Source organism: Arcobacter acticola (genome assembly GCF_013177675.1).
GTDB classification, from domain to species: Bacteria; Campylobacterota; Campylobacteria; order Campylobacterales; family Arcobacteraceae; genus Aliarcobacter; species Aliarcobacter acticola.
Window position 1 is genome coordinate 2,825,529 of record NZ_CP042652.1, and the last position, 57,671, is coordinate 2,883,199.

Below are 57,671 nucleotides of genomic sequence, written 5' to 3' on the forward strand. Positions count from 1 at the left end.
TTTCTTCAACATCAAAAAGAACTCTATAATCACCAATTCTAAGTCTATAAGCTGGTTCAAAATTTGTAAGTTTTTTTATATTTTGTAGATTGAGTAATTTCTAAGTTCTAAAATTGATTTTTTCTTCACTTCTTGTCTCTTTTAAAAGTTTCAAATCTTCCATATCTTCTTTTGATACTATTTCTAATCCATCATCTTTAAAATGCTCTAACATCCATAAAACTTTATCAACAATGGTGTCATCTTTTATATTTATTACTAATGATTTCATAAATTTCTCCACATTTTAAATATTTTTAAATTATATCTAAGAAGCTTGATTTTTTACCTTTAATAAAACAAATACCATTCATTCAATATAATTCCAAATAAAAGAAATAGAAAAAACAATGGTTCTAATAATTGTAGAACCTAATTTCAAGGAAAATAATGAATTGTGAATATTTTGGTAAATGTGCTTCATGTACACTATATGATAAAAACTATGAAGAGCAACTAGACTTCAAAATACAAAGGGAAAAAGAAAGATTTTCAAACTTTACATCTATGGATTTTGACATTATAAAAAGTGAAGATAAAGCTTTTAGAAATCGTGCAGAGTTTAGAATTTGGTGGGAAAATGATGAAAATGGAAATCATACTATTTCATATGCTATGAATGATTTTAATAAAAATATATTAGAAATAGACTCATGTCAAATAGTAAGTCCTCATATTCAAGAAGTTATGCCAAAACTTTTAGAACTTATAAGTAAAGAAAAAGAGCTTGAAGACAAACTTTTCGCAGTTGAATTTCTAGGAAGCACAACAAATGACCTACTTGTAACTTTGATTTACCATAGAAAACTAGGTGAGGCATGGAATATTCTTGCAAAAGAGCTTGAAAGCAAAGTAAATATCAAAATCATAGGAAGAAGTAGAAAACAAAAACAAATCATAAGTGAAGATTTGATTTCAGAAAAACTAAATATAAACAACAAAGATTATAATTTTGAATATCAAGAAGGTGGATTTACTCAACCAAATACAAATGTAAATATTCATATGATTGAATGGGTTTTAAATAATATCCAAGACTCTTCAAAAGATTTATGCGAACTTTACTGTGGTGGTGGAAACTTTACAATACCACTTTCTACAAAGTTCAATAAAGTCCTAGCAACTGAAATCTCAAAAACCTCTATAAAATCAGCAAGAAGAAACTGTGAGTTAAACAATATCTCAAATATAGATTTTATTAGAATGAGTGCAGAAGAATTTGTACAAGGACTTCAAGGAGTACGAACTTTTGAAAGACTAAAAGATATAAATCTAAAAGATTATAACTTCGATACCATATTTATGGACCCTCCTAGAGCTGGACTTGATGATATCACAAGAGCACTGGCAAAAGATTTTGAGCAAATAATATATATATCATGTAATCCAGAAACACTACATAGAGATTTACATGAACTAGTAAAAACCCATGAAATAGTGAACTTCGCACTATTTGATCAGTTTGCCTATACAAATCATATAGAAAGTGGAATAATTCTAAAAAAGACTAGATAATTTAATCTAATTTTAAGAAATGGTATGTAATACTTTCAGTATAAAGATTAGGGACCAATGGGTTCCGAAGAGAAGAAAAACTTTCCTCTCTATGCTTGGGCCTTTGAAAAAAGAAGCAAGAAGGTTTTCGGAAGTGATTTAAAATCACAATGTCGTCATATATAAAAAGGATTTATTATGATTATCAATACAAATATCTCATCTCTTACTGCTCAAGAAGCATCAAAAAACACAAATAACACTCTTTCAAGTTCATTAGAAAAACTTTCTACTGGTCTTAAAATAAACAAAGCGTCTGATGATGCATCTGGTTTAGCAATTGCTGATAAACTAAGAACTCAAGTAACTTCTATTAATCAAGGTGTTGCAAATGGTAACTCAGCAGTTTCTTTACTTCAAATTGCTGATAAATCAATGGCTGAACAATCAACTATTCTTGATACTATTAAAGCTAAATTAATTCAAGCATCAACTGATACTACTTCTGCAGAAGGTAGAGAAGCTATCAAAAATGATGTTCAAAAATTATTAACTCAACTTGATAATATTGCAGAACAAACTAATTATAATGGTATGGATTTATTAAATGGAAATTCGTTTTCATTCCAAGTAGGAGAAGGGGCAACAGATACAATTGTTGCAAAACCATCATCTGCTTCAAATACAAGTAGTTTAGGTAGTGCTGCAAATAATTTAACTGCAACATTAGTTCATACAACAGGAGCTAACACGTCGACTGCTCAAGTAGACACTATAACATTTGGTGATGGTGGAGGGACATGGGCTGCTGGAGATACTGCATCAGTTCAAATTAAATCAGCAACATCTGATGAAACTTACACTTATTCATATACTGTAACTGCAGCAGATATTGCTGCTGATGGTACAACTGCTGTAGAAAACGCTGTAGGAACAGCAATGATTGCATTGATTAATGTAGATACTGCAAGTCATGGTATTACTGCTGGTGGTACAAGTCCTGCTGTTACTCTTACTGCGGGAACTGCGGATGTAAGATATGAAAATACTTCTTCAGTAGGAAAATCTCTTTCTGGTTTAACTTCAGCGAATCTAGCAAATGATACTTTAACTTCTGCTGTTGCAAAAGATTATCAAACAGTAGTTGATGGAGCTATTGATGGATTAAATAGTTTAAGATCTGAATTCGGTTCTACTCAAAACCAAGTTGAATCAGCTGTTAGAAACTTAATGACTCAGTCTACTAATTTAAGTGCCGCTGAATCTATTATTAGAGATGTTGATTATGCGGAAGAATCTGCAAACTTCAACAAACAAAACATTATTTCTCAAGCTGGTTCATATGCAATCAGTCAAGCAAATACTGTTCAACAAAATGTTTTAAAATTATTACAATAATAATTTTTACTAAAACACTTTTAAACCTAAGTCTTTTTGGCTTAGGTTTTTTTTTGTTTAAAATAAATTAAAAGTTAAAGTCGTTTTTAGTTAAAATAGCATTATCTTTAAAATAAGGTTATATATGCAAAACAACACAATCCCCCAAGACATTATAAAAATACAAAAAAAATTAGCTTTATTTGAGAAAGATTCAAGAAATTATAAAAAATATACAAAAATTCTTGCGAAGCATATAAAAACATATACTATGAAAAAAAGAGTTAATGCTCATATTAAGACTATTGAGAGTATTGAAAAGATATCTCAAGAAGAAAGTAAATAAAAATATTGCAATTTGTAATATAAATCTACCCTTCATAAAAAAACTGCTAGAATTCCCTCATAAAAAATAAGAAATAAAATCAACATAGGAAATATTATGGATGAGAATCAAAAAAAATCATTAGACTTAGCAATTAAACAAATAGATAAAACATTTGGTAAAGGTACTTTAATCAGACTTGGAGACAAAGTTGTTGTTCCAACTGAAACTATTAGTACAGGTTCTTTAGGACTTGATTTAGCACTTGGTGTTGGTGGTCTTCCAAAAGGAAGAGTTATTGAGATTTATGGACCTGAGTCATCTGGTAAAACTACATTAACATTACATGCAATAGCAGAGTGTCAAAAAGCTGGTGGTGTTTGTGCATTTATTGATGCGGAACATGCTTTAGATGTTGTATATGCAAAAAATTTAGGTGTTGATACTGATAATTTACTTGTTTCACAACCTGATTTTGGTGAGCAAGCTTTAGAAATACTTGAAACAGTTATTAGATCAGGTGCTGTTGATTTAGTAGTTATTGACTCGGTTGCTGCTCTTACTCCAAAAGTAGAGATTGATGGAGATATGGATGACCAACAAGTTGGTGTTCAAGCAAGACTTATGTCTAAGGCTCTTAGAAAAATCACTGGTTTACTAAATAAAATGAACTGTACGGTTATTTTCATTAATCAAATCAGAATGAAAATTGGAATGACAGGTTATGGAAGTCCAGAAACAACGACAGGTGGAAATGCCCTTAAATTTTACTCATCTGTAAGACTTGATATTAGAAGAATTGCTACACTTAAACAAGGTGAAAATTCAATTGGGAATAGAGTTAAAGTAAAAGTTGTAAAAAACAAGGTTGCTGCTCCATTTAAATTAGCTGAATTTGATATTATGTTTGGAGAAGGTATCTCAAAAACTGGTGAATTGGTTGATTATGGTGTTAAACTTGATATCGTTGATAAAGCTGGAGCTTGGTTCTCTTACGGTGATTCGAAAATTGGTCAAGGAAGAGAAAACTCAAAAGTGTTCTTAAAAGACAATCCAGAAATAGCAACTGAGATTGAAAGAAAAATTTTAGAGTCAATGGGAATTAACGATGCTTTAATTAGTAGCACTTCAGATGACCTTGAAGATGAATCAGAAATTGAAGAATAGAAAACTAAAATAATAATTTATTAACAAAAGGGAATTTTTATTCCCTTTTCTCTTAAAATAATCTACAAAAAACACTCTACAAAACCTACAAAAGCAAATAACAAATTTTTTTTAGCTATAATCATTAAAATTATGAATATAGGAGACTTAAGTGGTATTTATCGATAATGTATACGCTGATGAAGTATTAGATTCAAGAGGAAATCCAACTGTAAGAGCAACAGTTATTTTAAGTGATGGGACAAAAGGTAGTGCTATTGTACCAAGTGGTGCAAGTACTGGAAAAAGAGAAGCATTAGAACTAAGAGATGGTGATAATAGATTTTTAGGTAAAGGTGTTCTTAAAGCTGTTGAAAATGTTAATACAACAATTGCAAATGAACTAATTGGTTTAAGTCCATTCAATCAAGCTGAAATTGATGCAACAATGAAAGATATTGATGGAACTCACAACTATGCAAATCTTGGTGCAAATGCAGTATTAGGTGTTTCAATGGCTACTGCAAGGGCTGCTGCTGCTTCATTACAAATTCCATTATATAGATATTTAGGTGGAGCAAATGCAATGACTATGCCTGTACCTATGTTTAATATTATTAATGGTGGTGAGCATGCAAATAACTCTGTAGATTTTCAAGAATATATGATTATGCCTGTTGGTTTTGAAAACTTCAATGAAGGTTTAAGAGCAACTGCTGAAATCTATCAACACTTAAAAAAAGTTATTGATGCAATGGGTGAAAGTACAGCTGTTGGTGATGAGGGTGGATTTGCTCCAAATTTAAAATCAAACGAAGAACCAATTCAAGTTATTATGACTGCAATTGAAAAAGCAGGATATAAAGCTGGTGAGCAAGTTGCAATTGCACTTGATGTTGCTGCATCTGAACTTATTAATGAAAAAGGTTTATATGTACTTAAATCAGAAAACAGAGAATTAACTTCTGCTGAACTTGTAGCATATTATGCTGATTTATGTTCAAAATATCCAATCGTATCTATTGAAGATGGATTAAGTGAAGACGACTGGGATGGATGGAAAATATTAACTGATGTTCTTGGAGATAAAGTTCAATTAGTTGGAGATGATTTATTTGTTACTAATGCTTCTATTTTAAGTGAAGGTATTAAAAAAGGTATCGCAAACTCAATTTTAATTAAACCTAATCAAATTGGATCAGTAAGTGAAACTATGCAAACAATAAGACTTGCACAAAGAAATAACTACAACTGTGTAATGTCACATAGATCAGGTGAAAGTGAAGATGCGTTTATTGCTGATTTTGCTGTTGCTTTAAACTGTGGACAAATTAAAACAGGAAGTACAGCTAGAAGTGATAGAATCGCTAAGTATAATAGACTTCTTGAAATTGGTGCAGAAGTTGGTTATGCTGAATATTTAGGGTCAGAGCCTTTTAAAAAATAATAAGAGTAGATAAAACAATTGACTGCATATAAAAAATTCATATTAATAGTATTTATATCATTAATTATTACAATATTTTTCTCTTATCATGCAGTTAATGTTCTCTTTGGAGATAACTCTTTACAAGTTTATAATTCATTGAAATATAAAAAAGAGTATCTTGAGGGAGAAATTCTACGATTACAAAGAGAAAATGCTTATTTGCAAAAAGAGTATTTTGAATTAAAAAATTTGGAGCCAGAACAACAATGAAAACTTTATTCTTATTTACATTAACAATCATTCTATCAATAAATTTAAATGCAAGAGAAAATCCCTTTGCAGTTACAGATGCATACGAAGAAGCATCAGCTAAGATTTTTGAAATAAATGAAACTCCCAAGACATTAGAAGCTGCTCAAGAAGCTCAATACATCAAAGAAATGCAAGAAAAAATGTCAAAGGTAACAAGCCTAAATCCAGATGCAAATAAAAATAAAGTTGAAGAAGCTGTAAATAGAATTGCCCCTATTATAAAAGATACTCCTCCTGCATTGAAAACTTATTCAAAAAAAGAAGTTGACTCAATGATTCAAAAAACTAAATCTCAAACTGAGCAAAAAACTAAAGAAATAGTTAAAAAAGAATTATCAAAAACTCAAGCAGTAGAGCCTACGCAAGTGGTTTATGTAAAACCTAGACCTGATGTTATTGATGAAGATGAATTAATTAGCAAACAATTATTGTCATTTCTAAAAATAGAATTTAATGATAATAAATTAATCATTCATACAGATCATGAAGTTTCTAAAAAGTTTTCTATCATAAAAGAAAATAAAATTATTATTGACTATAAAGCAAAAATCAATTTTTTAACTAAAAAAGATGACATTGATTCAAGAAATTACAAAAAAATCACTATTGGTAATCACAAAAATGAAGGTTATTTCAGAGTTGCTATTGAATTAATTGACAAACCATCTAAATATGATGTTAAATATGAGAGTAACTTAATTACTATTTCTAAAATAAACTAAGCTGGTAATTATTCTTATAATTACCATAACTAGTAATACCTCTAAGATAGAAGCTAAAATAAACGCATAATAATACTCTTGGGTTATAGAGTGGTTATTATATGCGATTGTAGATACCGCAATCAATAAAGTTAATGGCATTGCGTGTGATAGGCCTAACATAAAGAACTTATTCCATCCCATCTCTTTTACAAATAATAGCGAAGCTAATAATCTAATCACAATCATTGCAAGTGTTATTAATAAAGCTTTATTTACTAAATCCCAATTAAGAATTGCTTCAATCTCAAGTGATGCCCCAACTGATATAAAAAATATAGGAACTAACCAACCAAAACCAAAATGCTCTAATTTATGCGGTAATTGTTTATTATGATCTTCAAAAAATGTAGTAATAAATATACCTGCGATAAATGCTCCAAAGGCTATTTCTAAATGCAGATACATCATAACTGTGATCATTAAGAAGAATATAGCCATAGAGATTCTTATATCTTGTTCTTGATGATCTTCATGTGGCATTAAATAGTTTTTAATTTCTGGAAACCACCAAATAAGATTATGAAACAATTTGTAAATTAAAATCATCGAAACCAAGAACAAAATAAATAAAGCCATTGTTTTATAAAAATCTATTCCTACTCCAAACTCTAATCCAGCAGAAACTGTAGTTAAAGCAAAGATAGATAATATCTCACCAATTAGTCCTACAATAAAAGCTATTTTAATCCATTCAGTATCACCATACTCTTTTTTAAGAGCTGCTAGAACTCCAATGGAGATAAGAGGTAGAATTACTATAAATATATATCCTAGTTCGAAATATAAGGTTATAAGAATAGAACAGCCAAATAAAACCACATTATATAAAAGAGATTTTTTCAGCATTGAAGGAGAAATAGACAGAAGTTTTTTCAAATCTATTTCAAGTCCTGCAAGGAACATTAAATATAAAAATCCAAGTTCAGCAACAAGGTGGAAAATAGGATGCTCAACAATAAAAGCTAAATACGCAGCTATTGCTCCCATCATAATTTCAACAGGAATAGTTGGTAGTTTTAAAAGCTTAGATACTAATGGAGAAGTAAATATTATTAGTGATATTGATATAATTATTAATATTTCTTCACTCATTAAATTTCCTACTTCTCGTCTGGCATTACATGAAAGTTTTTAGCTATTTTATAACCAAATGATTCAAGTGCTTCAACATCATCTTTAGGAGTTTTTCCAGCAGTTGTTAAATAATCACCAATAACAAAGGCATTAGCCCCTCTTTTGAATATTTCATATTGCTCATCACCAAACATTAACTCTCTTCCACCTGCAACCATTATTTTATGTGCATTTGGAATCATTTTTCTTGCTAAGGTAATTAAATCAAAAGCTTCTTCTCTACTTATAGTATTTTCAACTATTGGTAAAGCTGCATTTGGATGGAAAAAGTTTAAAGGAACATTCATAGGGTCAAGTGAATTTATAGCTTCAATCATTGAAATTCTATCTTCTTGCGTTTCACCCATTCCAAAAATTCCACCACAAACAAGTTTTAATCCAGCTTCTTTTACATTTAAACATGTTTGATATCTCTCATCCCAAGAGTGAGTTGTACAAATTGTTGGATAAAAGTCTCTTGATGTTTCTAAATTATGATTATAATTATCAACACCTGCTGCTTTTAATTCTTTTAATTGCTCAACAGTTGCAGTTCCATTACATGCAATTAATCTAAGACCTAAATCTGCTTTTTTAATAGCTCTTGCAGCTTCAGCAATAAACTTTGTTTTCTTTTCAGTTAAACCAAGTCCAGCAGTAACTAAACAAAATCCAACAGCACCATTTGCTCTTGCACTTCTAGCTTCTGTTAAAATTTGCTCAATACTTTTTAATGTATATCTTTGAATATCTGCTTTGTATCTTACACTTTGTGTACAGAATTTACAGTCTTCATTACAAGTACCACTTTCAACATTACAAATAGCACATAAAAATATTTCTTCATTATCGTTCATATATATATTCTTCTTTCTTGAAATTTTTTTCATTGATTTTTTTAAAGTAACGTGAGATTATATACTCATTTTCTTTAATCTCTAGTTGAACGCACTCTATGAAAGGCTTTTCTCTAGCACAGACTTCTCCTGGGTTTACGAAAAGTGTCTTATTTTTATAATCTTGCTCAAACATATGAGTATGTCCAAAAATCACCACATCGCTATCAGGGGTAAGATAATATGGTAGATGCATAAGTTTAAATTTTGTATCTTTTATTTGAAAATAATAGGGCTCTTGTTTTATATTATACTTAGAAGATAATTGAAGTAAATTTCTATCATTATTTCCAAATACTGAAACATATTTAAGTTTTGACTCTTCTAAAAGTTGTAGATTTTTTTCAATACATAAATCTCCAGCATGAACTAGATACTCACTATTAATCTCTTTTAAGAAGTCAATTACTTCTTTGGTATAGTCACTTTTTAGGTGACTATCCGATAAAATTCCAATCTTCATAATTATTTGTCAGCACTCTTTTTACTTGTAGGTTTTTTAGCTGTAGTTTTTTTTGCAGTTGTTTTCTTAGCTGTTGTAGTTTTCTTTGCAGGCGCTTTTTTTACACTTACTGTTGATGTTCTACCTTTTGATTTAGAATCATTTGCAATAATATCAAGGCATTCTTCTAAAGTTAAATCTTTAGCTTCTTTACCTTTTGGTATTTTGAAATTTTTTCTTCCTTGTTTTATATAAGCCCCATATTGACCTATTAAAATTTGAATCTTTTCTTTTTCAAATACTTTTATTGTAGCTTTTTCTTTTGCTTCATCTAACTCTTTGATTATCTCTAATGCTCTTGGTAATTCAACAGTATAAGGATCATCAGTTTTTAATGAATAATATTTCGTTTTTATTTGTAAATATGGTCCAAATCTTCCAATATTTGCTTTTATCTCTTCTCCACTTGAATCAAGTCCTACAACTCTTGGAAGTGTAAATAAGAACATTGCTTCTTCAAATGTTATTGTATCCATATTCAAGTTATCAGGAATTGCTACAAATTTTGGTTTTTCTTCATCATCTTTTGTACCAATTTGAATAAATGGACCAAATCTTCCAACTCTTGCACTTACAGGTTTTCCAGATTTTGGATCAATTCCAATTTCTCTTACTTGTAAATAATCTTCTTTATTAACACTTTCTTCTTTTTCATCAATAGTTTTTTTGAAATTACCATAGAATTCTTTCATCACTTCTTCCCAAGCGATTTTCCCTTCTGCTATTTCATCAAACTCTTCTTCGATTTTTGCTGTAAAGCCTAAATCTATAATATTAGAAAAGTGATCAACTAAAAAGCTATTTACAATTTCACCTGTTGGTGTTGGAATTAGTTTTTTATCTTCTGTTTTACTTACATATTCCCTTGCTTGAATTGTTGAAATTGTTGGAGCATAAGTTGAAGGACGACCTATTCCTTCACTTTCAAGTTTTTTAACCAGTGATGCTTCTGTATAACGAGCAGGTGGTTTTGTAAAGTTTTGTTCAGATTCTAAGTTTTCTAACTCTAAAATTGTTCCTACTTTAATATTTGGTAAGATTTTTTCTGTACTATCAAGTGCAGCTTCTGGATTATCACTACCTTCTGTATAAGCTCTCATAAATCCTGGGAAAATAATTCTTTGACCTTTTACTTGAAATTCAAACTCTTTATTTTTCCCTGCATCAATCTTATAAGTTGTATTAGCTATTTTTGCAACTGCCATTTGTGTTGCAAGTGTTCTTTTCCAAATTAAGCTATAAAGTTTATATTGAATATTTTCAACATAAGGTTTTATTTCACTTGGTTTTAAAGCTAAATTTACAGGCCTAATAGCTTCGTGAGCTTCTTGTGCACCCTTTGCTTTAGATTTGTAAAATCTTGGTTTACTTAAAGAATATTCTTTTCCATACTCTTCTTCAATAACAGCTTTTGCAGCACTTGTAGCAACTGTTGAAAGATTTAAGGAATCTGTTCTCATATAAGTAATTAAACCACCCGTATGATTTGGGATATTCCCAACATTTCCTTCATATAGTTGTTGAGCTACAATCATTGTTTGCTTAACTGAAAGTCCAAGTTTTCTACTTGCTTCTTGTTGAAGTGTTGATGTTGTAAATGGAGCTGCTGGATTTCTTGTGCTTTCTTTTTCTTCAATATCTGATAATTGATAGATACCTTGATTTAAAGAGTCTTCAATTTTTAATGCTTGTTCTTCATTTGTTACTTTTGAAGTTTTTCCATTAATTTTTGCAAGTTCAGCTTTTAATTCTGGATTTATAAAATCTGCTTTAATTCTCCAGTATTCTTCTGGAATAAACTCTCTAATTTCATTTTCTCTATCTACTATAATTCTAACAGCAACCGATTGAACACGACCAGCGCTTAAACCATATCTTACTTTTTTCCATAAAAGTGGAGATAATTCATATCCAACAGCACGGTCAAGTATTCTTCTAGCTTGTTGAGCATCAACTAAGTGTTGATCAACATCTCTAGGATTTGCTAATGCTTTTAAGATTGCATCTTTAGTGATTTCATGAAATACAATTCTTTTAATAGGGTTTTTCTCAATTTTTAACGCAGGAATAAGATGCCAAGCAATAGCTTCTCCCTCCCTATCCTCATCGGCCGCTAGGTAAATGGTAGTATCTTTTGTAATATGTTTTTTTAAATCACTTATTACTTTTTTCTTATCTGTTGATATTAAATATTTTGGTTTAAAATTATCTTCTGGATCAAATCCTAATTGAGATTTTGGTAAATCTCTTACGTGACCCATTGAGGCCATTACTACATAATCACTACCTAAAAATTTTGAGATTGTCTTCGCTTTTGCGGGGGACTCCACTATTACTAAATTCTTCACTAAAAAACCTTACATTATTTTGAAGTTTGCATTCTAACATAAATTGATTAATTTTACTTATAAATTATTATCTCTTCTTCTATATCTATATTAAACTGCTCTTTAACTTTACTTTTCACTTTTTCTATTAAATATACCGCATCTTCAAAAGTTCCATCACCATAATTTACTAAAAAATTTGCGTGTTGTTCTGAAAAGCTCATATCACCTTTTTTTATACCTTTTAATCCAACTTCCTGAATTAATCGACCTGCAAAATCACCTTTTGGGTTTTTAAAGCAAGAACCAGCACTTGGTACATGCGGTTGATTATCTCTCATTTTATTAAACTCTTTTAATTGTTCTTTACAAAAACCATGTTCTATATTAAAAACTACTTCATAAACAATATCATCTATTTTTGTTTCTCTATAAGAATAATTTATATCTTCTTTTTTTACATAACCATCTTTTGTTTTAATACTATGAATGTAATTAAACATTTCCCATGATTTTAAACCTGCATTCATTTTAACTAAACCACCTAAATTTCCTGGTAATTTAGCCAAAAACTCTAGATTTGCAATATCATTATTTCTAGTATATGTTAAAAGTTTACCCGATGTTGTTGCACATCCTACATAAAGTAAATTTTCTTCTTGCTTAATATAATCAAACTCTTCACCCAAAATAGCAAACTTTATATTTGTATTTGGAGATATTAGTAAATTATTTGCTCTACCAATTATTTGATAATCACTATAATCACCTATTTCATTTATTACAAGTACATCTAAAACTGGACCAATTTTTATTGAAGAGTATTTTTTGAAATCTATTGTTCTTATACTATTTTGCATTTATTATCTTGCTCTTAACTCTTCATATTCTGTAGGAATTAGAAAATCTTGCGATTTAATTAGATTTTCATAAAAACCATTTTTATAACCTAATTCATATAATTTATCTAAAGCTTTATATTGTAAATCACTCATTAAAACTGAATTATCATTTGCATATAAATCTAAATATTTATCTAAAGTTTGGGCATCTACTCTAATCAAACCTTTTTCAAGTAACATTGGAGCTAAAACTTTTCTATTTTTATTTGCAACTTCCACTGCTTTTATTAGCGTATTTTCATAATCAATTGCACTATGAATAGGAATTGATCGTCTTAAACACATTCCACCAAGTGGCAAGGGCAATCCACCACCACTTAATTCAACCCAAACATCCCACATTTCACGCTCTACTTCTAACTCTTGATCATAAGTTAAAATTGATTCATGTATTAAAACACCTGCATCAACAGTTCCATCAAGAACAGCTTTTTCAATATCTAAAAAATTCATATATGAAATTCTTGCATTTGGATATGCAATTTTAAATAAAAGAGCATTAGTTGTAAATTCACCACTAAGTGCTACTTTAAAATTTCTTTTTAATTTTGTTCCTTTTCTTTTTATAAGTTTAGGACCATATCCCTCACCAAAAGAAACTGCTGTTTTTAATAAGGCATAATCATCTTTGATAAAAGGATATAAAGCAAATGATATAGCACAAATGTCATACTCACCTTTTAATGTAGCTTGATTTAATGTTTCAATATCTGCTGCAATATTTTCAAATTTGGCATCTTTAGGAGTTAACCATCCAAATTTAATTGCATAATACATAAATATATCATCAGCATCAGGTGAGTGTGCAACACTAATATTTTTCAATTTTATTCCTTTATTTTTCGTAAGTGATTGTAACAAGTTATGGTTTATTTTATGGTTATAGTATTTTTAGTTTTATAAATTATATTCATATTTGAGTTTTTTCACAATTTCAAATACTGAACTTGCATAATTAAGTCCTGTAGTACTTTTATATTTCCAACCAGTATTATAACTAGCCCAAACTTTTATCCAATTGTCTTTATGAACATTTCTCCAATAATCTATTTCAACTATTGCATTAGCAGTTGAAAAACCTGCATCATATACAAGTTTTTTTGCAAAATAATTTCTATTATAAATATTATCTTGAACTTTTTGTCTTCTAATTACACTTTTAATATTTGCTTGAAATAATCCATAATCTTTACTAACATTGTTTATTAATTGTTTTCCCACAGATGATTCTTTTATAGCAATTGCCATCAATGTATATTTCATAAAATTGTCATTTGTTAGTGATTTGATTTTTTTTAGAATTATTATATCCGTATTAGTAAGACCTAAAGAATTACTATAACAAAGGTTAACAATCAGTAAAAAAAGAATTATTATTTTTTTCATAAGGTAAGTTTACAATAATTCTAATCATTTTTACAAATGATTAGAATATAAATTTACTAAAATCCTGCGTTAGATACGTAAAAAGTGATTATATTTAATAATGGATCTATTAAAAATATAGAGATTAATGTTAAAAATACTGCAAATCCAACTGCTGATTTCATTGGCAATGAACCATTCTCCATAAATTTAGTTTTTGATCCCTCTTCTGGATCTCTTAAGAACATATAAGAAATTGGTCTTAAATAATAGTATGCAGCAATTACTGAGTTTAGTACAATAATTATTGCCAATGCAATTTGACCAGCATTTACAGCACTTGCTACTAAATACATTTTACCCCAAAATAGTGCAAAAGGAGGAAGTCCAGTAAGTGCAAATAAGAACATCGCTAAAATAGATGCTGTAAATGGTGAAATTTTTGCAAGTCCTGAGAACTTTCTAAAAGCATAAGGAGAACTGTAATCATTGTACTCTTTACCTCTATTCATCCATAACATACCAAATGCTCCAAAATTTGTTATTGTAAATAAAATCCAATATAAAAATAAAGCACTTGTTGCTTGTTGAGTTCCTATTACAATTGCAGCCATTGCCATACCTGCATTTGAAATTGAAGAGTATGCAAGCATTCTTTTTATATCTTTTTGTTGTAATGCAATCAAATTTGGAACTGTAATTGTTAAGATAACAGTTACATAAAGCATTGTTTGAATAATAGGATCATTTGCATGTATAAATATTTCAAAGAATCTAAGAGCTACAACAAATCCTGCCATTTTAGGAACAACTGATAAAAATCCTGCCATTGCTGAAGTTGAACCTTGGTAAACATCTGGTACCCAAACATGATAAGGAAATAAAGATAATTTAAACCCAATAGCAGCAAACATAAACACGAATCCAACTAATACTAAAACATAATTAGCATAATTTTCATGTGATAAGAATCCTTCTTGAGTTAATACCTGTGCAATTTGTGCAAGTTCAAGTGAACCTGTAATTCCATAAAATATCATAGAACCAAATACAAAGAATGCAGCTGCTAAAGCTCCCATTGTAAAATACTTAACTGCAGCTTCAATAGAAACCATTCTATTATGCATTGCAATCATTGTATATAAAGCTAAAGATGCAGTTTCAAGTCCAACAAAGATTAAGATTAAAGAATCACTACTTACCATAAACTGGAATCCTGCAACTGCAAATAAATACAGAGCAAAATATTCAGCATATCTAAAATCTTGGAATCTTAATTTTGATAAACCTAAAAGAATAAATAAAATTGAACCACCAATAATAATACATTGAGATAAGATTGCAATTCCATCAAGTAACATCAAATCAAATACACCTCTTTCATCACCGCTAAATGCTAAAAGTGTAAATAAGTCAAATATTAGAAATAGTACAACTAAAATTACATATAAAGATTTATGTTTATCTTTATTAAATAGGTCTGTTAATAAAATACTTAATGCACCTATAATTGCAATAACCATCGGTGCCAATGTTCCCAAGTTTAGAGTATCTAAACTTATATTAATAGGCTCTAGCATTATTTAACCTCCCCAATAGAGTTTAAAGCTCTTAATTTTTCTTTTGTATCTTCATTTACAGCTTTTATTTCCATAACTTTTGTAAGTTGCGTAACTGATGTATTTAATGGATCTAAAATTACTTTTGGATAAATACCTAAAGCAACAATTAAAACTACTAATGAACCTAAAGCAAAAAGTTCTCTTCCATGAATATCTTTCATATCTTTATTTTCTTGTTTAACTAGTTTTCCAAAGAACGTTCTTTTATACATAGCTAACATATAAACAACACTTAAAACTATTGTTAGTGAAGCTATAAATGTTAAAATAGGTGAATATTTAAAGAATCCTAATAAAGATAAAAACTCACCAATAAACCCAATAGTAAGAGGAAGTCCAACAGATGCAAATAACACAACTGCATAAACAAGTGCAAACATTGGCATATTTTGAGCTAATCCACCAAACTCTTTTATCATCTTTGTTTTACGTCTATCATATAAAACTCCAACACTCATAAACAGTGCTCCTGAAACAATACCATGTCCAATCATCAAATAAACAGCACCTGAAATTCCTTCAACGTTTAATGCAAATACTCCAAGAGTAATAACACCCATATGAGAAATTGATGAATATGCAATCATTTGTTTCATATCTTCTTGAGCATAAGCAACCATTGCCGTATAAATAATTGCTATTAGTCCAAGTGTAGCCATAAATCCTACAAAGAAAACAGATGCATCAGGGAATAATGGAAGAGAAAATCTTATAAATCCATAAGTTTCCATTTTTAGTAATACTGCTGCTAAAATTATAGATCCAATTGTTGGAGCTTGTGAGTGAGCTAATGGTAGCCATGTGTGAAATGGAAACATCGGTACTTTTACAGCAAACCCAAAGAAGAATGCAATAAATAGCCATAGTTGCAAATCAAAAGGAAGAACAACGTTATACCAATCAAGTAAAGAGAAACTCCATACACCTGTTGTTTCATGGTAAATATATCCAAAATATAATATACCAATAAGCATAATTAATGAACCTGTAAATGTATACAAGAAGAATTTAATTGCTGCATAAAATCTTTTTTCTGCTCCCCAAAATCCAATAATATAAAACATAGGAATAAGTGTTAATTCCCAGAAAATATAAAACATTATAAGATCTAAAGAAGCAAAAACTCCAACCATTGTCATTTCTAAATAAAGCATTGTAATAATTAAGTTTTTTACATCTTTTGTTTCAGTAAGACCAATTAAAGCGATCATAGTCATAAATGTAATCATTATTATTAAGAATAAAGAAACACCATCAACTCCAACTATATAATGAATACCATAAGAGTCTATAAGAGGTAACATTTGAACAAATTGCATACCAGTAGCATTTGTATCAAAGTAATACCATAATAAAAGAGATAATACAAACTCAACAACAGTAACAACTACTCCATACTGTCTCATAGAATCTTTTTCTATTAGAAAACCAACAGTAGCTGCAGCTGCTGGGAAAAATATCAGCATTGATAAAATATTTTCCATTTACATAACCCCTTAAAGTACTGATAAAACTAAGGCAAATACTAATCCGAAGATTAGTCCAACTGCCATTAGTCTCAGTGATGATGATAAATTACCAGTTTGAATTGGTCTTATTCCTACACCTAATTTATTAATAAAGTGCGCAAGACCATCAATTGATGCATCAATTAATTTAGTTTCTACAACTTTCCACATCCATACAGATATTGCATAATATGGTTTAGAAATAAAGTTTTCATAAAACTTTGGAATAAAATATTGATTACTTAATAATTTATAAATTCCTGTAGTTTCCCAATTTTTGCTAAATCCACTATTTCTATATTTGTAAACTGCAACTGCAATACCGAATATAGCAACTGCACTTGTAATTAAAATTAAAATCCAAGCTGTTGAATGATTAAGATTTGAAGCTTTCCATGTTGGAAGAATTTTAGTTACAAACTCAACAAATGAATGTTCAAACCATCCAGCAATTACCGCTAAAATAGCAAGTGGAATCATTGCTGCGATTACAAAGTTTTTAGCTTCATGTGGATGATGTTCTTCATTTGAATAATTTTGTTCTCCAAAGAATATTTTCATAACAAGTCTAAATGAATAAAATGCAGTTAAACCAGCAGTTACCCATAAAACACCCCATAATACTAATGCATCAGCATTAAATGCAGCTTCTAGTATTTTATCTTTTGAGAAGAATCCAGCAAGTGGGAAAATACCAGCAAGTGCAAGAGAAGCCACTGCCATAATAATAGATGTTGACTTCATTTTTTTATGAAGACCACCCATTTTTCTGATATCTAACTCATCATCCATAGCATGCATTACATTTCCAGCACCTAAGAATAATACTGATTTGAAAAATGCATGAGTTGCAAGGTGAAATAATGCAACCCAATAAGCTCCAAGACCAGCTGCTACAAACATATATCCAAGTTGTGATAATGTTGAGTATGCAATAATTCTTTTCATATCATTATTTACTAAAGCCATTGAAGCAGCAAATATAGCTACAAATGCTCCAAGAGCTGCAATTGCATATCCAACTTCAGGAACTAAAGTATAAAGTTCATTTGATCTAATTACTAAATAAACCCCAGCTGTTACCATTGTTGCTGCGTGAATTAATGCTGAAACCGGTGTTGGTCCTTCCATTGCATCTGCAAGCCATGTATGAAGTGGGAATTGAGCTGATTTACCCATCGCTCCTAGGAATAATAAAGCTGCTATCCAAACAAGTGTAGAATTTTCTAAAGTTGAAACTTGAGCAAATACGATATCGTATTGTAAACTTCCAATATTCCAGTAAATTAAAAACATTCCAAGAAGTAAACCTAAGTCCCCAACTCTGTTCATAATAAAAGCTTCGTTTGCAGCCCAAGTTGCTGATTCTTTGTGATACCAAAAACCAATTAACAACCATGAACAAACTCCAACACCTTCCCATCCAATAAATAAAACAGCAAAGTTATCACTCATTACTAAAACAAGCATAGAAAATACGAATGCTGATAGGTATGAGAAATATCTATTAAAACCTTTGTCATGTTCCATATATCCAATAGAATGCACATGCACCATAGTAGAAACAACAGTTACAACTGTCATCATTACAACACTTACATGGTCAACTACAAATCCAAAAGGAATATTTAAATTTCCAATTACAATCCAATCAAATAAAGTTATTTGTAAAATTGTATCTGTAGTATAAATAAAATGTAAAAGATTTAAAGATGCATACATTGAAACAGCCAACATAAAAGATGTAAACCATCCTGTAAATGCTGTTTTTGGCTGAGTTGAAAATAAAGCAGCAATTAGTGAACCTACAAGTGGTGCAAAAAGTGCTATATATATAAATTTTTCCATTATTACCCTTTCATCCCAGCTATATCATCTAAATTAATAGAACCTGTTCTTTTATACCAAAGAATCAAAAGTCCAAGTCCAATAGCAACTTCACTTGCTGCAACTGCAATAATAAAGAAAGCAAAAATTTGACCTGATAAGTCTCCATGAAATTTTGAAATTGCTGCTAATCCCACATTTACAGCATTAAGCATAATTTCAGTTGAGAAAAAAAGCATTAAAACATTTTTTCTTTTTATTACACCTATTAATCCTATGCAAAATAGAATTGTAGATAATATTAAATAAGCATTAAGTGTCATTTATTATCCTTTTTAGCAGTATCAAGTTTGATTTTTTCATCAATTTCATCTTCTTTCATTTCAGAATATGAAATATCCATTTTTTTACCAGCTAAAACAATTCCACCAATCATTGCAACTAAAAGCATAATAGCTGCTACTTCAAATGGAACCAAATATTTAGTAAATAAAATTAATCCAACATCAACTGAATTTCCATAAGCTGGATGAACAGGATTACTAGCTTCAACACCTTCACCAATAATTGGAGCTATTAAAACAATAACAACAATTAAAGCTACCATTCCTGATAATAAAAATACAAGTCTTGGATTTTTTACTTTTTCTTTTACTTCTGAAAGTGAATCAAAAAACATCATTCCAAAAGCGTATAAAGACATAACAGCACCTGTATAAACTACAATTTGAACAGCACCTAGAAAATCTGCTTCTAATAAAAAGAAAAAAGCAGAGATAAAAATCATTCCAGCTGCAAGTGAACTTAATGCATATAAAGCATTATTAGTTAAAACGGTAATACTAAACATACTAATAGTTAAAACAGAAAATATAATAAAAGCTACAATTTCAAACATTCAATCTCCTTAGTATGATAATGGTGTTTTTTTGATTTTTTTATCTGCATCTGGTGACACCGAACCATATCCATCATATTCCAATTGAGCACCAAGACCATTAGCACTTGTTAAAATATCTTCTTTAAGTGAGAAGTGCGCTCTTTGTTCACTTGAGTTTTCATATCTTCCACCATGAACGATGGCAAGTTCTGGACAAACTTCAGCACAATATCCACAGAAAATACATCTTCCCATATTAATTGTATATTCCATAACTTCTTTTCTAGAATTTTCATCAATTCTAGTTTCCATTCGGATACAATTTGCAATACAGATTTTTTCACAAAGTCCACAACCAATACATCTCTCTTCACCTGACTCTAAAAGCCTAAGAAGTTTATGTACAGCTCTATATCTAGGCCCTATTGGTAACTTTTCTTTTGGATATTGAACTGTTGCCATTTCACCTTTGAAAAGTGCTCTATACATTATTCCAAAAGTGATTTTTAATCCAACAAAAAGTTCACCTTTTACAGATCTAGTTGCTACTTGTTTAAAAGTTTCCCAATTAGTTTTTGGGTAATTATCCTCTTGAACTGTAATATAATCTTCACTTATATTTCTATTTTTAAATTGATTTAGTTCCATAATTACCTCCTAAAACATCATCACAAAACCAGTAACTAAAACATTTAGTACTGCAAGTGGCATTAAAATTTTCCAACATAACCACATTAATTGATCTGGTCTAATATGTGGCCAAGAAGCTCTTGTCCATAAGAAAACAAAAATCAAAAACATAACTTTTAATACAATTGCAAATCCACCTGGAATAAACCATAATGGATTAAATCCACCTAAGAATATAAGTGCAATTAAAAATGAAATTGTAAAAAGGTTCGCGTATTCTCCGATAAAGAACATACCCCATCTCATACCTGAATACTCAGTTGCATAACCAGCAACTAATTCAGCTTCATGCTCTAAAAGGTCAAAAGGAGTTCTATTTGTTTCAGCAAATCCAGCAATTGTAAACAATAAAAAAGCCAATGGTTGAGACCAAATAATCCAATCACCAAATCCACCTGATTGATAGTTATTAATATCAATTAAAGATAAAGATCCAACCATCATTAATGGAGCTAAAAGTGAAAGACCTGAAACAACTTCATATGATAAAAGTTGAATTGCAGTTCTCGCACCTCCAAGAAGCGCCCATTTATTAGCAGAACTCATACCACCAAGTAATGGACCATAAAGTCCAACAGCCCCAACAGACATAACAAATAAAACACCCACATTAATATCAGAAATAATTGGTCTAACCGTATATCCAAACATCTCAAATTCTGGGAAAAAAGGAACTGCACTCATAGCTATAAATGCAGTTGCAGCCGTAATAAGAGGAGCTATCATAAAGATTGGTTTATTTGCATTTGCAGGAATAAAATCCTCTTTTGTAAATAGTTTAATACCATCTGCTGCTATTTGTAATAATCCATAAGGCCCAACATTTGTGGGTCCTAGTCTTCTTTGCATAAATGCTAAGATTTTTCTTTCAATATATGTTGTAAATCCAGCAAGTGCTGAAAACACAGCTAAAACAATTACAACTTTAACAATAGTTTCTATTATAATACTTGTTTCCATACTATACCTTTGCTACTTTTGCTTTATTAAATCTATAAACATTAAATAAGCTATTTGATAAAGAATTTTTCATAAATGTTGAAACATAAGCTATATTTCCAGCTATTTGAACATCAACATAGGCATTTAATTCTAAGCTTTGATTATTAGCATTTACTTTTACTTTATCACCATTTTGTAATTCAAGTTTTTCAAAAGCTGCTTTTGAAAAGAAAATTCCATCTTGAAGTTTTTCTTTAAATTCATGTGCAATTGCTGTGAACTCATTAAACTGATTAATTGGGTTTGCTTTATAAATAAGAATTTCATCATCATTTAATGTAATTTTTTCAATACTTATTTCTTTTACATCATTTTGAGTAGATATTGATGTTTCTATTAAATCATAACCTCTATACTCAACTTGATCATTTCCAAATTTATTTGGTAAATCATCAAATCCTATTGCTTTATAACCTTTATTAACAGGAAGTTTTGGTGTATATTCTATTGTATATTCAATATCATCATTTAAAACTTCATTTGCAACTTCGTTTAAAGTATAACCTTTAAAAGCAAGTGCTGCATTTGTAGGAATTACTTTTTTATCAATATTTGTAAAAGTTCCCTCTTGTTGATTTAGCGCTGGAATATCTAAATTTCCATCACCTAAAGCTGATAATTCAAAATCAGCTTTTACGTTATAACCAACACTAAATCCATCTACTTCATTTGAAAGTGTACAAATTTGAGATACACCTAAAGTATTTGTTTGAGATGGAATAATTACAACATTAAAATCAGTACATCTATCTATTAATCCACAAAGTTTCGCTAAATTTTCACTATTTGGATGAGTTATTAAATCCTCTCCAACAATTAAAGAGAATGTATCTTTTTTAGCAAGCATATCATTTAATAAATCTAAGAAACTCTCATCTTTTCCAAAATCAGCTAATAAAGAGATGTATTCATAAGAAACTTCTTTTGAAACATTTTTAGAAACAACTTTTTTAAGCTCTTTTTCTTCACCTGTTGCTTCATCAACTACAATCTCTACAACATTTTCTTTTACAACTTCTGTAAGAGTTTTTGTTCTTGTTTCTTTTAATGAATCAATATAGCTTTGAATTTCTGCTGGTAAGTCTTTTGCAAACTTATATAAAATAAAGTATAAAATTGATTCTTCAACCATAGCATCATGGTAGATAAATTCAGTTGTTTTACCTTTTTTACCAATTTTTTCCATAACAGGATCAGCTACAGGATGAAAATATAAACCAGCACCTTTATTCATAATTACTGAGTTATTAAATGCATATCTAGCATTTGGTAAATCTGATTTTAAATATGATCCCACAGAAATTACAAAGTTTGAATTATGAACTTCTGATAGTTTTGATGAATATAGAGATTTACCTGAAGTTTTACTATAGTTTATCAAGAATTCTTGGTATCTTTTTGCATCTTCATTTACAAGTTTAACGCCTGTGAAATCAGCAATTTTTTGTAAAATTAAAGCCTCTTCATTTGTAATAAATGAGTTAAATTTAATATTTTTAGCTTTTTTAAATGCTTCAATAGCTTCTTTAAAAGCTTTTGTATCTTTTGATTCAACTTTGTTTTCAAAATCATAAGCAAATCTTCCTGAACCATTTACAGTTGAGTAATGAGGCTCATTTGTTACCCTATAGATTTTTTTAGTTGCATGTTTATCAATTGATTCGTGTTTAATTTCATAATACATAAAAGCACAATCAGATGAGTGAGGATTAGCAGCTGGTATTTTTTTAAGCTCCCAAGCATTTGAAGTATATTGGAAATCATGTGAAACTAAAGCTCCAACAGGACATGCTGCAATACATTCACCACAGTTTGTACAGGCATCTGCATCATAACCAATAAGTGATTTATTTAGTTTGTTCCACATTGCGTATGCATCTTTTGGCATTTCATCTTTAAATGTTTTTTCAATTGCATCGCTTGGTCTTTTTACAGTACTTAATGCATTTGATCCAACCATATCTTGACATACAGTTACACATCTTTCACATACGATACAAAGCGCTGGGTCATAATTCATAACTCCCCAGTGTTGTGTTGGTCTGTGAATATCTTTTATACTATAGCTTTGAGAATCAACTTTCATATATAAAGAGTAGTTTTGTAATTCACATTCACCACTTTGGTCACAAACACCACATTGTAATGGATGATTTACATCGTAAACTTCCATTATTGCACGTCTTTCTTTTTCTATGTTTTCAGTAACAGTAGAAATCTGCATATCAGGTTTTACTTTTGTATTACATCCATATACTTGTTTTCCATCAGCCTCAACTAAACATAATCTACATGCAAGTGTTGGTGAACATCTTGTCAAATAACAAACAGCAGGAACAAATACGTCATTTGCACGAGCTACATTTAATATTGACTCACCCTCTTTTGCTTCAACAGTTTTACCATCAATTGTTAGTGTAATCATATCACTCATTATGCTTCAACCTTTTCAATCTTTACTTGTTTATATCTATATCCATTAAAAACATCATCAATGTTTTTAACTTTTAAAATGGCAATTGTTCCATTTAATGTTTCATCAACTTTTAAAGTTCTTTTTATTTTTTCATCTTTAGAATTTATATAAATTTCATCACCATTTGCAACTTTTGCAATATTTGCAAATGTTTTACTAGCTATTAATTCATCATTTTGATTTTCATCAATAAGTTTATAAACCAAAGTTCCATTAAAAGATTTTAATTCTTCAATCTCTTCTAAATCAAAATTTGTACATGAATTTATTTTCTTTTCTAAATCTTCATTTAGAACTATTAATTCAAAATTTGTGTATTTTTTAATAAGAGCTAATAATTTAATTATGTTTTCTATTCTTTTGTGCTCTAATAAATCATCACCGATTATCAATAGTTTATTATTTGCTTCTAAATAATTTTCATATGCTTCTTCAAACTCTTCTTCTCCAGCTGAACTTTCAGCAGAAATATAACCTAAATCTAAATCATCAATAAATTTTCTAGTTTTATCATCACACTCTTTTACAAAAGTATCTAATAATAAAGCACAAATACCCTCTTCACTTCCAACTTCATATTTTATAAACTGTGTGTAATAAAGCTTCATATTAATATTATCAATTGGGTGTATATATGTAAATTTTGCATTAGTTTTAGCAATAGATTCAATAATACTATTTGTTACTTCTTCCCTATTATCTGCAAGCATTGAACCAAGAGATATTATAAAATCACTTTTAGAAATAAGCTCTTTTCTATTCATCACCTTTTTCCTCTTCTTTTTGCTCAACTATTTTAGGTTCTGGCTTAATTTTTTTTACTACCAGCGTCCAATCAACTTCAGTAAATTTAATAGAATTCATAAGTGTATAACCAGCTTCATATATAACATCTGCAGATTTTTGAATATTATCAAAATCTCCAATTTCAAAAATAATAATTGCTACTTCTTCTGCTGCAATTTGTTTATCCATTAACTCCAACATTCTGTCATAGAAGTCATTTTTTAAATATCTTAAATCAAATCTTTTCATAACTTCCCCTTACCGATCTATTTCGCCAAATACAATGTTTAAGTTACCTATTACTGTAACAACATCGGCTAATTGTAATCCTACTAATAACTCTTCTAAAATAGCAGTATGTTGGAAACTAGGAGTTCTAATTTTCATTCTATATGCATATGGACTTCCATCACTTACAACAAAATATCCTAACTCACCTTTTGGTGATTCAGTTGCAACATAAACTTCTCCAACAGGTGGTCTCATACCTTGAGTTACAAGAACAAAATGTTGCATTAAAGAGTAGTTTTGAGTCATGATTTGCTCTTTTGGAGCTGAAATGTAATTTGGTGAATGAGCCATTAATTGAGATTCAGACTCTTTATACATAGGAACTAATTGTTTTAATATTTTTGAAGATTCTTTCATCTCTTGTATACAAATTTTATATCTTCCATAACAGTCATTTGTATATGAAATTGGAACATCAAAATCAAGTTCAGGATAAAGACCATAAGGCATCTCTTTTCTTAAATCCCATTTAATTCCAGCCCCTCTTAATACAATTCCAGAACAGCCCCAATCTTTTGCCATTTGTGCAGTTATAACTCCAACATTTTCAAGTCTCATTTTCCAGATTCTATTTTCTGTTAGAAGTCCTTCATATGTTTTAAGTTCTTGTTCTAAAACATCTAAAAAACTCATACAGTCATCAATCCAGTTTGAAGGTAAGTCAAGTGGAACTCCACCAATTCTTACAGCACTATGAGTAAGTCTAGCTCCACAATAGTCTTCTATTAAGTCCATTGCGTATTCTCTTTCTCTAAAGCAATATAAGAACATAGACATAGCTCCAACATCAAGTGCATGAGTTGCAAGCCAGAAAAGGTGTGAAGTAATTCTATTTAACTCTAAAAGCATAGTTCTAATAACTTCTGCTCGTCTTGGAGCTTCGATTCCTAGAAGTTTTTCAATTGCTAGGGCATAACCATAGTTATTTGAAGTAGCAGCAATATAATCCATTCTATCTGTTGTTGGTAAGAATTCATTATAAATCATATTCTCAGCCATTTTTTCCATACCTCTATGAAGGTATCCAATCATTGGTCTTGATTTTACAACTTCTTCACCTTGAAGTTCTAAGATAAGTCTTAGCTGACCGTGAGCAGATGGATGCTGTGGACCGAAGTTCACCATCATAGTATTATCATCACGCTCAAAGTGAATATTTTCAAAAAAAGGTTTTAGTCTATTTGGTTGTTGCATATTTTCTACCTTCTTCTTTTTAAAACAACTGATTCTTCAGGTTTTAATTTTTTCATAATTTTTGATGTGTTTTCTTCTTGGTAAGAAATACCCGTTTCTGGTTCAAATTGAGAAATATCTGTATCAAATGGAACTTCATGTCCAAGTCTTGCAAATCTTGTTGTGTCATATCTATCAATTGCTGCTGGATCTCTTTGTTCAGGGCCTATTATATCTCTAGCTTCCTTTCCAAAGATTTTATCAACTTCATACCATGAAGCTGCTTCATCACCTTGCAGTGGATATGTTTTTTTAAGTGGATGATCATACCAATCATCTGGCATTATCAATCTTTTTAGATTAAAGTGATTAGATACTTTTACACCTAACATATCATACATTTCTCTCTCACTCCAATTTGCTGATGAGAAAAAAGAAGTTAATGAAGGTATTTCTTCATCTTTTTGTAAGAAACATTTAATTCTTAGTCTTTTGTGTTTTGATAGTGATAAAAATTCATAAAAAATTTCATATCCATCACGTGCAGCTAAATAATCAATTGCTGATAATTCCATTAACATGTCATACTCTAATTTTTCTTTTAGAAGTTTTACACATGAAATTAAGAAACTTTTATCAATAATAATTACTAAGTGAGTATGTTCAATATAAGCTTTTTGAACATTAATACTATAGTTGATTTCTTCAAAATCTTTTGCAAAGATTTCATCTGAATCTATTGGAAATCGTGGAACGGGAGGAGATACGAAAAATCTATCTGAAAAATAAGCTTGTCTTTGAACATTATCTTTTGGAGTATATTTTCTCATTACACTAACCTCTTTTTCTTAATAGCTCTAAAAATTGATTCTTTTCTGATTTTTTGCTGAAGTGTCATAAGTGCATATTGTAGTGTTTCCGGTCTTGGTGCACAGCCTGGAAGATAAATATCAACAGGGATAATTCTATCTGCACCTTGAACAGTTGCATATGTGTTAAACATTCCACCTGTATTTGCACATGATCCCATTGAAATAACCCATTTAGGATCTGGCATTTGATCATATAATCTTCTCATGAATTCAGCATGTTTTTTTGTTAAAGTTCCTGCGATTATTAAAACATCTGATTGTCTAGGACTTGCTCTAAAAATTGTTCCAAATCTATCGAAATCATATCTAGAAGCTCCTGTTGCCATCATTTCAATAGCACAACATGCTAATCCGTAAGTCATTGGCCATAATGAATTAGAACGACCAAAATTAACTAATTTATCAATAGTTGTTAGTTTAATTGCCGTTGCATTATCTTGTAAATAATTTATTTTATGCTGTGCCACTCAAGTGCTCCTTTTTTCCATGCGTATAAAAAGCCTATTGCTAAAATAGTAAAGAATAGTATCATCTCAACAAAACCAAACCATCCAAGAAGTTTAAAGTTAATTGCCCAAGGGAACATAAATATAATCTCTACATCAAATAAAATAAACAATAAGGCAGTTAAATAAAATTGCGTTGATATTGTGTTTGGTTGTTTTGTAACTTCTGGCCCACACTCATAAAGTGTTGTTTTTAATTTTTCTGTGTCAAGTCTTGCAATTTTTCTACTTACATATCTTGCTAGCCATACGGTTGCACCAAAAGCACCAAATGTTACAATAAACATAACAAATGCACCAAAATAGGGATGTGCAAATTCCATGTGTGTCATTTAATCTATCCTTTTAAAGCTAAAAGTTTTAATCTACAAATACAATACTAAATTTGTGATAAATAGCCACTTATATAATAATTATGAATAATATTGTAACCTAATAAAAATAAGCTTATACTTTAATGTTTTTCTAAGGATAAAAGCTAAATTGGTACAAAAAGAAACATTAAATCTATAGTAAAATTTTTATAATAAAAAAGTATAATTTATTAATTTCTTAAAATATTATTAATTATAATGATTAATTATACTTTTTAAAGATGAGATATTTGTGATATTTTTTAAATAACATTTTCGTTAAGTAAGTTTAGAAAAAACCTACTTTATTTTCACTGTCAAATTGACCTTTTTGCTCTTTTGTAATTTGCTCTTTGAAATTTTCAACTTTAAAAATTGGCTCATCGCTAACAGCTATTTTATAAGCTGTATTTTTAATTACAAGCTCTATTTGTCCACCCGTTAGTTCATATTTAGCTAACTCTTCAATATCAAAGTCTTTTTCTAAAGGAAGAGATGATGGAATTAATTTTTTCCATAAATCCAATCTTTGAGCTTTATTTGGTTTTACAAATTCAATTTTATAATTAAATCTTCTAGAAAATGCCTTATCAAGATTTTCAAGTAAATTTGTTGTTGCAATTAATATTCCATCGAATCTTTCAATCTGTTCTAAAAAGATATTTTGCATTTGATTATGCATCTTATCACTACTACTTACTCCTCCAGAAGCTCGTGCGCTTAAAAACTGATCTGCTTCATTTAGTAACAATACAGGTTCTGATTTTGTTTGAGTTCTAAGTTCATAGTATTTATCAAAAATACTTCTTACATTTTTTTCACTTTCACCTATATACATAGATAAAATTTTTGAACAATCAAAACTTAATACCTCTTTTTTAAGAGATCTAGCAAGTGCAAGGGCTGTTAATGTTTTACCAGTTCCTGCAACACCATAAAAGATTATTTTAGCTTCTATTCCTCTTTTTTTATCTTTAATTCCCCATTGTTTAAGTCTATTAATAACAGTTTTATCAACTTGTTTTAACAATGAATCTAAAGTTTCTTTTGTTTTTTCATTTAAAACTACGTCATCTAAAGATTTTGTTGTTGAGATTAACTCAAACATCTCTTGCTCTTTTATAACTGTATCAAGTTTTATTTTTCCTACATTTGTAGATTTTTTTGTTGGATGTGAAATTTTATATAATACCTCATCAGGAATATAAAAATTTCTATTAATTCCTCCAAATGGAGTTAAAACTTCATCATAATCAATCAATGATTTTGAAACTAAAGTTGAGCTTTCTTCTAATAGACTTCTGTATTTGATTTTTTCATAATCATCGCTTGAAATTAATTCAATCAAAGAGTTCATATCTCTTAAGCTTCCATCTCCACCTGAATACTCTTCTTTTAATAGAGCTAAAAACAATGTTTGTTCTTGTTCGTCTAAATCATTATCTTTGAAGAAATCCACAAGCATAATTGCGTTATTTGTAACTTTGATTCTCTCTTTAATTCTATTTTCCAATAAAATTAATTTTGATTTTAATCTATTTGAACTTGGACTATTTACATCAAAGTTTTTTCTTACTACATTTAACTGCTGTGCTAAATCTATTCTAAAAAATTGATCTTGTAAATATTCTAAATGATCAGAGTAATTCTTAATCTCAGGAAGGATGAAATCATTGCTTCCATTTTCAAGCATTTTTAAATATGCACTTGAAAGAGAGATACTTGAATTGATAAGTTCAAGTTTTGATACTTCACTAAGTTTAACTTGATCAAATGATACTTGAACAATCCAACCAAACTCTAAAAGTGATTTAATCAAATCGAGTTTTTCTAAATGTTTATAAGTTTTTAAATCATAAAACTCACCTAATACGTCAATAACACCTAAAGTATCTCTACCATTTACATACTCTTTAGACATATATTGTAAAATTTTTGCTTCTTCAACAGAACATTTTAATTGTGTATAGAATGTAGTTGATTCTACATTTTGTGCTTTTATAAAGTTTATAACTTCTTTCATTCTATTTCTATAATCCTATTTATTTAATTTGTTTTCTAGATTTTTGAAAAATGGATCTAAGATTTCTTTTTCTTTAAATTCAATTTTAAAATCACTATTTATTACTATATTCAGTTTATCTACTCTTAAATCTTTTATATCTTTGTAGTTTATACTTCTTGAATTTTTATTAATATCAATTGTAAAACTATTTTCTATTTCAGTGAAATAATCATCGCATAATGCCTTATATGAGCCTTTTGAATACACTATATCTTGACAGTTATTATTTTGAAGATATTGTTTTATTTCGTTTAAGTTAGATTGATTATGTAGATTTAATGCAATTATAATTAATGCAATAAATAAAAATAGTCCTATAAAAATCATTTAAACTCCCAGTAAAAATAATATAATACTGCAATAAGTCTTAACTACTTATGAATAAAAAACCTGATAGAATAAGCAAAATTACTTGAGTAAATAAAAAGGATTCCAATGTTTAAACTTGTTACTTCTTCTTTTACAGCAATAACACTTTCAATATTTTTATTAAATGGTTGTGTTGACCATAGTGAAGCTTTGAAAGTATTACCTAATGAACTAGCAATAGCAGATCAATGTAAAAACACAAATGCAAAATATGAAATGGATTGTTATGATTTAATTTCATATAAAAACTCTTTTGCACAATTAAGACTTGGATTAAATGCGCAACTTAGCGGAAATTATAATGAGGCACTACAACGATATTTATATGCAAAAGAAAAAGGGAACTTTTATGTTAACTCTTTGTTAGCAGAACTATATAATAATGGCTTTGGTGTTGAGAAAAATGAAGAAACCGTTATTAAATTATTAGAAGAAGTAAAAGATGTTGATCCAATAGCAGCATACAAACTATCTTATAACTATTTAGCAAAACAAGATTATAAAAAAGCCGTTAAGCTTTTAACTTATGCTGCTGAAAATAACGTAAAACCTGCACAATCTGAACTATCAAAAATTTATAGCAATTCAGAGATTATAGATACAGATTTAGAAAAAAGCATCTATTGGAATGACTTATACCAAGACAAATCTGATAGTTTTATGAAAAGAATATATGGAAAATAAATGATAAGAAAAATACTACTACCTACTGCTGTACTTTTTATGTTTACAGCTTGTTCTATGAAAATGCCGACATTCTCTATGCCATCGTTTTCAATGCCTTCTTTTTTTGATTCTGAGGATAAAGATTTACTTAGTTTAAAAGAGGCAAATCTTTGTCAAGAAATTGAAAGTTTAGATTCAAAACTTACATGTTATAAAAAAATAGTAGATAAGAACTCTTATGCTCAACTTAGAATGGGTACATATTATGCTGATAAAAAAGAGTATAAAGATGCAGTTAAATATCTAGAGCAAGCAAAAAGCAATGATAATATTTACGCAAATCTTGCCTTAGCCTTTTTATATTATAAAGGTGATGGAGTTAAAAAAGATATAGATAAGTCTTTTGAATTACTAAAAGAATCAAGTAATATTGATCCAAATGCAGCTTATCAATTAGCAAGATTTTATCTTCAAGGTATAAATACTAAAATAGATAATCAAAAAGGAGTAGAATTAATAAATTTTGCTGCTTCAAAAGGTGTATCTACAGCTCAAAAGATGTTAATAAATATTCATAGAGAAGGTTCGTTTGAACAACCTCGTGATCAAAAGAAAGTTGAATATTGGGAAAACATAGTAAAACAAAACAAAGAAGATACTACATTTAAAGTTTATAAACTTTAATCTACAAACTAAAACAATACTACTTTTTTTCTAGTCCATAGAAAAAAAGTTCTATTGTGTCATTAATGATATTTTTTGTATCATATTTCTCTATTAAATAACTCTCAATAAAACCATCTGATAATTTTTTAAACAGCGTAGATAGATGCTTATAATTGATGTTTTTATTTGGATAAAGTTGTTTAAACTGTCTTATTAAAAATTCATATATTTCATCAACTATTGGATGATTTGAAATATCTAACTTATGGAAAAAATATGGATCAGTTGTATTATCATCAATTTGAATAAATATCTCATATTTACAAGATAAATATAATTCAAGATTTTCTTTTGGATTGTTTGTCTCTTTAGATTTTAGAGTATCTAGAAAGTTTTGAAGTTTTGAAATAAGATATTCTAAATATAAATTTTCTTTTGAAGTAAATAGATTATAGATTGTTCCAACAGATATTTCCAACTCCTTTGCTAAATGTGATATTTTAAAACTTTTATACCCATATCTATCAAAATATTCAGTTGCTGCTTTTAAATACAAATCTTTTTTTACTTTAATTAATTCTTCATTTATTTTATTCTTCATTTATATCCATAATTTTTTTATGATTATAATTTAATTAATATTAAAAACAAAATTGAACTATAAATAATAAATTGAACTTAATTCATTATTAAGTTTATTTGATTTAAAATCTATTTTACATTGAAACTTAGGATTCACATGAATTTCAACCCACAAATAAAATTAAAACTTTTAAGAGATTTTAAAACTGACGCATTATTAATCTATATAAAAACAGTAATTGAAGAACTTCTAGAAAACATAAAAAAAGGAAGTTATAAAATTGATTTAGGAAATGATGAGTTTAATTTAGAGATTGAAGAAAATATCAAAATATTAAACTCTCATCTTAGTAAGACAATTATAAATGCTTATGAATTAAAAGCATTTATGTCTTATAGTCAAATAAAAACAAAAAATAGCAAACTTCTTCCAAATGATGAAGCCTTAGTTTTTTATTATAATTCAATAGTAAAACAAATAGAAACAAGTCTTCAAGAAGGTGATATCTGGATTCCTGAACAAATAATATTATCACTTCTTAGTGAATGGATTTTAGAAGAGAACAAATCACTTACTTTATACCCATTTTTAAATGATATTGATTATTTAAAATTACTTAGTCATTATGAAAATGCTCGAAATAATGAAAAGAAGAACTCTTTACGTGAAAATGTAATAGAAATGTACAAAATTTCATCATCAATGATAAAAAGGCTTAAAAATTCAAAATATAGAGTAGATACTTCAAGAAAGTCTAAAAAGAGAAATAAATGAAAAGCAATATTCTATCTGGTTTAACAGTTGGTATTGTTGCACTTCCATTATCTATGGCATTAGCAATTGCAACAGGAGTTCCACCTCAACTTGGACTGTATACTGCAATAATTGCAGGTTTTTTTGCAAGTATTTTTGGTAGTAGTAAAATAAATATTTCAGGTCCAACTGCTGCTTTTGTGGTTATTTTAATTCCTATTGTTCAAGAGTTTGGTGTTTCTGGACTTCTAATTTGTGGTTTATTATCTGGAATTATTCTTATATTAATAGGAGTTTTAAAACTAGGTACTATAATAGAACTTATTCCTTATCCTGTAACAGTAGGGTTTACTTCTGGAATTGCAGTTGTTATTGCAACTTTTCAAATAAAAGATTTCTTCGGTCTTACAATAGAAAATTTTAGTGGTTCTTATATAGATAAAATTATTATACTATTTAACTCTTTTCATACTTTTGATACAGCAGAATTATTAACAGGTTTATTCACTCTTTTTTTATTGGTTTTATGGCAAAAAACTAAAAGTAAAATACCCTCTGCGCTTATCGCACTTAGTTTTGCAACAGTAATTGTAACTTTTTTAAATATGAATATTCCTTCTCTTAATATTTCAACAATTGCATCTACTTTTTCTTATGAAATAGGAGAATTAAAAGGAAATGGAATTCCCCCTATTCCTTTACAATTTACTTTGCCATGGAGTTATTTAAATACTGATGATATTAATTTAGATTTATTTTACAAACTACTTCCACATAGTATTGCTATTGCAATCTTAGGAGCTTTAGAATCTTTATTATGTGCTGTAATTAGTGATGGTATGACTGGAAATAAAACCAATCCAAATAAAGAGCTGATTGGCCAAGGAATTACAAATATAATTGTTCCTTTTTTCGGAGGAATTCCTGCAACTGCTGCAATTGCTAGAACTGTTGTAAATATAAAATCAGGAGGAACTTCAAAAGTATCTTCGATTGTTCATTCTTTGTTTATTTTAGTTTCAATTATATTTTTATCTTCATATTTATCATATTTACCAATGGCTTCACTTTCTGCTTTACTTTTTGTAGTTGCTTGGAATATGTCAGAGGTAAAACACTTCATAAATATAATAAAAGTGGCGCCTAAAGATGATGTTTATGTTCTTTTGGCTTGTTTTTCTTTAACTGTTTTATTTGATATGCAAATTGCAGTTGCCATTGGTATTGGATTAGCTTCAGTTTTATTTATAAAAAGAACCATTGATTTATATTCAATTGAACTTATAAATACAAAAACATCTGCTATTCACCCAAATATCCCTGAAAATATTTCTATTTATGATATAAATGGTCCAATGTTTTTTGGAGCTGCTCAAAATGCTTTGAAAACTTTGCTAAATGCAAATGAAGATACAGATGTGGTGATTTTAAATATGCAAAATGTAACTATGATTGATATGACTGCAATGGTTGCTCTTAAATCAATCGTAGATAATTTTAAAAGAAAAAATAAAAAGCTTATTTTTTCTGGTTTAAATGCAAGAATTGTAAAAAAATTAACTAAAGCAAAATTTGAATTTGATGATATAAATTTAAAAACTTTTGATAATTTAGAAGATTCAATAAACTACTCAAAAACTGTAATATAAAAATAAATTTTATTTTTATATTACAGCATCTACCTCAAAGTGAAAATAATCTTCAATTTTACTTGAAGTAAAATCAACATAATCTTTTGAAATTATTTCGTAATTTAAAGGAATAATTTCATTTGCTAAACTAATTTTTTTATAATCTAAATCTAAAAGATGAGTAAATTTATTTGTTAACTCTTTTACTGTTATTGAAGTATCAAAGTTATTTGGATCAAATGGAATTTTTGTTTTATTTTTCATATAAATTGCCTTAAAGGTTTTTATACTCTATACACAAATCATTCCATTTAAAATCTATTTTTCTACCAAATCATATAAAGCTTGAATTTCTTGTGCCCAAATTTCTTCATTTATAGTTTCTAATACAAGTGGAATATCATCCATTCTATCATCATTCATAATAAATTTAAAAGCATCCCAACCGATTTTCCCAACGCCAAGAGAATCGTGTCTATCAACCCTACTTCCTAAATCTGGCTTTGAGTCATTGATATGCATTCCCATAAGATATTGACGACCTACTATTTGATCAAACTCATTCCAAGTTTTATCATAAGCTTCTCTTGTTCTTATATCATAACCTGCTGTAAACATATGACAAGTATCAATACAAACACCAACTCTACTTTTATCTTCAATTTTATCAATAATATAAGCTAGATGTTCAAATTTATATCCAAGGTTACTTCCTTGACCTGCTGTGTTTTCAATTACAAGTTTTATATCTTTTGTTGCATCTATTGCTTTATTCATTGAAACAGCGATATTATCTAAACACTCTTCTTCACTTATTTTTCTAAGATGGCTTCCTGGATGAAAATTTAATCTATCAAGTTTTAATATTTCACATCTTTTTATCTCATGAATAAAACCATTAAGTGATTTTTCTCTAGCTTCGATTTCTGGATGCCCTAAATTTATCAAATAAGAATCATGGGGCAAAATATGTTTTGCAGCAATACCACATTTTTCCATTTCTAAAAACCATTTATCTAATGTTTTTGTATCAAAATCTTTTGCTGCCCATTGTCTTTGATTCTTTACAAAAAGTGCAAAAGCTTTTGCACCAATTGCACTTGCATTAATTGGTGCATTATAAACTCCACCACTTGCACTTACATGTGCTCCTACATATTTCATTATATAATCCTATTAATTTTTATTCTAATTATCATTTTACTTAAATAGTCTGTAGTTAATTTTAAAAGTGACAATAAAGTGTCATTTATTAACATATTTAATTTATATTAAAAAACATACTTGATTTTTAGTTTTATTATCAAAATGTGTTATACAATTATATTGTAAATTTAAACTTGCTACAGAAGAGCTATAAATTTTGAGTAAAATTCTCACTAAGAATAAGTTAATAGATTTCGAAAATAGAAAACATAGTAAATTTACAGACAAAATTGTACGTAGACAAAGGATCAAAATATATGGAAAAAGTTGTAATTATCGGTGGTGGATACTCAGGAATTTATGCATTACAAGAATTAGTTAAAAATAAAAATATTAAAATCACACTGATAGATAAACACACTTTTCATAATTTACAGCCTGAAGTTTACGATTTAATCGCGAACAAATCAAATATTGCTGATGTTACTATTGATTTAACTACATTATGTATGGGAATGAATCATCCATATTTAGAATACAAAAACCTAAAAGTTAGAAAAATAGATAAAGAAGCAAAAAAAATCTATACAGAAGAACAAGAGATTGTAGAATTTGACTATTTAGTTATGGCAGCAGGAACAAGAACTTTCTTTCCTCCTCAAATTCCAGGACTTAATAATGCTCACGATATTAAAAAACTTCATTGGGCAATGTTTTTTAAACAAAGTTTTGAAAATCAACTTTTCAAAAAAATCCAATTTGAAGCAAAACAATGTGATGACACACATATAGTTGTTGTTGGAGCTGGTTTATCAGGAGTTGAAATTGCTGCTGAAATGGCATATAACTCTAAAATGTTCTTCAAAAGAGGTAACTTTTCTTGCGACAATCTAAAAATTTCACTTGTAAGTAGTTCTGATACTATTCTTCCAGGACTTACTCCACAGTTAATTAGTATGTCACATGAAAGATTAAAATCTTTAGGAATTAATGTAATTACAAATACAAAACTACTAAAGTGTAATGAAGACAACTTGGAGTTATCAAACGGAACAAAAATTCATCACTCATTTATTATCTTTACAGGTGGTATTGAAGCTTCACCAATTACGTCACAATTAGATGTTGATAAAAATGGTAGAGGTCAAATATTAGTAAATGAGTATCTTCAAACAAATAAATATCCAAATATATTTGCTATTGGAGATATTGCCGAAATCAAAAACAAAAAAGGCGAAATAATGCCTCCAAATGTTACAGTTGCACGAATTAGTGGAACATGTGCTGGTAAGAATATTTTAGCAATGATAAAAAATAAAAAAATGACACCTTGTGATCCAAAACTAGAAGGTATCTTAATCGCACTTGGTGGGAAATATGCAGCTGGAAATTTATATGGATTGGTTCATGTAAAAGGAAGAATAGCATACGAAATCAAAAAGTATGTATTTAGTTCATATAGAAAACCACTTTTACAGCTTATAAAAGCGGGTTATAAAAAACTTAAAAAGCTTTAATCTAAAGCTATATTAAAAAAGATTAGTAAATTACTAATCTCTTTTAATTTTTATCAAAATCTCGTTGTCTTTATCTCTATGCGTTATCTCTTTTCCATTTCTTTCAAATAACTCTTTTAAGAAATTATCAGGATAAGTTGAAGATAGATTTTCTTTATTAAATGTTTTTAAATCTTGACATTTAAAAGTGCTTCTACAAACTTTATCTTCATAGATTTTCATATCTAATATTGCCGTTCCTGCTGTAAAAATCTGAACTTGTGTATAATCTTTGAACTTGTAAATAAATCCCTTATCATAAAACTTCATTTGAGGTGTTTTAATTAATATTGTTGCACTTGAAGTATCTTGAGGTTGTATTTCTTTTGTTGCACATCCTACAAATAAAAATGCAAAGATGATAAAAATTGCTAAATTTCTGATGACTAATCCTTTGTTGTGAAAACTTTTACTATAATTATAGCAAATTATATAATTAAAGGTTTTATATTGTTAGTACATATTTGTTGCGCAGTTGATAGTCACTATTTTTTAGAAAGAATACAAGAAGAATTTCCCGAAGAAAAGTTAGTAGGTTATTTTTATGACCCTAACATTCATCCATATAGTGAATATAGACTTAGATATTTAGATGTGGAGTACTCATGCAAAAAATTGGGTATTCCTTTGATTGAAGGTGCTTATAACCTAGAAGAATGGTTAAAAAAAGTTAAAGGAATGGAGCATTTACCTGAAAAAGGTGATAGATGTACAGTTTGTTATGATGATAGACTTGATACAACTGTTCAAAAAGCCCAAGAATTAGGTCATAATAAATTTACAACTACTCTTTTAATTTCACCTAAAAAATCTCAAGAAAAACTTGAAAAGATTGGTAATAACCTATCTTCATTAACAGGTTTAGAGTTTATTTATAGAGACTACAAAGCTGGAAATGGTGCTGAAATTCAAGGTCAGAAAGTAAAAGAGAACTCACTTTATAGACAAAATTATTGTGGTTGTTTATTTGGTTTAAGTGCCCAGAGAGTTGCTCAAGATAAGATTATGGATGAAATGTTTAATCCTATTTCAAATCAAATTTTACCTGAGTCTATTGAAGAAAGACTTGAGCTTTATAAAAGAAGAAATGAATTAGAAGAGGAAGGTGCAAACTATAAAATCATCAAACAAAGATTTCTAAATTATAGACTAATGAGCGCTAAAGTAATTGTTGCAAAACAAATTGTTCCATCTTATATTTTATGTTATTCAACTATAAATAGAAATAAAACAAACGGAAGAATTGAGTATGAGAAAGATGGAATCAACTATTTAAATAGAGATGAAGTTAAAATCATTGATATTACAACATTTAATCTATTTGCAGATACTTCATATAAAAATGTAAAAGAGCTTATGTATTCTCCTTTGAGTTTTCAAAAAGAGTTAGAAATCAGAAATCTTATTATAAAAAATCCTTACGATTTAAGTGCATTAATTGTTCTTGATGAAATAAAAAATGAAAAATATGAGATAGAAATAAACGCTGAAACTTATGAAGATATAAAAGAAGAAATTATATGAAACTTTTAGTTTGCGCCATGGAGGCTTCATCAAATATTCACTTAAAAGAGTTAAAAAAATATTTAAGTGATGATGTTGAACTTTATGGTGTTTTTGATAAAGAGTTGGGAAATCCTCTTTATGATTTAACTTCTTTGGCAATTATGGGTTTTGTTGATGCTTTAAAAAAGTTAAGATTTTTTTTTAAACTAAGAGATGAGTTCGTAAAACTTGCAGCTTCTTGCGATAAAGTTTTACTAATGGATAGTTCAGGATTTAATCTACCACTTGCAAAAAAATTAAGAGAAACTTATCCAGATAAAGAGATTATATATTATATTTTACCTCAAGCTTGGGCTTGGAAAAAAGGAAGAGTTGCAAAGCTAGAGAAGTATTGTTCTAAACTTTGCTCAATAATTCCTTTTGAAGGTGAAATGTATAGTGATAAAAATAAACTTACTTATGTGGGACACCCTCTTTTAGACGAAATAAAAGAGTTTAAACAAGAACTATCAAATACAAATAAAATAGCTTTTATGCCAGGAAGTAGGAAAACAGAAATCACAAATCTTATGCCAATTTTTAGAGAATTGATAAATAAAATACCAAATAAAGAGTACGTTTTAATAATTCCTGCAAAATTTGATGATGCTTATATTAAAAAAATATATGGTGATATTTCAGAGTTTACAATTTCTAAAAATACACATGAAGCGCTTATTGATTCTGAATATGCATTTATTTGTTCAGGAACGGCTACTTTAGAAGCTGCACTTATTGGAACTCCTTTTACACTTTCTTATATTGCTAAGAGATTTGATTTTTTTATAGGAAAATTATTTGTAAAATTAAATTACATTGGACTTGCAAATATATTTTTTGAAAAAATGGGGAAATCAGCTCTTCATAGTGAATTTTTACAAGAAAATGTGACTGTAGATAATCTACTAAATGATTATAATAATTTGGATAAAAAATCATTTTTTAACAATTCTAAATTACTAAGAGACTATCTAAAGAATGGAAGTTCACAAAATGTTGCAAAGATAATTCAAAACTAATTTTTTTTTGGATATAATATTTGTCATTCAATAAAAAAATCAGGAAATTATATGTTAGATATTATGCAAATTCAAGAAATTCTTCCTCACAGATACCCACTACTTTTAGTAGATAGAATCACAGAAATGGAACTTAAACAGTCTATTAAGGGTTTTAAAAATGTATCAATCTCAGAACCAGCATTTCAAGGTCACTTTCCAGGTCATCCTATTTATCCAGGTGTTTTAATACTAGAAGGTATGGCTCAAGCAGGTGGTGTATTGGCGCTTAAGAGTTCAGATTTAACTGACGAAGAAATGAAAAACAAAGTTATCTATTTTATGAGTATTGATAAGGCTAAATTTAGAACTCCTGTAAGACCAGGGGATAGATTAGACTATGAATTAGAAGTAATCAAAATGAAAAGCTCTCTTATGGTTTTAAAAGGTCAAGCATTTGTAGATGGAAAAGTATGTGCAGAAGCAGAATTTAAAGCTATGATTGTTGACAAGTAAGAATAGTAGGAAAATATGAATAATATTCACAATACAGCAATAATTGAAGAAGGTGCACAATTAGGTGATAATATCACTATTGGTGCTTTTACAATTATTGGAAAAGATGTAAAAATAGGTGATGGCACAATTGTTGATTCTCATACTTTAATAACAGGTAAAACAACAATTGGAAAAAACAATCATATTTTTTCACACGCATCAATCGGTTCAATTCCTCAAGATTTAAAATTCAATGGAGAAGATGTTGAACTTATTATTGGTGACAATAATAAAATAAGAGAATACACACTATTTAATCCAGGAACAATTGGTGGTGGATCTGTTACAAGAATTGGTGACAACAACTTATTTATGGGATATACTCACGTTGCTCATGATGTAATAATTGGTAACCATTGTATTTTTGCAAATGGTGCAACACTTGCAGGACATGTTGAATGTGATGACTACGTTGTAGTTGGTGGATTAACACCTATTCATCAATTCTGTAAATTAGGAACTCAAGTAATGGTAGGTGGTGCATCAGCTGTTGCCCAAGATATTCCTCCATTTTGTTTAGCAGAAGGGAATAAAGCAGTGTTAAGAGGATTAAACTTAACAGGGCTTAGAAGAAGATTTGAAAATAGAGCTGATATAGATGCAATTAAACATGCATATAAAGAATTATTCGAATCAGGAAGACCTCTACAAGAAGTAGCGAGTGAGCTACTTGAAACAGATGAAAATAAATATGTAAAAGAATTAGCTAGTTTTGTATTAAATACAAAAAGAGGTATTCCTTTTAATAGAAAATAAGATAGGTAGAAAATGAGTAAGATTATATGTGATTTTTGCGGTGCAACTGATAGCAGAGACAATCCTGTAATTGCAGGAGATAATGCTTGTATTTGTAAATCTTGTGTAACAGCAGCAAGTGAAATTATGAATGGAAACGTTGAAAATATTAACGATCAAACAAAAGTAAATCCTGTTGAAGAAAAAGAGATTAAAATCAAAACTCCAGGTGAACTAAAAGCTATATTAGATGAGTATATAATTGGACAAGATAGAGCTAAAAAAGTTCTTTCTGTTGCTGTTTATAATCATTATAAAAGAATTTTTAGACACAATGAAATTGATGATGATACAGAGTTAAATAAATCAAATGTTTTATTAATAGGACCAACAGGTTCTGGAAAAACTCTATTAGCACAAACGATTTCAAAATATCTTGATGTTCCATTAGCAATTGCAGATGCTACATCTTTAACAGAAGCTGGATATGTTGGTGATGATGTTGAGAATGTTGTAACAAGACTTGTTCAAGCAGCTGATGGTGATATCAAAAAAGCTGAGCGTGGAATTATCTTTATTGACGAAGTTGATAAAGTTGCACGTATGAGTGAAAATAGATCTATTACTAGAGATGTTTCAGGAGAAGGAGTTCAACAAGCTTTATTAAAAATTGTTGAAGGTTCTGTTGTAAATGTTCCACCAAAAGGTGGAAGAAAACACCCAGGTCAAGATGCACTACAAGTTGATACTACAAATATTTTATTTATTTGTGGTGGAGCATTTGATGGTTTAGAAGATATTATCAAGAAAAAAGAAGGTGCAAATGTACTTGGATTTAATCAAGATAAAAAAGGTAAAAATGACCACGATAAAGTATTATCAAAAGTTGAAGCAGATGATTTAGTAAAATATGGTTTAATTCCAGAATTAATTGGAAGACTTCATATGGTTGCTACATTAAATGAAATTACTGAAGATGATATGGTTCATATTTTAACTGAGCCTAAAAATGCTTTGATAAAACAATATATTAAACTTTTTGAAATGGATGATGTAAAATTAGAGTTCGAAAAAGATGCATTAAAAGAGTTAGCAAGATTAGCAATTGTTAGAAAAACAGGAGCTAGAGGATTAAGATCTATTTTAGAAGATATTATGTTAGATATTATGTTTGATCTTCCAAAATACAAAAATAAAACTATTACAATTTCAAAAGAAGTTGTTCTTAAAACTAAAGAACCAAAAGTAGCATAAAAAGGATATAAAAGTGTTTTTAGATAAATTAATAGGTCTCTTTTCAAATGATATGGCAATTGACTTGGGAACAGCAAATACAATTGTTTCAGTAAGAGGAAAAGGTATCATTATAAATGAGCCTTCTGTTGTTGCTGTTCAAAAAGACAGAAATGGTAGAGATAGAATTTTAGCTGTTGGTCAAGAAGCTAAACAAATGATTGGGAAAACTCCTTTAAATATTCAAGCTGTTCGTCCTATGCAAGATGGTGTTATTGCCGATTTTGAAATGACAGAAAGAATGATTAGATATTTTATTGAAAAAGCACATTCTAGAAAATCTTTTATACGTCCAAGAATTATTATTTGTATTCCTTATGGTATTACTCAAGTTGAGAAAAAAGCCGTTGAAGAATCAGCAATGAGCGCAGGAGCTAGAGAAGTTTATCTAGTAGAAGAACCAATGGCAGCTGCAATTGGTGCTGGAATTCCTGTATCTGATCCAGCTGGTTATGTTGTTGTTGATATTGGTGGTGGTACAACTGAAATTGGTGTTACTTCACTTGGCGGATTAGTTCTTTGTAAATCAATAAAAGTTGCAGGTGATAAATTTGATAAATCAATTATCGAACATGTAAGACAAAACTTCAATTTATTTATTGGTGAAAGAACTGCTGAAAATATCAAAATTGAAATTGGAACTGCTGTTAAACTAGAAACTGAACTTAAAATGAAAGTAAAAGGAAGAGATAATTCTGGATTACTTTCAACTATTGAATTAGGAAGTGAAGGTGTTAGAATTGCAATAAAAGAACCTCTAAAAGAGATTGTTTCTGCAATTAAAAGTGTATTAGAAAATATGCCTCCTGACTTAGCAAGTGATATTGTTGATAATGGTGTTATTATTACAGGTGGTGGTGCTTTAATCAGAGGACTAGACACTTACCTAGCAGATATTATAAAACTACCTGTTAGAATTGCTGATGAACCTTTATTATCAGTTGCATACGGAACAAGCCAAGTTCTAGATCAAGAAGAGTTACTTAAACTAATAACTAATGCGTAAATTCATCTTTGTACTACTATTTATAATAGCTAGTTTATCTTACCTCTTTGAGGTAGATGAACTACTAGTAAAAAAATTCTCTTTTTTTAATGATATTAAAGTATCTTATATCAATAAAGTAATAAGTATTTCAAGTAGTGTAGAAAAACATTTTGATCAAGCAAAAAAAATAGAAGAATTAACTATTGAGAATAATGAATTAAAAGAGTACAAAATACTATACAATGGTGCACAAAAACAATTAAATGCTGTAAAAGAATTTTTAGTAAATGTTGATTTAAACCAATCAAAACCTAAAATTGAACTAGTAAAAGTTTTATCTTATGTAAATTTTAATGATTTTACAAAAGTTTGGTTAGATAAAATTCCTGAAGATGACACTATTTTAGGACTAATAACAGAAAACTATGCAGCAGGTATTTTAGTAAATAAAAATGGAAGATCAGTTGGTTTATTAAATGGAAATAAAGATTCTTCATATGCTACTTTTATTGGAGAAGAAAAAGCTCCTGGAATAATCACTGCATCCACAAGTGAAGAAGAGCTTCTAATCAAATATATCCCTATTTGGGCTGAGATAAAAAAAGGTGATGAAGTTATAACATCAGGTATGGATAACATCTTTTTTGAAGGTTTAAAAGTAGGAAGAATTATGGAAGTTACAAGTTTACCTGATATGAAAATAGCTACAGTAAAACCATATGTAAATGTATTAAAAAAGAAATATTTTTATGTTTATAAAAATGTAAATCAAGAAGTTAAAACTATTGAAAAAGTTGAAGTAACAGAAAAAAAAGAAGCTACAGAAAAAAAGCCATTAACTAAATGATTTCAGATTAGAAAACTAAGCTAAAATCTTACATATTCTAAAACTATTAATTAAAACTTATTTTAATATCTTGCCATTATAGCATCTACCACATCCCATGACATATCTTCTTTTTTATTTCCACCTTTAAACATATTATAAATATATCTTGCAAACATATCTGTTTCAAGATTTACTTTAGTTCCTATTTTATATCTACAAAATAGTGTATTTTTTACAGTATGAGGAATAATAGTAAGTCTAAAAGAATCTTTTAAAACTTCATTAACAGTAAGTGAAACACCATCTATGGTTATACTTCCTTTTGGAATAACATATTTTAAATACTCAGCTGGTAATGACACATAAAAATCTGTAGAGTTCCCATTTTGTTTAATAGATTTTATAGTTCCTAAACAATCAACATGTCCTTGAACTATATGTCCTTCAAATCTATCTCCCATCATCATAGCAGGTTCCATATGAACCTCATCTTTATAGTTTTCCATTGCAAGGATATTTTGAGATTCAGGTGACAACTCAACAGTAAAAGTATCTTTTGAAGTTTTTACAACTGTTAAACATGCTCCATTTATTGCAATAGAATCTCCAATTTTTGGATTATATTTTGCTTTTAATGTTAAATAATTGTTTTGAAAACTAACAACTTTTCCCATCTCTCTTATAAGTCCTGTAAACACTTAAAAAACCTTTTGATAAAATTTAGGTATAATATCTAAAAAATGTTAAGAAGCTAATTTTAACTACTTTTAATAAATTTCTTAGATAAGTGGAAGAAAACATTTATCTAAGAAATTTCCCAAATATAAAATCACGAAAAAAATATATAAGGAATAATATGGATTATGATGTAATCGTTGTTGGTGGTGGTCATGCAGGTATTGAAGCATCATTAGCAAGTGCTAGAATGGGTAAAAAGACCCTTCTAATTACTATGTTAGTAGAACAAATAGGAGCAGCCAGCTGTAATCCAGCAGTTGGTGGTCTTGCTAAAGGTCATTTAGTTCGAGAACTAGATGCAATTGGTGGAGAAATGGGACTTTGCACAGATGCAACAGGTATTCAATTTAGAATACTAAATGCTTCAAAAGGTGCAGCAGTTCAAGGAAGCAGAGCTCAAATTGATATGGATAAATATAGAGCGTATATGAGAAAAGTTTGTCATAATACTCCTAATTTAGAAGTATATCAAGATGAAGTATCTTCTCTTTTAGTAAAAAATGGAAATGAAGTTTATGGTGTAAAAACTAAACTAACAGAAGAATTCACTTCACATAAGGTAATTATTACTACAGGTACTTTTATGAGAGGACTTATTCATATTGGTGAAAATAGATATGATGCAGGACGAGCTTGGGAATTACCATCAAGTACATTATCAATTCAATTAAAAGAATTAGGATTAAATGTTGGAAGATTAAAAACAGGAACACCTGCTAGAATTGATGCAAACTCTATTGATTTTTCAGTAATGGATATGCATGGTGGAGATGTTAATCCAAGTCCATTTTCATTTAGAACTGATAAATCAAAATTCGCACCCGTTCAGTATCCATGTTATATCACATATACAAATTTAAAAACTCATGAAAAGATTTCATCTAATTTCTTTAGAGCACCACTTTTTACAGGTCAAATTGAAGGACTAGGACCAAGATATTGTCCAAGTATTGAAGATAAAGTAAATAGATTTGCAGAACGTGATAGACACCAATTATTTTTAGAACCACAAACTGCTATGGGAAGTGAATATTATATAAATGGATTAAGTACATCTTTACCTATTGATGTTCAAAAAGATATGATTCATTCAATCGCAGGTCTTGAAAATGCTAAAATTATTAGATATGGATATGCTATTGAATATGATTATGTAGATCCTACAGAATTAAAACATACATTAGAAACTAAAAAAATAAAAAACCTTTATAATGCAGGTCAAATAAATGCAACAACAGGTTATGAAGAAGCAGCGTCTCAAGGATTAATGGCAGGGATTAATGCAGCTCTTGCAATTGATGGTAAAGAGCCATTTATTTTAAGACGAGATGAAGCATATATTGGGGTTCTAATAGATGATTTAGTTACTAAAGGAACAAATGAACCATATAGAATGTTCACATCACGTGCTGAGTATAGACTTCTTTTAAGAGAAGAAAATGCTGATTTAAGATTATCGCAATATGGTCATAAATTAGGACTTATTTCTGATGAAGTTTTAGCAAAAGTTGAAAATAAAAGAAAAGTTTTAGACGAAGCAATTGAATTTATGGCAGGAGAATGGCTAACTTCTAAAAAAGAGACTTTAGAATTACTTGAATCAATTGGTGAAGAAAAAATTAATGATAAAGTTTTACTTATAGATTTAATTGGAAGAAATACAATTGATGGACCTAAATTTGATAAATTAGTTCCTTCTTTAGCAAACGTTGATGACTATTTAAAAGAACAGATTATTATTGAAGCTAAGTATTATAGATATATTCAAAAACAACAAAAACAAATTGAAAAAATGAAAAAAATGTTAAAAGCAGCTATTCCTGAGAACTTCTCATTTAAAGGTTTAGCTGGATTATCAAATGAAGTAATTGAAAAACTAGAAAAACATAGACCTCCAACACTATTTAATGCAAGTTTGATATCAGGAATTACACCTGCTGCACTTGATATTATTCATTTAAATATAAATATTAGAAACCAAAACATCTAATATTTTTAATACTTATTTTAAAAAAAGGACATTCTAAATGTCCTTTTTTTATTATCCTCATCCACCAAAAACTCTTAATTAAGTAAATAGATAAAATCAGCTATAATAAGCATAAAAAAGAGATATTATGGCAAATAGATTTAGAGAGAAATTAGCAGAGAAAAGATCTAAAAAAGGTTATAAGGAAATAGCTTCTAAAAATAGATTATTGCAACTATTAGGTGAGATACCAGATCATAGAAAAGGTCAAGGTAAACTTCATAAATTGGAACATATTTTGTTTTTGTCAGTTATTGCACAATTAATGGGAGCAGTTAATTATAAAGAGATATGGGTATGGATTACAAAGCATATTCAAGATGATAAAATTAAAAAACTTTTAGGTGTAGAGTTTATAAAAACACCAGGAAGAAGTGCTATTGCAGAGATTTTAGCTGAAGTTAATTATCTAGAGTTAGAAAAAGTTTTTAGAATATGGATAAATGAATTGGTTGATACTTCTAATTTACCACAATTAGCTGTTGATGGTAAAGTTATGAATGGTAGTAGTGTAAATGCAAAACAATCAACACAAGTACTAAATGCAGTATTAGCAAATAGTGGAATAATATTAGCTCATAAAAAATTGTAGAAAAATCAAATGAAGTACCCGCATTAAGAGAACTTATTGATGAATTAGATGATAGCTTTATATATACCTTTGATGCTATGAATAGTAAAAAAAACACTTGATAAAATTGAAAAGACAAATGATAATAAGTATTATTCTAAATTAAAAGGAAATCAAAAAAAGCTTTTGCAAAAAGCTATTAAAATATCCGATACACAAATACCTACAGATATCTATATATCTTCGTTAAAACAAGAAAGTAAATATCTTGTTCAAAGAAAAGTGTCTACTTTTACAAATGATAGTTGCTTTTACCATAATGGAATGACACATATAAAAACTATAATTAAAATTGATAAAACAATATACTCAAATAATAAAAAAACAGGTGAGATAAAAGAAATAGTAACAACATCATTTGCAATTGCAAACTTTAAAAATAGTGCAGAATTTTTCCATAATCTTCAACTCAATCATTGGAAAGTGGAGACAATGCACTTTTATAAAGATAAATCACTTTATGAAGATTTACATACTGCAAATATAAATCCAATGACTATGACAATATTAAGAAGCTTTGTTATAAATATTCTACACCTAAATAAAGTTAAATCTATCAAAAATCAGTTATTAGAAAACAGATGGGATTTAGATACTACTTTAGGATTATTATTAAAAATTTGTTTTTAGTGGATTGGAGTATTTTTTTATCTCTAAAAATTAACCAAAAGTGAATTATTATTTATAAATGCTATAATAAAAGCTATTTAATAATTTATCAAATACTACAAAAGGTTATATATGAATTATGTTTACAAAAGAATTTATCTATTAATACTTCTTGTTGGTATATTAAGTAGTTTAATCTTTGGTTACCATACATATACTAACAATCTAGAAAAAGAACAAATTCAATTTAACTCCCTTACAAAAAAAGTTATCCAACAAATCAATAATAGAATGGCTACATATAGAGAAATCCTATACAGTGGAGTGAGCTTCTTCGAAGCTTCACATCATGTTTCAAGAGATGAGTGGCATATTTTTGTAAATAAACTTCAATTAAAAGAACTTTTCCCTGGAATTCAAGGATTAGGTTATAGTTTAGTTTTAAGAGAAAATGAATTAGAAAAAAATATGCAAGACATCCAAGCAGAAGGATTCCCTAATTATAAAATAAAACCAGAAGGAAAAAGAGACTTATATACATCAATAATCTATCTTGAACCCTTTGATCAAAGAAACCAAAGAGCGTTTGGTTACGATATGTTTTCTGAAGAAAATCGTCGTAATGCCATGAGTAGATCTATAGAATTAGGATTACCTTCCTTATCTAATAAAGTAAGATTAGTTCAAGAAAATGGAAAAGATGAACAATCTGGTTTTTTATTATATACGCCTCACTATAAGAAAAATTATCCTTTAGAAAATAAAGAACAAAGATATGAAGCTATTGAAGGTTTTGTTTATGCAGTTTTTCGTACAAAAGATTTTATTCATGGAGCAGTTGGTGACTCTCTTGAAATGCTTGATATAAAAATGTATGATGGAAAAGAAAAAAATGAAAACTCACTTTTACTAAATTCAAATACCAAAACAGAAGAAAATAAAACATTTAATAAAACTGTTCAAGTAGAACTTGATGGTCATATTTGGACATTTGAAATTACTGCAAAAGATTCATTTTTAGACAATCAACAAAATATATATTCATTGATTTTTACTTTATTAGGTTTTGCAATTACTTTTTTAATAGCATTACTTGTAAAAAGACAAGGTGAAATTGAAGTTCTAAAAGATGATGCATTATTAAATGTATCCCAAGGAGTAATGGTTACAAACAGCTATAAAGAAATTATTTATGCAAATAAGGCATTTGAAAAACTAACTGGTTATAAAAGAGAATCAATATACGGACAAAAACCTAACTTTTTACAAGGTAAAGATACGGACATAGAATCTATTGTTTTTATAAAAGAAAATCTTAAAAAACTAATTCCTTTTGAATGTGAACTTTTAAATTATAGAAAAGATGGCACAACATTTTGGAACCGTTTATCAGTAACTCCTATTTTAGATGAAAAGAATAATATCAAAAGATATATTGGTATTCAAAATGATATTACTGAGAAAAAGATTTTAGAAAAAGATATGCTTTTTGAGAAAAAACTTATTGAAAATATTTTAAATAATACAAATGCTATTATCGCACTAATTGATATGAAAGGTGTAATGATAAAACTCAATGAATATGGAAAAAAATTTGTAGGACATACTCAAGAAGAGATATCAGCAGAACCATATTTTTGGAAAAAATTTATTCCAGAAGATATGAGAGAAAAAGTTGCAAACATTATTAAAGAAGCAAAAAAAATAATTTAACAGAGAAAAAGAAGAATTCTTGGATATCAAGCTCTGGTGAAGAAAAAATATTTGAATGGTCAAATCAATTAATAAAAGATTCAAATGGCACACCTGAATATATAATTACTGTTGGAATTGATGTAACAAATGATGTTATTGCCCAAGAAGAATATAAAAAATATCAAAAACAATTAGAATTATCAGCACAAATATCAGGTTTAGCATTTTGGGAATTAAATCTTAAAACAAATATTTTTACGTTTAATGATTTATTTTTTACTTTCTTAAATACAAATGTAGAAAAAGAAGGTGGATATTTAATGACAGTAGAAGAATATTTACAAAGATTTATTCTTCAAGAAGACCAAGAAATCATACGTAATGAAATAAAAACAGCCTTAACAAAAAGTAAAGAATATCAAGAGAGTATTGAGCATGACATAAAAAGAAGAGATGGAGAAATACTTAAAGTTTTGGTTAATTATTTTGTTGCTTATGATATATATGGGAATCCAGATAAAATATATGGTACAAAATATAATCTCACAAAACAAAAAGAAAAAGAAAAGATTCTAATAGAAGCAAAACAAAAAGCACAAGATTTGTTATATGAACAAAATACTCTTTTATCTTTATTTGATAAGGGTGATTCAGTATTATTTAAATGGAAAAATAATGAACATTGGGATATAGAATATGTTTCAAATAGTGTAGAAAAACTACTTGCTTATAGTATTACAGATTTCACATCAGAAAAAATAAAATATATATCTTGTATACATCAAGATGACAAAGCAACTCTAATAGAAGAAGTTAAAGATGCAGAAAATGAAAATAAAGATTTCTTTACACACAAACCATATAGAATAATCACAAAAGATAATAAAATAAAATGGGTATTAGATTACACTGTAACTCAAAAAGATAGAAATGGAAATATAATATATTTCATAGGTTATATTATAGATATAACAGAACAAAAAGAGTTAGAAGAAAATTTAATCAAAGCAAAAGAACAAGCAGAAAATGCTTCAAAAGCAAAAAGTGAATTTCTTGCAAATATGTCACATGAAATCAGAACACCACTAAATGGTATTATTGGTCTTACTAATCTTTTATTAGAAACACAATTAACAGATATCCAAAAAAATTATCTTACAAAATCAATTGTATCATCGGAAGCGTTATTACATGTAATCAATGACATACTAGATTATTCAAAAATTGAAGCTAATAAAATTGAATTAGAACATATTGCATTTGAATTGGACAAAATGCTACATCAAGTTTCTAACTTATTTATATATGAAGCTCAAAATAAAGGTATTGATTTAGATTGTACTATTGATCCTGCTATTCATAACAACTTAATAGGAGACCCTTTTAGAATCAATCAAATTCTTATTAATTTAGTAGGAAATGCACTTAAATTCACATCTCAAGGGTATGTTAATATAAATGTAAAACTAGAAGAGATAAATAATAATACTATGAAATTAAACTTCAATATAAAAGATACAGGTATTGGTATATCAAAAGAAAAGCAAAATAAATTATTTCAAGATTTTTCTCAAGTAGATACTTCTAATACTAGAAAATATGGAGGAAGCGGATTAGGACTGGTTATCTCTCAAAAATTAGCAAATCTAATGGGTGGTGGAATTACGGTAGAAAGTATTGAAGATGAGGGAAGTACTTTTAGTTTTACTTCTATTGTTGAATATAAAGAACAAGATTATAAATTTTTATCACAAGATTTAAAAAATAAACTAGTATTGCTAGTAAATAATCATGAAGAAATCAGACAAAATATCGAGAAAACATTAGAAATGTTCTCTTTAAAAACTATTTCTTGTAATGATGCAGAATCCGCGTTAAAAATTTTAGAGCAAAAAAGTGTTGATTATATCATTACAGAATGGGAACTTCCAGAAGAAGATGGAATCAAGTTTGCAAAAAATGTTGATTCAATTTATCATGAAAAAGACATAAAAACTGTTATTATAAGCTCATTTAATAAAAAAGATAAGCTAATAAGTGCAGCAAAAAAATCAGGAATACCAATAAGTAAACTTCTAGTAAAGCCTTTTAGTTCATATTCATTACTTGATATTTTAGTTGATAATAGTGATATAAAATTAGAAGAAAAGCAATCTAGTGAAAAACTTTCTGCAACAGGAAAAGCATTATTAGTCGAAGATAATGAAATAAATCAACTAGTAGCAAAACAAAACTTAGAAAATTTTGGATTAGAAGTTCATACAGCAATTAATGGAGCAATTGCAGTAGAAAAAGTAAAAAAAGAGCATTTTGATATTATCTTTATGGATTTGCAAATGCCTATTATGGATGGATTTGAAGCAAGTCGAAGAATAAGAAAGTTTAATTTAGATATTCCAATTATTGCATCAAGTGCAGCTGTTATGAAAGAAGATTTAAAAATGACACAAGAAGCTGGTATGAATGAGCATCTAGCTAAACCTATTGATATTGAAAAATTAAAAAATGTTCTTATTAAATATTTAGAAACAAGTGTAAAAGAAGTTGCAAATATTGAAAATGAAATCATTAGTGAAGAATTAGAAGTTTCTATTGATGGAGTAAGTATGGAAGACCTTTTTCATAGATTAAATAATAATAAAGAGCTTTCATACAAAATGTTAATGAATTTTGCAAATGATAAAAAAGATATCCTAAATGAACTTGATTCTTTAAATATAGAATCAGACGAATTTAACTCTTTAATGCATAATCTAAAAGGCCTAAGTGGGAACTTATCTCTTACTGATGTATATAAATATAGTAGTGAAATTTATACAAGTGATAATATAGAAAATAAAATAGCACTTTTACCTAAATTAAAAGAGAGTTTAACTATTGTTATAGAATCAATAAATGAAAAAGCATCTTCAAAAGTTGTGAAAAAAGAAAATATTAACAATTTTTCAAAAGATGAAATATTAAAAGAGATTAAAGAATTAAGCCATGATATTGAAAAAGGTGCCTTCATTACTCAAAATAGAAAAGATTTAATTCTAGACCAAGTTACACAAGTAACCAATGAAGAAATAGCAAAAAAACTAGATAGTTATCTATCAAATTTTGATTATGATAACACGCAAATCATTCTAGAAAAAATTATAGGAGAATTATCTTGAATAAAAAAGTAGTTTTAATTGTTGATGATGAGCCTGCAAATATTAACCTTGTAGCAGAAATTTTACACAATCTTTATGAAATAAGAATAGCAACCAATGGAATGATGGCGTTAGGTATGATAGAAAAAGCAAAACCAAATTTAATTTTACTTGATATAAATATGCCACAAATGAATGGTTATGAAGTTGCAGCTAAATTAAAATCATCTAAAGAAACAACAAGTATTCCATTTATATTTTTAACTGCAAAAAGTGATGCACAAAGTATTGTTGAAGGATTTAAACATGGAGCTGTCGATTATATATCAAAACCATTTTCAAAAGAAGAACTTTTAGCAAGAGTTGAAACCCATTTAAAATTATACATGCTTCAAGATTCTCTTAATGAAAAAGTAAATGAATTGTCAAATTATCTTGAAATAATGGATCAAAATATAAATTTTTCTACAACGGATTTAAAGGGTGTAATAACAAAAGTTTCTAGTGCTTTTTGCAAAGTTTGTGGATATACAAAAGAAGAACTCATTTCTAAAACTCATAATATTGTAAGACATGAAGATATGCCAAAAGAGATTTATGATGATTTATGGAAAACAATAAGCCAAGACCTTGTTTGGAAAGGTGAACTTAAAAATAAAAAGAAAGATGGTACATCTTATTGGGTTGAAATAACTATTTATCCAGAGTTTGATAGAAAAAATGGTAAAAAAATAGGTTATAGCTCCATTAGACATGATATTTCAGATAAAAAAAGAATTGAAGAAATTTCAATACATGATGAACTAACAAATCTTTATAATAGACGTCATTTTAATAAGGTATTACATGATGAACTTAATCGTGCAAAAAGAGATAAAAAACTACTCTCATTTATGATGATTGATGTGGATAATTTTAAACTTTACAACGATAATTATGGACATCAAGAAGGTGATAGTGTTTTATTTGAAATTGCAAAAGTATTAAATAATTATTGTAAAAGAGCTGGAGATTTTGCCTTTAGATTAGGAGGGGAAGAGTTTGGGATTTTATTCTCTGAATTAACAGAAGAAGAATCCAAAACTTATGCCAATGCCATAAGAAAAGCAGTGGAAGATTTGAAAATTCCACATGAAAAGAATTCTATTTCTTCTTTCGTGACTATTTCAGTTGGTTTATTATCAATTAGCCCTAAAGAAAAAATAACAGAAGATGAAATATATAAAAAAGCAGATAATTTATTATATAAAGCAAAAGAATCTGGTAGAAATAGAGTTTGTGCTCAAGAATAAAATACTTAAACTTAAATCTAAAATTTGCTTTAATTAAGTATGTTATATAATCTTTTTTAAAATAATATTCAACTATGTGAAATTTATTATCAATTTTTATTGAATATTATCTAAAAATAAAAAAAGAGGATTTATATGCAAATTTATTTATACGCAAAAAGTGGACATACAATTGGTCTTGAAGCCACAAAAAGATGTGCTGCGATTGCAAATTTTTTAAAAGAGTTTGACCCAATTTTATGTACTAGTGATTTTAGAGCAGGAGCATTTGCAAAAGATTTATTAGGTGTTAGAAGATATGTGAATATTGATGTTGTAAGAAATTTACACAATATTATGCAAAAAAGAGATATCTTAATTTATGATACTCCTGAAGCAAATGATGATATGAAAAAAGATATGAAAGAATTTTGTACTTTACTTTATGGAATAGACAGTGAAATTGAAGGAATTGTTGTTGATACTTCAATTTATACAAAACAAGAAAATCCAAAACTTGAAAAAACTATTTTCTTTGGAGATGATGATTATTATAATATCTTTTTAGCTTTGGTTGAAAAGTCAGGAGAATTTGATATTAATCTTTTAATGGGACATTATTTCTTCTTAGGTAATGAAAAAATATTTGATAAGCATTTTGCAAATGTAATTGATGAAGAAGAGTATGTGGAAACAATAAAAGATTCAAAATATCTTTTAACAGCTTCACTCCAAACAGCTCTTGAGTCATTAGCTTGTGGAAATAAACCTGTTTTATTTAAAAGAGAAGATAAAATTTATGATGAGAAATTAATTGAAAAATTAAACCTTCCTGTTATTGAAGCGAATGATTTAAAAGATTTATTAGAAAAATTTGATACTAGTATAAATGAGTATCCAATAATAAGTAATTTTAATATTATTAGTCTTGAAAATATTAAAGAAGAAATAAAAGAAAAAATTGATTTATACAATAAATTAACCAGATAATAGTGTTTTAACTATTTTTAATATATAAGTATAGATTATATTTGTTTATGCAAATCATAAGGATAGTTTATATAAAATTAGAAAAAATAAACAAAGGTTTTATAAATGACAAAATCAAATGAATTTTTAAGTAAAACTCCTTATCGTCTAAAAAGATACGTAGGGTATGTTATTGCAACAGTTGTTGCATTGTCTCTACCTTTTATCAGAATTGATGGGAACCATATGTTTTTATTATCTTTTGATAAAAAACAATTACACCTTTTAGGTACAGCATTTGATATGCAAGAGTTATATTTAATGCCATTTTTATTGATGCTTTTATTTTTAGGAATATTTGCAGCTACTTCACTTGGAGGTAGAGCTTGGTGTGGATGGGCCTGTCCTCAAACAATTTTTAGGGTAATTTATAGAGATTTAATTGAAACAAAATTATTAGGTCTTAGAAGAATTAAAAATAAACAAAAAGAGCCTGATTTAAGTAAAGCTGAAAATAAAACAAAAAAAGTAATTGGTATTCTTATTTGGACTTGCTTAGCATTAATAGCAGCTGCAGATTTTTTATGGTATTTCGTTCCTCCTGAAGATTTCTTTGCTTATTTACAAGATCCACTTGAGCATCTTTTTTTAATTGGATTCGTTTTAGCAATTGCTGCATTTTTAGTTTATGATGTAATTTTTCTAAAAGAAGATTTCTGCATTTATATTTGCCCTTATTCAAGAGTTCAATCAGTTTTATATGACAATGATACATTCCAAGCTATTTATTCAACAAATAGAGGCGGAGATATTTACAATGATAATAAAGAAAAAATAATTTTTAAAGCAAAAGACTTACCACTAGATACAAATGAATGTACTACATGTGAAGCATGTGTAACTGTTTGTCCTACTCATATTGATATTAGAAAAGGTTTACAACTTGAGTGTATTAACTGTCTAGAATGTGTTGATGCATGTACTACAGTTATGGGAAAACTTGGCAAACCATCCCTTGTTCAATGGTCAAGTACAAATGCAATTAAAAATGATATTCCAACTAAAATGCTAAGAAAATCAACTATTATGTATTCTGTTGCACTTTTACTTGTTGTTGCACTTTTATTTGTAATGGGTGGAGAAAAAGAGTATATGCTATTAAACATTAATAAAACTACTCAACTATATAAAGTAAAAGAAGATAATGTTGTTGCAAATAATTATGTATTATTATTCCAAAATACAGAGTCAAAACCTTTAACATATAATTTAGAAATAACTGATAACCCAGATATTAAAATTACAAGATTTGAACCATTTACTTTAAGTCCAGGTAAACTTGCAAAAAAAGTTGTAATTCTTGAAACTGATAAAGTTTTAGTAAATGATAAATCAAAAGATACACCAATTACAGTGACTCTTAAAGCTTATGCACAAGAAGACCCTGAAAAAGTTGTTGTGTTTAGAAAAGCAGTATTTATCTATCCAAGAGCAGATAAACTAAAATAACTTCATATGGGATAAGAGCTTTCTTCTCCCATATATTCAAACTTACTTAACTTACTTATCAACAAAGCTTAGCTATAATCGCGATATATATTTATTAACTATTTTCATGGAGTACTATTAATGACTAAATTCATATTTGTAACAGGTGGAGTTCTTAGTTCACTTGGTAAAGGGATTACCTCGGCATCAATTGCAACTATTTTAAAACAATCAGGATTCAAAGTAAGTATGCTTAAAATTGACCCATACTTAAATGTAGATCCAGGAACAATGAGTCCACTTGAACATGGTGAAGTTTTTGTTACAGCAGATGGAGCTGAAACAGATCTTGACTTAGGAAACTATGAAAGATTTATTGATAAAACTTTAACTAAAAAAAATAGTTTTACAACAGGACAAGTTTACCAAAGTGTAATTAAAAGAGAAAGAGAAGGTGGTTACTTAGGTAAAACTATTCAAGTAATCCCTCATGTTGTTGATGAAATTAAAGAAAGAATTTATGCAGCAACAGATGATAATGATTTTCTAATTATTGAACTTGGTGGAACAGTAGGAGACATTGAAGGTTTACCATTTATGGAAGCAATTAGATCAATAAGACATGAACTTCCAAAAACAAACACTATGAACATTCATTTAAGTTTAGTGCCTTATATTAGAGCAGCAGGTGAACTTAAAACAAAACCAACTCAACATTCAGTTCAAGAACTAAGAAGAATTGGTAT

58 protein-coding genes (2 of these 58 cut by a window edge) are annotated in these 57,671 nt (G+C 28.4%); 28 read left to right on the forward strand and 30 right to left on the reverse strand.

From position 1 onward, the window contains the following. Positions 1 to 79 carry the 5' portion of a type II toxin-antitoxin system RelE family toxin gene (locus AACT_RS14430; RefSeq protein WP_172128727.1) on the reverse strand. It extends 47 nt beyond the left edge of the window, so only the first 79 of its 126 coding nucleotides appear in the window; it begins with the start codon at positions 77 to 79; the stop codon falls past the left edge of the window. A 21-nt stretch (positions 80 to 100) separates the two neighbouring features. Then, positions 101 to 271, reverse strand: coding sequence for a hypothetical protein (locus AACT_RS14435; RefSeq protein ID WP_172128054.1), 171 nt, complete (start codon positions 269 to 271; stop codon positions 101 to 103). Positions 272 to 429: 158 nt separating this feature from the next. On the opposite strand from AACT_RS14435, the gene trmA reads away from it, so the two are divergent. The 7 genes from trmA to AACT_RS14470 all read left to right on the forward strand — a co-directional run bounded on the left by trmA (position 430) and on the right by AACT_RS14470 (position 6,844). Continuing rightward, positions 430 to 1,554 (forward strand): tRNA (uridine(54)-C5)-methyltransferase TrmA, encoded by a 1,125-nt coding sequence (gene trmA / locus AACT_RS14440; RefSeq protein ID WP_172128056.1) that lies wholly within the window; start codon positions 430 to 432, stop codon positions 1,552 to 1,554. A 177-nt stretch (positions 1,555 to 1,731) separates the two neighbouring features. Beyond that, a complete protein-coding gene (locus AACT_RS14445; RefSeq protein WP_172128058.1) occupies positions 1,732 to 2,931 on the forward strand; it encodes a flagellin N-terminal helical domain-containing protein in 1,200 nt (399 codons plus the stop codon). A gap of 124 nt (positions 2,932 to 3,055) precedes the next feature. After that, a complete protein-coding gene (locus AACT_RS14450; protein WP_172128060.1) occupies positions 3,056 to 3,256 on the forward strand; it encodes a hypothetical protein in 201 nt (66 codons plus the stop codon). A 96-nt stretch (positions 3,257 to 3,352) separates the two neighbouring features. Further along, a complete protein-coding gene (gene recA, locus AACT_RS14455; RefSeq protein ID WP_172128062.1) occupies positions 3,353 to 4,402 on the forward strand; it encodes a recombinase RecA in 1,050 nt (349 codons plus the stop codon). A gap of 151 nt (positions 4,403 to 4,553) precedes the next feature. Then, entirely contained in the window at positions 4,554 to 5,828 is a 1,275-nt protein-coding gene (gene eno / locus AACT_RS14460; RefSeq protein ID WP_172128064.1) for a phosphopyruvate hydratase, read from the forward strand. 18 nt (positions 5,829 to 5,846) lie between these two features. Further along, a complete protein-coding gene (locus AACT_RS14465) occupies positions 5,847 to 6,080 on the forward strand; it encodes an FtsB family cell division protein (RefSeq protein ID WP_228720499.1) in 234 nt (77 codons plus the stop codon). After that, a complete protein-coding gene (locus tag AACT_RS14470) occupies positions 6,077 to 6,844 on the forward strand; it encodes an AMIN domain-containing protein (RefSeq protein WP_172128066.1) in 768 nt (255 codons plus the stop codon). The genes AACT_RS14465 and AACT_RS14470 overlap by 4 nt, the downstream gene beginning before the upstream one ends. Here the strand turns inward: AACT_RS14470 and AACT_RS14475 are convergent. The 23 genes from AACT_RS14475 to AACT_RS14585 form a co-directional block, all read right to left on the reverse strand. After that, positions 6,818 to 7,978: a cation:proton antiporter gene (locus AACT_RS14475; protein WP_172128068.1), complete on the reverse strand. Its 1,161-nt coding sequence runs from the start codon at positions 7,976 to 7,978 to the stop codon at positions 6,818 to 6,820. The genes AACT_RS14470 and AACT_RS14475 overlap by 27 nt on opposite strands. Positions 7,979 to 7,986: 8 nt before the next feature. Next, positions 7,987 to 8,856, reverse strand: a complete 870-nt coding sequence (locus AACT_RS14480) for a biotin synthase (protein WP_172128070.1) — start codon at positions 8,854 to 8,856, stop codon at positions 7,987 to 7,989. Then, positions 8,846 to 9,358 carry a YfcE family phosphodiesterase gene (locus AACT_RS14485; protein WP_172128072.1) on the reverse strand — a complete coding sequence of 171 codons (513 nt, stop codon included), beginning with the start codon at positions 9,356 to 9,358 and terminating at the stop codon, positions 8,846 to 8,848. The genes AACT_RS14480 and AACT_RS14485 overlap by 11 nt, the downstream gene beginning before the upstream one ends. A gap of 2 nt (positions 9,359 to 9,360) precedes the next feature. Then, a complete protein-coding gene (gene topA / locus AACT_RS14490) occupies positions 9,361 to 11,745 on the reverse strand; it encodes a type I DNA topoisomerase (RefSeq protein WP_172128074.1) in 2,385 nt (794 codons plus the stop codon). A 53-nt stretch (positions 11,746 to 11,798) separates the two neighbouring features. Then, on the reverse strand, positions 11,799 to 12,584 hold the full coding sequence (locus AACT_RS14495) for a UDP-N-acetylmuramate dehydrogenase (protein WP_172128076.1): 786 nt from the start codon (positions 12,582 to 12,584) through the stop codon (positions 11,799 to 11,801). 3 nt (positions 12,585 to 12,587) lie between these two features. Continuing rightward, complete coding sequence (locus AACT_RS14500) at positions 12,588 to 13,451, reverse strand: menaquinone biosynthesis family protein (RefSeq protein WP_172128078.1); 864 nt, start codon at positions 13,449 to 13,451, stop codon at positions 12,588 to 12,590. Positions 13,452 to 13,523: 72 nt separating this feature from the next. Further along, positions 13,524 to 14,012 (reverse strand): transglycosylase SLT domain-containing protein, encoded by a 489-nt coding sequence (locus tag AACT_RS14505; RefSeq protein WP_172128080.1) that lies wholly within the window; start codon positions 14,010 to 14,012, stop codon positions 13,524 to 13,526. A 56-nt stretch (positions 14,013 to 14,068) separates the two neighbouring features. Continuing rightward, complete coding sequence (nuoN, locus tag AACT_RS14510; RefSeq protein WP_172128082.1) at positions 14,069 to 15,571, reverse strand: NADH-quinone oxidoreductase subunit NuoN; 1,503 nt, start codon at positions 15,569 to 15,571, stop codon at positions 14,069 to 14,071. Then, complete coding sequence (locus tag AACT_RS14515; RefSeq protein WP_172128084.1) at positions 15,571 to 17,097, reverse strand: NADH-quinone oxidoreductase subunit M; 1,527 nt, start codon at positions 17,095 to 17,097, stop codon at positions 15,571 to 15,573. Before AACT_RS14515 ends, nuoN begins: the two co-directional genes overlap by 1 nt. Positions 17,098 to 17,109: 12 nt before the next feature. Beyond that, positions 17,110 to 18,969 carry an NADH-quinone oxidoreductase subunit L gene (gene nuoL, locus AACT_RS14520; RefSeq protein WP_172128086.1) on the reverse strand — a complete coding sequence of 620 codons (1,860 nt, stop codon included), beginning with the start codon at positions 18,967 to 18,969 and terminating at the stop codon, positions 17,110 to 17,112. Between the two features lie 2 nt (positions 18,970 to 18,971). Further along, positions 18,972 to 19,271: an NADH-quinone oxidoreductase subunit NuoK gene (nuoK, locus tag AACT_RS14525; RefSeq protein WP_172128088.1), complete on the reverse strand. Its 300-nt coding sequence runs from the start codon at positions 19,269 to 19,271 to the stop codon at positions 18,972 to 18,974. Then, positions 19,268 to 19,846: an NADH-quinone oxidoreductase subunit J gene (locus AACT_RS14530; RefSeq protein ID WP_172128090.1), complete on the reverse strand. Its 579-nt coding sequence runs from the start codon at positions 19,844 to 19,846 to the stop codon at positions 19,268 to 19,270. Before AACT_RS14530 ends, nuoK begins: the two co-directional genes overlap by 4 nt. A 9-nt stretch (positions 19,847 to 19,855) precedes the next feature. After that, positions 19,856 to 20,476 carry an NADH-quinone oxidoreductase subunit NuoI gene (nuoI, locus tag AACT_RS14535; RefSeq protein WP_172128092.1) on the reverse strand — a complete coding sequence of 207 codons (621 nt, stop codon included), beginning with the start codon at positions 20,474 to 20,476 and terminating at the stop codon, positions 19,856 to 19,858. Positions 20,477 to 20,485: 9 nt separating this feature from the next. Further along, a complete protein-coding gene (gene nuoH / locus AACT_RS14540) occupies positions 20,486 to 21,478 on the reverse strand; it encodes an NADH-quinone oxidoreductase subunit NuoH (protein ID WP_172128094.1) in 993 nt (330 codons plus the stop codon). Between the two features lies 1 nt (position 21,479). After that, positions 21,480 to 23,954, reverse strand: a complete 2,475-nt coding sequence (locus tag AACT_RS14545; RefSeq protein WP_172128096.1) for an NADH-quinone oxidoreductase subunit G — start codon at positions 23,952 to 23,954, stop codon at positions 21,480 to 21,482. Continuing rightward, positions 23,954 to 24,760: a hypothetical protein gene (locus AACT_RS14550; protein WP_172128098.1), complete on the reverse strand. Its 807-nt coding sequence runs from the start codon at positions 24,758 to 24,760 to the stop codon at positions 23,954 to 23,956. Before AACT_RS14550 ends, AACT_RS14545 begins: the two co-directional genes overlap by 1 nt. Continuing rightward, positions 24,753 to 25,031, reverse strand: a complete 279-nt coding sequence (locus AACT_RS14555) for an NADH-ubiquinone oxidoreductase subunit E family protein (protein ID WP_172128100.1) — start codon at positions 25,029 to 25,031, stop codon at positions 24,753 to 24,755. Before AACT_RS14555 ends, AACT_RS14550 begins: the two co-directional genes overlap by 8 nt. A gap of 9 nt (positions 25,032 to 25,040) precedes the next feature. Then, positions 25,041 to 26,267, reverse strand: a complete 1,227-nt coding sequence (nuoD, locus tag AACT_RS14560; RefSeq protein WP_172128102.1) for an NADH dehydrogenase (quinone) subunit D — start codon at positions 26,265 to 26,267, stop codon at positions 25,041 to 25,043. Between the two features lie 5 nt (positions 26,268 to 26,272). Then, positions 26,273 to 27,076, reverse strand: coding sequence for an NADH-quinone oxidoreductase subunit C (locus AACT_RS14565; RefSeq protein WP_172128104.1), 804 nt, complete (start codon positions 27,074 to 27,076; stop codon positions 26,273 to 26,275). Beyond that, positions 27,076 to 27,585, reverse strand: coding sequence for a NuoB/complex I 20 kDa subunit family protein (locus tag AACT_RS14570; protein ID WP_172128106.1), 510 nt, complete (start codon positions 27,583 to 27,585; stop codon positions 27,076 to 27,078). Before AACT_RS14570 ends, AACT_RS14565 begins: the two co-directional genes overlap by 1 nt. Further along, positions 27,567 to 27,956, reverse strand: a complete 390-nt coding sequence (locus AACT_RS14575; protein WP_172128108.1) for an NAD(P)H-quinone oxidoreductase subunit 3 — start codon at positions 27,954 to 27,956, stop codon at positions 27,567 to 27,569. The genes AACT_RS14570 and AACT_RS14575 overlap by 19 nt, the downstream gene beginning before the upstream one ends. 310 nt (positions 27,957 to 28,266) lie before the next feature. Beyond that, positions 28,267 to 30,000, reverse strand: a complete 1,734-nt coding sequence (locus AACT_RS14580; protein WP_172128110.1) for an ATP-binding protein — start codon at positions 29,998 to 30,000, stop codon at positions 28,267 to 28,269. A gap of 15 nt (positions 30,001 to 30,015) precedes the next feature. After that, positions 30,016 to 30,369, reverse strand: a complete 354-nt coding sequence (locus AACT_RS14585; RefSeq protein ID WP_172128112.1) for a hypothetical protein — start codon at positions 30,367 to 30,369, stop codon at positions 30,016 to 30,018. A 108-nt stretch (positions 30,370 to 30,477) separates the two neighbouring features. Here AACT_RS14585 and AACT_RS14590 point away from each other — a divergent pair, with 108 nt between their 5' ends. Together AACT_RS14590 and AACT_RS14595 are read left to right on the forward strand one after the other, a co-directional pair. Continuing rightward, positions 30,478 to 31,095 (forward strand): tetratricopeptide repeat protein, encoded by a 618-nt coding sequence (locus AACT_RS14590; protein ID WP_172128114.1) that lies wholly within the window; start codon positions 30,478 to 30,480, stop codon positions 31,093 to 31,095. After that, positions 31,096 to 31,761 carry a tetratricopeptide repeat protein gene (locus AACT_RS14595; protein WP_172128116.1) on the forward strand — a complete coding sequence of 222 codons (666 nt, stop codon included), beginning with the start codon at positions 31,096 to 31,098 and terminating at the stop codon, positions 31,759 to 31,761. A gap of 19 nt (positions 31,762 to 31,780) precedes the next feature. Here AACT_RS14595 and AACT_RS14600 read toward each other — a convergent pair whose 3' ends face one another. Next, positions 31,781 to 32,344 carry a TetR/AcrR family transcriptional regulator gene (locus AACT_RS14600; RefSeq protein WP_172128118.1) on the reverse strand — a complete coding sequence of 188 codons (564 nt, stop codon included), beginning with the start codon at positions 32,342 to 32,344 and terminating at the stop codon, positions 31,781 to 31,783. A gap of 138 nt (positions 32,345 to 32,482) precedes the next feature. Between AACT_RS14600 and AACT_RS14605 the strand changes: the two genes are divergently transcribed. Both AACT_RS14605 and dauA read left to right on the forward strand, forming a co-directional pair. Then, positions 32,483 to 33,100 (forward strand): hypothetical protein, encoded by a 618-nt coding sequence (locus tag AACT_RS14605; protein ID WP_172128120.1) that lies wholly within the window; start codon positions 32,483 to 32,485, stop codon positions 33,098 to 33,100. After that, complete coding sequence (gene dauA / locus AACT_RS14610; RefSeq protein ID WP_172128122.1) at positions 33,097 to 34,728, forward strand: C4-dicarboxylic acid transporter DauA; 1,632 nt, start codon at positions 33,097 to 33,099, stop codon at positions 34,726 to 34,728. The genes AACT_RS14605 and dauA overlap by 4 nt, the downstream gene beginning before the upstream one ends. Before the next feature lie 15 nt (positions 34,729 to 34,743). Here the strand turns inward: dauA and AACT_RS14615 are convergent, their stop codons facing one another. Both AACT_RS14615 and nfo read right to left on the reverse strand, forming a co-directional pair. After that, entirely contained in the window at positions 34,744 to 34,974 is a 231-nt protein-coding gene (locus AACT_RS14615; protein ID WP_172128124.1) for a hypothetical protein, read from the reverse strand. A 54-nt stretch (positions 34,975 to 35,028) separates the two neighbouring features. Beyond that, positions 35,029 to 35,874, reverse strand: a complete 846-nt coding sequence (nfo, locus tag AACT_RS14620) for a deoxyribonuclease IV (protein ID WP_172128126.1) — start codon at positions 35,872 to 35,874, stop codon at positions 35,029 to 35,031. Positions 35,875 to 36,173: 299 nt separating this feature from the next. Between nfo and AACT_RS14625 the strand changes: the two genes are divergently transcribed. Next, positions 36,174 to 37,373 (forward strand): NAD(P)/FAD-dependent oxidoreductase, encoded by a 1,200-nt coding sequence (locus AACT_RS14625; RefSeq protein ID WP_172128128.1) that lies wholly within the window; start codon positions 36,174 to 36,176, stop codon positions 37,371 to 37,373. 33 nt (positions 37,374 to 37,406) lie between these two features. Here AACT_RS14625 and AACT_RS14630 read toward each other — a convergent pair whose 3' ends face one another. Further along, positions 37,407 to 37,682 (reverse strand): hypothetical protein, encoded by a 276-nt coding sequence (locus AACT_RS14630; RefSeq protein WP_172128130.1) that lies wholly within the window; start codon positions 37,680 to 37,682, stop codon positions 37,407 to 37,409. Positions 37,683 to 37,862: 180 nt separating this feature from the next. On the opposite strand from AACT_RS14630, the gene AACT_RS14635 reads away from it, so the two are divergent. From AACT_RS14635 to mreC, 7 genes are read left to right on the forward strand one after another with little or no spacing between them, the layout of a single operon-like run. Next, entirely contained in the window at positions 37,863 to 38,936 is a 1,074-nt protein-coding gene (locus tag AACT_RS14635; protein WP_172128132.1) for an epoxyqueuosine reductase QueH, read from the forward strand. Next, positions 38,933 to 39,976, forward strand: coding sequence for a lipid-A-disaccharide synthase (lpxB, locus tag AACT_RS14640; RefSeq protein ID WP_172128134.1), 1,044 nt, complete (start codon positions 38,933 to 38,935; stop codon positions 39,974 to 39,976). Before AACT_RS14635 ends, lpxB begins: the two co-directional genes overlap by 4 nt. A gap of 51 nt (positions 39,977 to 40,027) precedes the next feature. Then, complete coding sequence (gene fabZ, locus AACT_RS14645; RefSeq protein ID WP_172128136.1) at positions 40,028 to 40,471, forward strand: 3-hydroxyacyl-ACP dehydratase FabZ; 444 nt, start codon at positions 40,028 to 40,030, stop codon at positions 40,469 to 40,471. 15 nt (positions 40,472 to 40,486) lie between these two features. Beyond that, a complete protein-coding gene (gene lpxA, locus AACT_RS14650; protein WP_172128138.1) occupies positions 40,487 to 41,269 on the forward strand; it encodes an acyl-ACP--UDP-N-acetylglucosamine O-acyltransferase in 783 nt (260 codons plus the stop codon). A gap of 12 nt (positions 41,270 to 41,281) precedes the next feature. Continuing rightward, the gene (gene clpX / locus AACT_RS14655; protein ID WP_172128140.1) at positions 41,282 to 42,502 is read left to right on the forward strand and encodes an ATP-dependent Clp protease ATP-binding subunit ClpX; all 1,221 of its coding nucleotides are present in this window, start codon (positions 41,282 to 41,284) and stop codon (positions 42,500 to 42,502) included. 13 nt (positions 42,503 to 42,515) lie between these two features. After that, complete coding sequence (locus AACT_RS14660) at positions 42,516 to 43,547, forward strand: rod shape-determining protein (protein ID WP_172128142.1); 1,032 nt, start codon at positions 42,516 to 42,518, stop codon at positions 43,545 to 43,547. Continuing rightward, complete coding sequence (gene mreC / locus AACT_RS14665) at positions 43,540 to 44,376, forward strand: rod shape-determining protein MreC (protein WP_172128144.1); 837 nt, start codon at positions 43,540 to 43,542, stop codon at positions 44,374 to 44,376. Before AACT_RS14660 ends, mreC begins: the two co-directional genes overlap by 8 nt. A gap of 62 nt (positions 44,377 to 44,438) precedes the next feature. Here the strand turns inward: mreC and ribE are convergent, their stop codons facing one another. After that, positions 44,439 to 45,056, reverse strand: coding sequence for a riboflavin synthase (ribE, locus tag AACT_RS14670; protein WP_172128146.1), 618 nt, complete (start codon positions 45,054 to 45,056; stop codon positions 44,439 to 44,441). A gap of 158 nt (positions 45,057 to 45,214) precedes the next feature. Here ribE and mnmG point away from each other — a divergent pair, with 158 nt between their 5' ends. The 9 genes from mnmG to pyrG form a co-directional block, all read left to right on the forward strand. Then, a complete protein-coding gene (gene mnmG, locus AACT_RS14675) occupies positions 45,215 to 47,086 on the forward strand; it encodes a tRNA uridine-5-carboxymethylaminomethyl(34) synthesis enzyme MnmG (protein ID WP_172128148.1) in 1,872 nt (623 codons plus the stop codon). A 127-nt stretch (positions 47,087 to 47,213) separates the two neighbouring features. After that, positions 47,214 to 47,717 (forward strand): transposase family protein, encoded by a 504-nt coding sequence (locus AACT_RS14680; protein WP_172128150.1) that lies wholly within the window; start codon positions 47,214 to 47,216, stop codon positions 47,715 to 47,717. 165 nt (positions 47,718 to 47,882) lie between these two features. Beyond that, a complete protein-coding gene (locus AACT_RS14685) occupies positions 47,883 to 48,386 on the forward strand; it encodes a hypothetical protein (protein WP_172124437.1) in 504 nt (167 codons plus the stop codon). Positions 48,387 to 48,497: 111 nt separating this feature from the next. Then, positions 48,498 to 50,078, forward strand: coding sequence for a CHASE domain-containing protein (locus tag AACT_RS14690; protein ID WP_172128152.1), 1,581 nt, complete (start codon positions 48,498 to 48,500; stop codon positions 50,076 to 50,078). Positions 50,079 to 50,380: 302 nt separating this feature from the next. Next, positions 50,381 to 53,218 carry a PAS domain-containing hybrid sensor histidine kinase/response regulator gene (locus AACT_RS14695; protein ID WP_172128154.1) on the forward strand — a complete coding sequence of 946 codons (2,838 nt, stop codon included), beginning with the start codon at positions 50,381 to 50,383 and terminating at the stop codon, positions 53,216 to 53,218. Beyond that, positions 53,215 to 54,489 carry a diguanylate cyclase domain-containing protein gene (locus AACT_RS14700; RefSeq protein WP_172128156.1) on the forward strand — a complete coding sequence of 425 codons (1,275 nt, stop codon included), beginning with the start codon at positions 53,215 to 53,217 and terminating at the stop codon, positions 54,487 to 54,489. Before AACT_RS14695 ends, AACT_RS14700 begins: the two co-directional genes overlap by 4 nt. 135 nt (positions 54,490 to 54,624) lie before the next feature. Next, positions 54,625 to 55,458: a hypothetical protein gene (locus tag AACT_RS14705; protein WP_172128158.1), complete on the forward strand. Its 834-nt coding sequence runs from the start codon at positions 54,625 to 54,627 to the stop codon at positions 55,456 to 55,458. 105 nt (positions 55,459 to 55,563) lie between these two features. Beyond that, positions 55,564 to 56,946, forward strand: a complete 1,383-nt coding sequence (ccoG, locus tag AACT_RS14710) for a cytochrome c oxidase accessory protein CcoG (RefSeq protein ID WP_172128160.1) — start codon at positions 55,564 to 55,566, stop codon at positions 56,944 to 56,946. 120 nt (positions 56,947 to 57,066) lie between these two features. Further along, on the forward strand, positions 57,067 to 57,671 hold the start of the coding sequence (pyrG, locus tag AACT_RS14715) for a CTP synthase (RefSeq protein ID WP_172128162.1). Its footprint extends 1,012 nt past the window's final position; only the first 605 of its 1,617 coding nucleotides appear in the window; the start codon lies at positions 57,067 to 57,069; its stop codon lies beyond the right edge, outside the window.

What these genes read in the sequence shown, in the direction of transcription:
- AACT_RS14480 (WP_172128070.1), bottom strand. Translation starts at nt 8,856, where the DNA reads ATGAACGATAATGAAGAAATATTTTTATGTGCTATTTGTAATGTTGAA.
- nuoH (WP_172128094.1), bottom strand. Translation starts at nt 21,478, where the DNA reads ATGGAAACAAGTATTATAATAGAAACTATTGTTAAAGTTGTAATTGTT.
- AACT_RS14625 (WP_172128128.1), top strand. Translation starts at nt 36,174, where the DNA reads ATGGAAAAAGTTGTAATTATCGGTGGTGGATACTCAGGAATTTATGCA.
- AACT_RS14590 (WP_172128114.1), top strand. Translation starts at nt 30,478, where the DNA reads ATGTTTAAACTTGTTACTTCTTCTTTTACAGCAATAACACTTTCAATA.
- nfo (WP_172128126.1), bottom strand. Translation starts at nt 35,874, where the DNA reads ATGAAATATGTAGGAGCACATGTAAGTGCAAGTGGTGGAGTTTATAAT.
- nuoK (WP_172128088.1), bottom strand. Translation starts at nt 19,271, where the DNA reads ATGACACTTAATGCTTATTTAATATTATCTACAATTCTATTTTGCATA.
- AACT_RS14565 (WP_172128104.1), bottom strand. Translation starts at nt 27,076, where the DNA reads ATGAGAAAATATACTCCAAAAGATAATGTTCAAAGACAAGCTTATTTT.
- AACT_RS14550 (WP_172128098.1), bottom strand. Translation starts at nt 24,760, where the DNA reads ATGAATAGAAAAGAGCTTATTTCTAAAAGTGATTTTATAATATCTCTT.
- AACT_RS14595 (WP_172128116.1), top strand. Translation starts at nt 31,096, where the DNA reads ATGATAAGAAAAATACTACTACCTACTGCTGTACTTTTTATGTTTACA.
- nuoN (WP_172128082.1), bottom strand. Translation starts at nt 15,571, where the DNA reads ATGCTAGAGCCTATTAATATAAGTTTAGATACTCTAAACTTGGGAACA.
- AACT_RS14505 (WP_172128080.1), bottom strand. Translation starts at nt 14,012, where the DNA reads ATGAAAAAAATAATAATTCTTTTTTTACTGATTGTTAACCTTTGTTAT.
- AACT_RS14695 (WP_172128154.1), top strand. Translation starts at nt 50,381, where the DNA reads ATGACAGTAGAAGAATATTTACAAAGATTTATTCTTCAAGAAGACCAA.
- mnmG (WP_172128148.1), top strand. Translation starts at nt 45,215, where the DNA reads ATGGATTATGATGTAATCGTTGTTGGTGGTGGTCATGCAGGTATTGAA.
- AACT_RS14705 (WP_172128158.1), top strand. Translation starts at nt 54,625, where the DNA reads ATGCAAATTTATTTATACGCAAAAAGTGGACATACAATTGGTCTTGAA.
- AACT_RS14690 (WP_172128152.1), top strand. Translation starts at nt 48,498, where the DNA reads ATGAATTATGTTTACAAAAGAATTTATCTATTAATACTTCTTGTTGGT.
- AACT_RS14600 (WP_172128118.1), bottom strand. Translation starts at nt 32,344, where the DNA reads ATGAAGAATAAAATAAATGAAGAATTAATTAAAGTAAAAAAAGATTTG.
- nuoD (WP_172128102.1), bottom strand. Translation starts at nt 26,267, where the DNA reads ATGCAACAACCAAATAGACTAAAACCTTTTTTTGAAAATATTCACTTT.
- trmA (WP_172128056.1), top strand. Translation starts at nt 430, where the DNA reads ATGAATTGTGAATATTTTGGTAAATGTGCTTCATGTACACTATATGAT.
- nuoI (WP_172128092.1), bottom strand. Translation starts at nt 20,476, where the DNA reads ATGGAACTAAATCAATTTAAAAATAGAAATATAAGTGAAGATTATATT.
- AACT_RS14630 (WP_172128130.1), bottom strand. Translation starts at nt 37,682, where the DNA reads ATGAAGTTTTATGATAAGGGATTTATTTACAAGTTCAAAGATTATACA.
- dauA (WP_172128122.1), top strand. Translation starts at nt 33,097, where the DNA reads ATGAAAAGCAATATTCTATCTGGTTTAACAGTTGGTATTGTTGCACTT.
- mreC (WP_172128144.1), top strand. Translation starts at nt 43,540, where the DNA reads ATGCGTAAATTCATCTTTGTACTACTATTTATAATAGCTAGTTTATCT.
- AACT_RS14485 (WP_172128072.1), bottom strand. Translation starts at nt 9,358, where the DNA reads ATGAAGATTGGAATTTTATCGGATAGTCACCTAAAAAGTGACTATACC.
- AACT_RS14475 (WP_172128068.1), bottom strand. Translation starts at nt 7,978, where the DNA reads ATGAGTGAAGAAATATTAATAATTATATCAATATCACTAATAATATTT.
- nuoL (WP_172128086.1), bottom strand. Translation starts at nt 18,969, where the DNA reads ATGGAAAAATTTATATATATAGCACTTTTTGCACCACTTGTAGGTTCA.
- ccoG (WP_172128160.1), top strand. Translation starts at nt 55,564, where the DNA reads ATGACAAAATCAAATGAATTTTTAAGTAAAACTCCTTATCGTCTAAAA.
- AACT_RS14580 (WP_172128110.1), bottom strand. Translation starts at nt 30,000, where the DNA reads ATGAAAGAAGTTATAAACTTTATAAAAGCACAAAATGTAGAATCAACT.
- AACT_RS14555 (WP_172128100.1), bottom strand. Translation starts at nt 25,031, where the DNA reads ATGAAAAGATTTGATTTAAGATATTTAAAAAATGACTTCTATGACAGA.
- AACT_RS14515 (WP_172128084.1), bottom strand. Translation starts at nt 17,097, where the DNA reads ATGGAAAATATTTTATCAATGCTGATATTTTTCCCAGCAGCTGCAGCT.
- AACT_RS14495 (WP_172128076.1), bottom strand. Translation starts at nt 12,584, where the DNA reads ATGCAAAATAGTATAAGAACAATAGATTTCAAAAAATACTCTTCAATA.
- AACT_RS14680 (WP_172128150.1), top strand. Translation starts at nt 47,214, where the DNA reads ATGGCAAATAGATTTAGAGAGAAATTAGCAGAGAAAAGATCTAAAAAA.
- recA (WP_172128062.1), top strand. Translation starts at nt 3,353, where the DNA reads ATGGATGAGAATCAAAAAAAATCATTAGACTTAGCAATTAAACAAATA.
- AACT_RS14450 (WP_172128060.1), top strand. Translation starts at nt 3,056, where the DNA reads ATGCAAAACAACACAATCCCCCAAGACATTATAAAAATACAAAAAAAA.
- AACT_RS14470 (WP_172128066.1), top strand. Translation starts at nt 6,077, where the DNA reads ATGAAAACTTTATTCTTATTTACATTAACAATCATTCTATCAATAAAT.
- AACT_RS14575 (WP_172128108.1), bottom strand. Translation starts at nt 27,956, where the DNA reads ATGACACACATGGAATTTGCACATCCCTATTTTGGTGCATTTGTTATG.
- AACT_RS14435 (WP_172128054.1), bottom strand. Translation starts at nt 271, where the DNA reads ATGAAATCATTAGTAATAAATATAAAAGATGACACCATTGTTGATAAA.
- lpxB (WP_172128134.1), top strand. Translation starts at nt 38,933, where the DNA reads ATGAAACTTTTAGTTTGCGCCATGGAGGCTTCATCAAATATTCACTTA.
- AACT_RS14585 (WP_172128112.1), bottom strand. Translation starts at nt 30,369, where the DNA reads ATGATTTTTATAGGACTATTTTTATTTATTGCATTAATTATAATTGCA.
- AACT_RS14445 (WP_172128058.1), top strand. Translation starts at nt 1,732, where the DNA reads ATGATTATCAATACAAATATCTCATCTCTTACTGCTCAAGAAGCATCA.
- lpxA (WP_172128138.1), top strand. Translation starts at nt 40,487, where the DNA reads ATGAATAATATTCACAATACAGCAATAATTGAAGAAGGTGCACAATTA.
- fabZ (WP_172128136.1), top strand. Translation starts at nt 40,028, where the DNA reads ATGTTAGATATTATGCAAATTCAAGAAATTCTTCCTCACAGATACCCA.
- AACT_RS14605 (WP_172128120.1), top strand. Translation starts at nt 32,483, where the DNA reads ATGAATTTCAACCCACAAATAAAATTAAAACTTTTAAGAGATTTTAAA.
- clpX (WP_172128140.1), top strand. Translation starts at nt 41,282, where the DNA reads ATGAGTAAGATTATATGTGATTTTTGCGGTGCAACTGATAGCAGAGAC.
- AACT_RS14530 (WP_172128090.1), bottom strand. Translation starts at nt 19,846, where the DNA reads ATGTTTGAAATTGTAGCTTTTATTATATTTTCTGTTTTAACTATTAGT.
- AACT_RS14615 (WP_172128124.1), bottom strand. Translation starts at nt 34,974, where the DNA reads ATGAAAAATAAAACAAAAATTCCATTTGATCCAAATAACTTTGATACT.
- AACT_RS14545 (WP_172128096.1), bottom strand. Translation starts at nt 23,954, where the DNA reads ATGAGTGATATGATTACACTAACAATTGATGGTAAAACTGTTGAAGCA.